The 57,671-nt window shown below is 41.0% G+C and carries 51 protein-coding genes and 1 tRNA gene (2 of these 52 cut by a window edge); 25 read left to right on the forward strand and 27 right to left on the reverse strand.

The genetic code is table 11. The annotated features are described in order from the left end of the window. From U5907_07080 to rnr, 6 genes are all read right to left on the reverse strand, one after another. Positions 1-422 carry the beginning of an ABC transporter permease gene (locus U5907_07080; GenBank protein WRQ32341.1) on the reverse strand. The gene continues 796 nt to the left of window position 1, outside the view, so 422 of the gene's 1,218 nt are visible here — the first part of the coding sequence; the start codon lies at positions 420-422; its stop codon lies off the left edge, out of view. Positions 423-424: 2 nt separating this feature from the next. Beyond that, a complete protein-coding gene (locus U5907_07085) occupies positions 425-1,594 on the reverse strand; it encodes an ABC transporter permease (protein WRQ32342.1) in 1,170 nt (389 codons plus the stop codon). A gap of 2 nt (positions 1,595-1,596) precedes the next feature. After that, positions 1,597-2,595: an efflux RND transporter periplasmic adaptor subunit gene (locus U5907_07090; GenBank protein ID WRQ32343.1), complete on the reverse strand. Its 999-nt coding sequence runs from the start codon at positions 2,593-2,595 to the stop codon at positions 1,597-1,599. Between the two features lie 3 nt (positions 2,596-2,598). Beyond that, entirely contained in the window at positions 2,599-4,086 is a 1,488-nt protein-coding gene (locus U5907_07095) for a TolC family protein (protein ID WRQ32344.1), read from the reverse strand. A 94-nt stretch (positions 4,087-4,180) separates the two neighbouring features. Beyond that, positions 4,181-4,624, reverse strand: a complete 444-nt coding sequence (locus U5907_07100) for a MarR family transcriptional regulator (GenBank protein ID WRQ32345.1) — start codon at positions 4,622-4,624, stop codon at positions 4,181-4,183. Positions 4,625-4,683: 59 nt separating this feature from the next. Next, positions 4,684-6,747 carry a ribonuclease R gene (rnr, locus tag U5907_07105; protein ID WRQ32346.1) on the reverse strand — a complete coding sequence of 688 codons (2,064 nt, stop codon included), beginning with the start codon at positions 6,745-6,747 and terminating at the stop codon, positions 4,684-4,686. A 72-nt stretch (positions 6,748-6,819) separates the two neighbouring features. On the opposite strand from rnr, the gene gpmI reads away from it, so the two are divergent. Beyond that, a complete protein-coding gene (gene gpmI, locus U5907_07110) occupies positions 6,820-8,337 on the forward strand; it encodes a 2,3-bisphosphoglycerate-independent phosphoglycerate mutase (GenBank protein ID WRQ32347.1) in 1,518 nt (505 codons plus the stop codon). A 107-nt stretch (positions 8,338-8,444) separates the two neighbouring features. Next, a complete protein-coding gene (dnaE, locus tag U5907_07115; protein ID WRQ32348.1) occupies positions 8,445-12,029 on the forward strand; it encodes a DNA polymerase III subunit alpha in 3,585 nt (1,194 codons plus the stop codon). Here dnaE and U5907_07120 read toward each other — a convergent pair. Further along, positions 12,003-13,028: a thiamine-phosphate kinase gene (locus tag U5907_07120; protein ID WRQ32349.1), complete on the reverse strand. Its 1,026-nt coding sequence runs from the start codon at positions 13,026-13,028 to the stop codon at positions 12,003-12,005. The genes dnaE and U5907_07120 overlap by 27 nt on opposite strands. Before the next feature lie 52 nt (positions 13,029-13,080). Here U5907_07120 and sufB point away from each other — a divergent pair, with 52 nt between their 5' ends. The 7 genes from sufB (at position 13,081) to ispE (ending at position 20,916) form a co-directional block, all read left to right on the forward strand. Next, positions 13,081-14,514, forward strand: coding sequence for a Fe-S cluster assembly protein SufB (gene sufB / locus U5907_07125; protein WRQ32350.1), 1,434 nt, complete (start codon positions 13,081-13,083; stop codon positions 14,512-14,514). Between the two features lie 12 nt (positions 14,515-14,526). Continuing rightward, positions 14,527-15,180, forward strand: a complete 654-nt coding sequence (pnuC, locus tag U5907_07130) for a nicotinamide riboside transporter PnuC (protein ID WRQ32351.1) — start codon at positions 14,527-14,529, stop codon at positions 15,178-15,180. A 19-nt stretch (positions 15,181-15,199) separates the two neighbouring features. After that, positions 15,200-15,946, forward strand: a complete 747-nt coding sequence (gene sufC, locus U5907_07135; protein WRQ32352.1) for a Fe-S cluster assembly ATPase SufC — start codon at positions 15,200-15,202, stop codon at positions 15,944-15,946. Position 15,947: 1 nt separating this feature from the next. Further along, on the forward strand, positions 15,948-16,988 hold the full coding sequence (gene sufD, locus U5907_07140) for a Fe-S cluster assembly protein SufD (GenBank protein ID WRQ32353.1): 1,041 nt from the start codon (positions 15,948-15,950) through the stop codon (positions 16,986-16,988). 28 nt (positions 16,989-17,016) lie between these two features. Continuing rightward, positions 17,017-17,460 (forward strand): DUF2147 domain-containing protein, encoded by a 444-nt coding sequence (locus tag U5907_07145; GenBank protein ID WRQ32354.1) that lies wholly within the window; start codon positions 17,017-17,019, stop codon positions 17,458-17,460. 153 nt (positions 17,461-17,613) lie between these two features. Further along, positions 17,614-20,136 carry an adenosylcobalamin-dependent ribonucleoside-diphosphate reductase gene (locus U5907_07150; GenBank protein ID WRQ32355.1) on the forward strand — a complete coding sequence of 841 codons (2,523 nt, stop codon included), beginning with the start codon at positions 17,614-17,616 and terminating at the stop codon, positions 20,134-20,136. Beyond that, positions 20,137-20,916, forward strand: a complete 780-nt coding sequence (gene ispE, locus U5907_07155; protein ID WRQ32356.1) for a 4-(cytidine 5'-diphospho)-2-C-methyl-D-erythritol kinase — start codon at positions 20,137-20,139, stop codon at positions 20,914-20,916. On the opposite strand, the gene U5907_07160 is transcribed toward ispE, so the two are convergent. The 4 genes from U5907_07160 to tyrS form a co-directional block, all read right to left on the reverse strand. Beyond that, positions 20,913-21,965 carry an asparaginase gene (locus tag U5907_07160; GenBank protein ID WRQ32357.1) on the reverse strand — a complete coding sequence of 351 codons (1,053 nt, stop codon included), beginning with the start codon at positions 21,963-21,965 and terminating at the stop codon, positions 20,913-20,915. The genes ispE and U5907_07160 overlap by 4 nt on opposite strands. Before the next feature lie 135 nt (positions 21,966-22,100). After that, positions 22,101-23,306, reverse strand: a complete 1,206-nt coding sequence (locus tag U5907_07165) for an FtsX-like permease family protein (protein WRQ32358.1) — start codon at positions 23,304-23,306, stop codon at positions 22,101-22,103. 5 nt (positions 23,307-23,311) lie between these two features. Next, positions 23,312-23,662, reverse strand: coding sequence for a 30S ribosome-binding factor RbfA (gene rbfA / locus U5907_07170; protein WRQ32359.1), 351 nt, complete (start codon positions 23,660-23,662; stop codon positions 23,312-23,314). After that, a complete protein-coding gene (tyrS, locus tag U5907_07175; GenBank protein WRQ32360.1) occupies positions 23,659-24,948 on the reverse strand; it encodes a tyrosine--tRNA ligase in 1,290 nt (429 codons plus the stop codon). Before tyrS ends, rbfA begins: the two co-directional genes overlap by 4 nt. A 65-nt stretch (positions 24,949-25,013) precedes the next feature. Between tyrS and U5907_07180 the strand changes: the two genes are divergently transcribed. The 4 genes from U5907_07180 to U5907_07195 are packed head-to-tail and all read left to right on the forward strand — an operon-like array spanning position 25,014 to position 28,852. Next, the gene (locus U5907_07180; GenBank protein ID WRQ32361.1) at positions 25,014-26,351 is read left to right on the forward strand and encodes a S28 family serine protease; all 1,338 of its coding nucleotides are present in this window, start codon (positions 25,014-25,016) and stop codon (positions 26,349-26,351) included. Positions 26,352-26,357: 6 nt separating this feature from the next. After that, on the forward strand, positions 26,358-27,245 hold the full coding sequence (locus U5907_07185) for a phosphatidylglycerol lysyltransferase domain-containing protein (protein WRQ32362.1): 888 nt from the start codon (positions 26,358-26,360) through the stop codon (positions 27,243-27,245). Positions 27,246-27,280: 35 nt separating this feature from the next. Beyond that, the gene (locus U5907_07190; GenBank protein WRQ32363.1) at positions 27,281-28,210 is read left to right on the forward strand and encodes a CBS domain-containing protein; all 930 of its coding nucleotides are present in this window, start codon (positions 27,281-27,283) and stop codon (positions 28,208-28,210) included. Positions 28,211-28,216: 6 nt separating this feature from the next. Continuing rightward, positions 28,217-28,852, forward strand: a complete 636-nt coding sequence (locus U5907_07195) for a 4'-phosphopantetheinyl transferase superfamily protein (protein WRQ32364.1) — start codon at positions 28,217-28,219, stop codon at positions 28,850-28,852. A 3-nt stretch (positions 28,853-28,855) separates the two neighbouring features. Here the strand turns inward: U5907_07195 and bcp are convergent, their stop codons facing one another. From bcp to U5907_07210, 3 genes are all read right to left on the reverse strand, one after another. Beyond that, complete coding sequence (bcp, locus tag U5907_07200; GenBank protein ID WRQ32365.1) at positions 28,856-29,302, reverse strand: thioredoxin-dependent thiol peroxidase; 447 nt, start codon at positions 29,300-29,302, stop codon at positions 28,856-28,858. A gap of 162 nt (positions 29,303-29,464) precedes the next feature. Further along, positions 29,465-31,105, reverse strand: coding sequence for a chaperonin GroEL (groL, locus tag U5907_07205; GenBank protein ID WRQ32366.1), 1,641 nt, complete (start codon positions 31,103-31,105; stop codon positions 29,465-29,467). A gap of 28 nt (positions 31,106-31,133) precedes the next feature. Beyond that, positions 31,134-31,406: a co-chaperone GroES gene (locus tag U5907_07210; GenBank protein ID WRQ32367.1), complete on the reverse strand. Its 273-nt coding sequence runs from the start codon at positions 31,404-31,406 to the stop codon at positions 31,134-31,136. A 145-nt stretch (positions 31,407-31,551) separates the two neighbouring features. Between U5907_07210 and U5907_07215 the strand changes: the two genes are divergently transcribed. The 4 genes from U5907_07215 to U5907_07230 all read left to right on the forward strand — a co-directional run bounded on the left by U5907_07215 (position 31,552) and on the right by U5907_07230 (position 33,656). Then, on the forward strand, positions 31,552-32,007 hold the full coding sequence (locus U5907_07215; GenBank protein WRQ32368.1) for a nucleoside deaminase: 456 nt from the start codon (positions 31,552-31,554) through the stop codon (positions 32,005-32,007). Continuing rightward, positions 32,004-32,474: a YqaA family protein gene (locus tag U5907_07220; protein ID WRQ32369.1), complete on the forward strand. Its 471-nt coding sequence runs from the start codon at positions 32,004-32,006 to the stop codon at positions 32,472-32,474. The genes U5907_07215 and U5907_07220 overlap by 4 nt, the downstream gene beginning before the upstream one ends. Before the next feature lie 57 nt (positions 32,475-32,531). Next, a tRNA-Gln gene (locus U5907_07225) sits at positions 32,532-32,602 on the forward strand. Between the two features lie 52 nt (positions 32,603-32,654). Then, complete coding sequence (locus U5907_07230; GenBank protein ID WRQ32370.1) at positions 32,655-33,656, forward strand: glycosyltransferase family 2 protein; 1,002 nt, start codon at positions 32,655-32,657, stop codon at positions 33,654-33,656. Here the strand turns inward: U5907_07230 and U5907_07235 are convergent. From U5907_07235 to U5907_07245, 3 genes are read right to left on the reverse strand one after another with little or no spacing between them, the layout of a single operon-like run. Next, positions 33,645-34,703 (reverse strand): glycosyltransferase family 4 protein, encoded by a 1,059-nt coding sequence (locus U5907_07235; protein WRQ32371.1) that lies wholly within the window; start codon positions 34,701-34,703, stop codon positions 33,645-33,647. The genes U5907_07230 and U5907_07235 overlap by 12 nt on opposite strands. Then, positions 34,704-35,591 carry a phosphodiester glycosidase family protein gene (locus tag U5907_07240; GenBank protein WRQ32372.1) on the reverse strand — a complete coding sequence of 296 codons (888 nt, stop codon included), beginning with the start codon at positions 35,589-35,591 and terminating at the stop codon, positions 34,704-34,706. Between the two features lie 2 nt (positions 35,592-35,593). Then, complete coding sequence (locus U5907_07245) at positions 35,594-37,279, reverse strand: Na/Pi cotransporter family protein (GenBank protein ID WRQ32373.1); 1,686 nt, start codon at positions 37,277-37,279, stop codon at positions 35,594-35,596. A gap of 148 nt (positions 37,280-37,427) precedes the next feature. Here U5907_07245 and U5907_07250 point away from each other — a divergent pair, with 148 nt between their 5' ends. Both U5907_07250 and pnuC (U5907_07255) read left to right on the forward strand, forming a co-directional pair. Continuing rightward, positions 37,428-40,265, forward strand: a complete 2,838-nt coding sequence (locus tag U5907_07250; protein ID WRQ32374.1) for a hypothetical protein — start codon at positions 37,428-37,430, stop codon at positions 40,263-40,265. Next, positions 40,262-40,978, forward strand: a complete 717-nt coding sequence (pnuC, locus tag U5907_07255; GenBank protein ID WRQ32375.1) for a nicotinamide riboside transporter PnuC — start codon at positions 40,262-40,264, stop codon at positions 40,976-40,978. The genes U5907_07250 and pnuC (U5907_07255) overlap by 4 nt, the downstream gene beginning before the upstream one ends. Here the strand turns inward: pnuC (U5907_07255) and uvrC are convergent. After that, the gene (gene uvrC / locus U5907_07260; GenBank protein ID WRQ32376.1) at positions 40,935-42,755 is read right to left on the reverse strand and encodes an excinuclease ABC subunit UvrC; all 1,821 of its coding nucleotides are present in this window, start codon (positions 42,753-42,755) and stop codon (positions 40,935-40,937) included. The genes pnuC (U5907_07255) and uvrC overlap by 44 nt on opposite strands. 39 nt (positions 42,756-42,794) lie before the next feature. On the opposite strand from uvrC, the gene U5907_07265 reads away from it, so the two are divergent. Next, entirely contained in the window at positions 42,795-44,600 is a 1,806-nt protein-coding gene (locus tag U5907_07265) for a GNAT family N-acyltransferase (GenBank protein ID WRQ32377.1), read from the forward strand. Here the strand turns inward: U5907_07265 and yidD are convergent. Genes yidD through U5907_07290 form a run of 5 tightly spaced genes read right to left on the reverse strand, consistent with a single transcriptional unit; the run spans position 44,582 to position 46,995 of the window. Further along, entirely contained in the window at positions 44,582-44,830 is a 249-nt protein-coding gene (gene yidD, locus U5907_07270; protein ID WRQ32378.1) for a membrane protein insertion efficiency factor YidD, read from the reverse strand. The two genes, U5907_07265 and yidD, sit on opposite strands and share 19 nt — an antisense overlap. After that, on the reverse strand, positions 44,763-45,155 hold the full coding sequence (gene rnpA / locus U5907_07275; protein ID WRQ32379.1) for a ribonuclease P protein component: 393 nt from the start codon (positions 45,153-45,155) through the stop codon (positions 44,763-44,765). The genes yidD and rnpA overlap by 68 nt, the downstream gene beginning before the upstream one ends. A gap of 16 nt (positions 45,156-45,171) precedes the next feature. Continuing rightward, entirely contained in the window at positions 45,172-45,909 is a 738-nt protein-coding gene (locus tag U5907_07280) for a uroporphyrinogen-III synthase (protein WRQ32380.1), read from the reverse strand. Positions 45,910-45,913: 4 nt separating this feature from the next. Then, a complete protein-coding gene (locus U5907_07285; protein WRQ32381.1) occupies positions 45,914-46,642 on the reverse strand; it encodes a DUF4271 domain-containing protein in 729 nt (242 codons plus the stop codon). 2 nt (positions 46,643-46,644) lie between these two features. Next, positions 46,645-46,995 (reverse strand): translation initiation factor, encoded by a 351-nt coding sequence (locus tag U5907_07290; protein WRQ32382.1) that lies wholly within the window; start codon positions 46,993-46,995, stop codon positions 46,645-46,647. Between the two features lie 88 nt (positions 46,996-47,083). Here U5907_07290 and U5907_07295 point away from each other — a divergent pair, with 88 nt between their 5' ends. After that, a complete protein-coding gene (locus tag U5907_07295) occupies positions 47,084-50,140 on the forward strand; it encodes a DUF2723 domain-containing protein (GenBank protein WRQ32383.1) in 3,057 nt (1,018 codons plus the stop codon). Between the two features lie 2 nt (positions 50,141-50,142). On the opposite strand, the gene U5907_07300 is transcribed toward U5907_07295, so the two are convergent. From U5907_07300 to rdgB, 4 genes are all read right to left on the reverse strand, one after another. Continuing rightward, a complete protein-coding gene (locus U5907_07300; GenBank protein WRQ32384.1) occupies positions 50,143-51,063 on the reverse strand; it encodes an acyltransferase in 921 nt (306 codons plus the stop codon). Between the two features lie 94 nt (positions 51,064-51,157). After that, positions 51,158-52,687 (reverse strand): GH3 auxin-responsive promoter family protein, encoded by a 1,530-nt coding sequence (locus U5907_07305; protein ID WRQ32385.1) that lies wholly within the window; start codon positions 52,685-52,687, stop codon positions 51,158-51,160. 32 nt (positions 52,688-52,719) lie between these two features. Continuing rightward, positions 52,720-53,433: a DNA repair protein RecO gene (gene recO, locus U5907_07310; protein ID WRQ32386.1), complete on the reverse strand. Its 714-nt coding sequence runs from the start codon at positions 53,431-53,433 to the stop codon at positions 52,720-52,722. Continuing rightward, complete coding sequence (gene rdgB, locus U5907_07315) at positions 53,430-54,017, reverse strand: RdgB/HAM1 family non-canonical purine NTP pyrophosphatase (protein ID WRQ32387.1); 588 nt, start codon at positions 54,015-54,017, stop codon at positions 53,430-53,432. Before rdgB ends, recO begins: the two co-directional genes overlap by 4 nt. A gap of 69 nt (positions 54,018-54,086) precedes the next feature. Here rdgB and U5907_07320 point away from each other — a divergent pair, with 69 nt between their 5' ends. The 4 genes in view from U5907_07320 to U5907_07335 are tightly spaced (at most 24 nt apart) and all read left to right on the forward strand, a layout consistent with a single transcriptional unit that may run on beyond the window. After that, positions 54,087-55,709 (forward strand): S41 family peptidase, encoded by a 1,623-nt coding sequence (locus U5907_07320; GenBank protein WRQ32388.1) that lies wholly within the window; start codon positions 54,087-54,089, stop codon positions 55,707-55,709. Next, positions 55,706-56,383, forward strand: a complete 678-nt coding sequence (locus U5907_07325; GenBank protein ID WRQ32389.1) for a phosphoribosyltransferase family protein — start codon at positions 55,706-55,708, stop codon at positions 56,381-56,383. Before U5907_07320 ends, U5907_07325 begins: the two co-directional genes overlap by 4 nt. A 24-nt stretch (positions 56,384-56,407) precedes the next feature. Then, entirely contained in the window at positions 56,408-57,190 is a 783-nt protein-coding gene (cdaA, locus tag U5907_07330) for a diadenylate cyclase CdaA (GenBank protein ID WRQ32390.1), read from the forward strand. A gap of 4 nt (positions 57,191-57,194) precedes the next feature. Beyond that, positions 57,195-57,671 carry the 5' portion of a Smr/MutS family protein gene (locus U5907_07335; GenBank protein ID WRQ32391.1) on the forward strand. Its footprint extends 2,028 nt past the window's final position, so 477 of the gene's 2,505 nt are visible here — the first part of the coding sequence; it begins with the start codon at positions 57,195-57,197; its stop codon lies beyond the right edge, outside the window.

The raw sequence follows: 57,671 nt of genomic DNA on the forward strand, positions 1-57,671 counted from the left end.
AGGAAACTGCTCATATCATTGTAGATTGAGATGGTCGCCTGCTCCATACGGGCCAGCTTCAGGTGGTAATCTGATGGTATGTAAACAATGCCGTGCACCTCTCCATCTGTAAAGAGTGCCTTTGCCTCCTCAAGGCTGAGACATCTGTTGCTGATTTTCACCTCCTGAGCTGCATTGAATTTCCTGAGAAACTCCCTGCTCTCCGGTGAATGTGAATGGTCAACCACAGCAACTGGGATTTCATAAAGTGCTTCGTTTTTGTAAATCCCGTTGTATAGAATTGGATAGGCAATCCCTGCCACAAAAAAGATGAGCATTACCCCGCGGTCCCTGAAAATGTGCCTGAGCTCATTTGTGGCAACCCACCAGAGGTCCCTGAGTCCAACACTCAAATATGTTAAAAATCCGGTTACTTTTTTCATCTCTATTTAATGGGATAATTCTGGTTTATGAGTGCATTCTTAAGTCGTTTTGAAATGATGAGGGGCAGTGCAAGGAATATAAACATGGCCGCAACGCTCAGCGCCGAGTTTACAAATGGTGCACCAAGAAGTGCCTCGTTTACATAGATGTGGAAGTAGTGCCTTATTGGAAAGAGCACGCTTGCACCCTGCGTCAGCGGTGGCATTGCCTCTATCGGGAAGGTAAAGCCTGCGTAGGTAAATGAAAGAATTCCGTAAAGAGCTGCAAAGCTGATTGCATCCCGCAGAACGGGGAAGAGCCCAATCATGAGGATTCCGATTGCCTGATGCGCAAGAACAAAGAGAACCGTTGAGGCAGAGAACCTAAGTAGTGACCCTTGCATTGGGAATCCTGCAAATTTGTAGAGTAGCACATTTCCCGCAATACCAAGGATTATGAACATCACTGAATAGGGGAGAAGTTTGCCTGTAAGAGCTACAGCCAGCGAACCCCCGGATTCGCTCATCCACTCACGGGAGCTTTTTGTCTTGAGTTCAACACCAATGCAATATACAGTCATTAGCAGAATAACAAGCTGCAGCACTCCCGGCATAAGGACGGTTATAAGATAAACTCCGTAGTTTGCCCATGGGTTTCCTATCTGATGGGTGTCAATTAATATGGGCTGAATCTTTCCCATAATTGCCTCATCGTTCATCCCCTTTGCCCTCAGTACCTCCCGCTGATATGCAGATGAGGCAAGTGTGCTCATTGTGAGCATATCCTTGTAGCTGAGAGTACCTGCAATGAGGTATGCGTTGTTTACATAGAAGGAGATCTCCGGCCGCTTTCCGGAGAGCAGATTACCGTAAAACCCGGCAGGGATATCTATGAATCCGTAAATCTCTCCCCTCTGCATAAGATCCCTTGCCTCTGCAAAGTTTGCACAGCCGGTAACTACCTCGGTCATGGGTGTTGAGTTAAGCTCTCTTGCAAGCCTTCTGGATATTGCAGAGTTGTCTCTGTCTACCACAGCCACGGGGAGCCGTTCCGGAAGACCCTCGTTAATGAGAGTCAGAAAGAAGAGATAGCCAAAGGCAACAACAAATACCGTCGAGAAGAGGTAGATGGGTCTGCCAAACATCATCCTCAACTCTCTTTTAAGAACATTTCCGATTTTAGTCAGAATCATCTTCAGTTAGCTTCAGTTTTAATTATCACGCTCATTCCGGGGCGCATTCCCTTAATTGCATTGAGAGGTACAGCCTTAACCTCAAAGCTCTTTGCATCAAACCCGCCGCTCACCTTGGTAGACCTCCATGTTGCATAGGATGCCATTGCCTTCATGTAGGTAACCTTTGCCTCAAACTCCTCTTCGCCCAGAGCCGGAATCCTCACCTTTACAACAGTGCCGGTGGTCATGCCTCTGAGCAGATCTTCACGAACACTGAATGTGAACCACATATTGGAAAGGTCTGTAATACTCATAACAGGTGCGCCTGTACCCACAAGGTCACCCTCCTCCGGAAAGATCTCGCTAACCTCGCCCGAAGCCGGAGCAATTAAGCAAGTTTCGTCAAGGTAGGATTCGACCTCCCTCACAGCTCCGTTTGCCCTGCTGACAAGAGCCAGTGCAGCTTCGCGGTCCTCCTTCTCGGCTCCGTTCATTGCCATCTCGTACTGAGATTTTGCCGCCTTTGCAGTTGCCACAGCCGCTCTGTGCTGAGCCTCGGCCTCGTCACGCTTCTGAGCAGGGATCACTCCTTTGTCAAAGAGTCTCTGCACCCTTTCGTAGGATTTGGAGGCGATATCGGCCCCAACCTCTGCCTTTTGCCATAGCTCAAATGCTCCCATTATCTGCTCCGGCCTGGCACCCTTGATTGCCTTGCGGTTCTGTGCCTGTGCCGCATCTCTTGCAGCTTTGGCCTGGTCCAGCTTTGCATTGAGTTCAGGGCTAAAGATGAGTGCCAGGGTGTCGCCCTTCTCTACAGAAGAGCCCTCTTCTGCAAGAATCTCACTGATTCTTCCGGGGATCTTTCCCGAAACTCGGTACTCTTTTGCCTCAACCTCTCCCTGAATAATAAGGGGTTCGGGCTTTGCCGCGTAGAGGCCAATAAGTGATACAATTACAATTACGCCAAGCAATCCTGCAAGCCCGGCCAAAAGGTTGTTCCTGTTTTTTCTGGTTTCCATATATTAATTTTGATTTTTCTGTGATATACCAAGTGCCTCTTTCAGATATGACCTGCACATCATAATGTCAATCTGTGCATCAATCTCTTCTGATTTTGCCAGCAGCCAGCCGTTGTGTGCCTCCAGCAGATCTGTGCTTCCGGCAACACCTGCCTCAAATGCCTCCCTTGCAAAACGGAGGTTCTCCCCGGCCTTATCCACAGAGGATTCGGCAATAGCGAGCCTTTTAACAGATTCGGCCATCCTGAACTTTGCCTGATTAATCTGAAGGCCGATTTTCTCTTTCGCCTCCTCTCTCTGCAGCTGAATTATCTTATGCTGACTCTGTGCCGCCTTTAGCGTATGGATCTTCTCCCCAAAGTGAAAAAGCGGAATGTTTATCCCTACTCCGAATGAGTACATTCCCCCGAAGGTATAGCTTACACCGTTGTTGAAGTTGGGGTTTGAAATGATGTAGTTTCCGTTGAGAATCACATTGGGAAGGAACCTTGACTCCATAATCTTTATGTTTGATTTGGCTATCTTCTCTGCCTCGCCCAGAGCCTTTATCTCTGCACGGTTTTCGATAAACTGCTCCGTTGTGCCTTCTGCTGCCGGTGTTATGGCAGTGGCTACAGGCTTGTCAGGGAATATATATTCTGCGGCAGGGTCCAGACCGCAAATCTGAAGCAGGGCCATCTTTGAAAGAGCAAGCCCGTTCTCTGCTCTTGCCTGCATCATCTTTGCCTCATTAAGCTTCACATTCACCTTAAGGATATCCCCCTTTGTGGCTACCCCCTCGTCTGCCATAATTGAAACATTCTTTACGATTGACTCTATCAGCCTAAGGTATTCTGAGGCGAGTGAAGCCTTGGAGTATAGGGATACAACTCTCCAGTATGCCTCGTCTGTCTTCTGTAAAAGATCCTCTTCTGCCTTTTCTGACTGTATACCTGCAAGCCTTTCGCTGCTTTTTGCAATCTTGTAGAGCTCACGGATTTTCCCTCCCAGGTATACCGGCTGAACAAATCCGGCAATGCCCGCAAAGATGTTTCTGGACTCCATCTCCATTGCCTCTTTTGGAAGCAGAGCGTAGTCTTTCCACTGAATTTTCTCCGGATTTACCTTTGGATCAAATGGCTTCCCGTCTGAATCGAGCGGTGCGTAAACACCCGGAGCAACCTGTGCCCATTTGTTGTTAATCTGATCCTGACGGAAACCGAACGAGCCGTCAGCCATTTTGGTACCAACAGGGAGCAGTGCATCCTCTCCCAGGAGCGAGATGTTTTTCTGATTGTGCAGATAGGTTCCGTTAAAGGAGAACCTTGGGAGAAATTGTGTGAAGGCCGCCTTGCGCATCTCTGAGGCGATTATCTCCTTCTCTTTGCCACTCTGCAAAGATCTGTTGTTCTCCAGTGCAAGTCTCCTGCAGTCGTTAAGTGTGAGTGCACTTTGTCCCGCCAAAGGGAACAGGGTCAAAATGCATAACAGAGATAGAACTAATTGTTTCATTTATAAATCTTTGATATTTGTTGTATGTTTAATAGTTGAATATGCAACTAAAATGATAGAAGGAGAGTAACTTTTATTTATAAATTTCAGATAGCTAGATAATGTTGTTAAGAAGTTTGACAATAACTTCTTTGGCATCAATTAATTCTTTAGAGGATATTCCAGAAACTGCTTGATCAAATGACTCTTTTACAATTTTCATAGCATGGTTCTCCATCTCTCTTCCCTTATCAGTAAGGTGGATTTTGTTAATTCTTCTGTCTGCAGGGTCAGAGTGTCTTTCCACAAGACGATTTTTTGAGAGAGTATCCAGTAATCGGGTGATGCTGGTTTTGTCTTTAGAAGTTTGATCGCTTAGTGATTGCTGAGTTTGACCGTCTTTGTTCCAGAGACACATAAGAACCAGCCACTGCTCTGTTGTGATTGCAAGGCCTGCAGTACGAAACTTCCTGTTAAGATGTCGGTTCAGAGAAGCAGAAAGCTGTCCGCTTAACACAGACAGTAGTTCATTAGTCTTAACAAAATCTATTAGTTGCATATACAATGGTTGTTTGTTCAACGGCCCAAAAGTATACACTTTTTTCTAAACAGATATAATTATTTCTGTTTTTTTTGTCTTGGGGATTTTGTCAATTTTGAAGGCTTTGACTGACTGCTTTTTCCTTTTATAACAATTTTTGAATCTGCGTTACTAGCATCAGATTCCCAAACAAGAGAAAAATCAAGTTGTTTCTGCTCAAGGTTTGCCTTTTCTACTTTAATTTTGACTGCATCTCCCAAAATAAAGCGCTTTCCGCTTCTTTTTGCGTAAAGAGACATTGACTCTTCCATAAATTGAAGGTAGTCCTCTTTTATATCTCTCAGAGCAACAAGCCCCTCTACTTTTGTCTCGTCAATTTCAACAAACATCCCCCATTCAGTAATTCCGGATATGCTTCCTCCAAATGTCATCCCAACCTTGTCCTGCATAAACTCAACCATCTTATATTTTATGCTGGCTCTCTCTGCGTCTGTTGCAAGTTGTTCTCTTTCGCTTGAGTATTTGCAGCGCTCTTCAAAATATTGTTTATCCTGAGATTTTCCTTTATCAAGGTATAGTGCAAGGAGTCTGTGAACCATCATATCAGGATATCTTCTGATAGGAGATGTGAAGTGTGTATAATAGTCAAAAGCAAGACCGTAATGACCCATATTATCCGTTGAATATCTTGCCCTGGCCATGGATCGTAATGCCATAATCTCAATAGCTCCTGCTTCAGGTTTTTCCTTAACAGATGTAAGCAATTTATTAAGTTCTGACGATAATTCGCGGGCATTTTTGGTTGGGCTCATCTCGTAACCAAAATGTTTCACGAATGTACGAAAAAGCGTTATCTTCTCCATGTTAGGCTCTTCGTGGATTCTGTATACAAAAGTCTTTGCCTGTTTCCCTTTTGCCCCAATGAAGTATGCAACCTCTCTGTTTGCAAGAAGCATAAACTCTTCAATAAGCCAGTTAGAGTCCATTGATATCTTCTGGTACACTCTTACGGGCTTTCCATTGCTGTCAACTTCAACTTTCATTTCCGGTCTTTCAAAGCTTATTGCACCGGAGCGGAACCTCTCCTCTCTCAGGAGATATGCAAGAGAGTGAAGTTTAAGCATCTCATCTTTCAAAGGTCCTGTCTTTGTCTCAATAATTTGTTGAGCCTCTTCGTAGCTGAATCTGTAATCGGATTCAATAATGGTTCTACCAAACCACCTGTTGGCAACTTTCCCTTTTTCTGTTATTTCAAAAACTGCAGAGAAGCATAGTTTCTCTTCATTTGGTCTTAATGAGCAAAGTTTGTTAGAAAGCTTTTCTGGTAACATTGGAACTGTTCTGTCCACAAGGTAAACAGATGTTGCCCTCTCGAGAGCCTCTTTGTCAACAAGAGATCCGGGTCTTACATAATGTGTGACATCTGCAATGTGTACTCCTACTTCCCAGTTTCCCTCCGGAAGCTTTCTGATTGAGAGTGCGTCATCAAAATCTTTGGCATCAGCCGGGTCAATAGTAAAGGTAGTTACTCCTCTGAAATCTTTTCTGGCTTTAATCTCTTTCTGGTCAATCCTGTCATCAATTTTATCGGCCTCTTTTTCTACAGAGGGGTCAAATTTAAAAGGCAGACCATATTCTGTGAGAATTGCGTGCATCTCAGTGTTGTTCTCTCCGGGAACACCCAGTACATCAATAATATGCCCAATTGGTTCATCTGAGCTTCTTGGCCACTCATCAACCATTACTGCGACTTTTTTACCGTGCTGGTCTGAACTGTATCCCCCTTTAAGGATTCTGATATCGTGAGGCATAAATTTGTTTTCGCAAATTACCCAGGCCTCTTCTCCAACTATCTGTAATATTCCAATAAACGGCCTTTTTGTTCTTTCAATTATCTCAGTAATCTCTCCCTCTTTCCTTCTGGTGCCGCTTTTCTTTGTTACAATTGATACTCTGACGATATCTCCATGCAAAGCTCCTCGCATTCTTGAAGCCGGAATAAATACATCATCTTCAATACCATCACGGATGATAAATGCATACCCCTCCCGGGTCATGCTTACTTTGCCAGTGGTCTCTTCCCTTCTGCCACGACTTTTATCTCCGCGAGGCTGGCGAGATGAATTTTTCTTTTTATGCATAATTTGTAATTTTGCCCGATTTTTGCAGTATGATACTGCTTCAGTGATTTGACAACAAAATTAATCAATAAAATGAATAAGAAGGTACTTTTGATGATTCTTGACGGTTGGGGAGAGGGGAAGCGAGACAATACGAATGTAATTTACACCCAGGGTGAACCAAATATTGATAAACTCAGAGCCAAATATCCAACCTCATTTTTATCAGCCAGCGGAGAGGATGTCGGTCTTCCTGAAGGTCAAATGGGTAACTCTGAAGTAGGTCACCTGAATATTGGTGCCGGCAGAGTTGTTTACCAGGATCTGGTAAAGATAAATAAAGCTTGCAGAGAGGGTAAGCTACTTGATAACTCGCAGATCAAAGCTGCTTATGATTATGTAAAGAGCTCCGGAAAATCTCTTCACTTTATGGGGCTAATGAGTGATGGCGGGGTACACAGCTCAATGGAGCATCTTTTTGCATTTCTTACTTTAGCTAAAGAGCAAGGTATAGAGAGTATTTTTGTTCACGCATTTATGGATGGAAGAGATACTGATCCTAAGAGCGGTAAGGGATACATTGAACAACTTCAGAACCACCTTGTAAAAACCGGAGGTAAGATAGCCTCAATAGTTGGAAGGTACTACGCAATGGACAGAGACAAAAGGTGGGAGAGGGTAAAACTTGCCTACGACTTGCTGGTTAGAGGAGAGGGGGAGCCATTCACGGATGGGGTAGCAGCAATGCAGATGAGATATGACAGTGATATTACAGATGAGTTTATAACTCCGCTGGTTGCTGTTGATGTAAATGGAAATCCCGTAGGAACAATCAAAGAGGGTGATGCTGTAATTTTCTTTAATTTCAGAAATGACAGGGCAAGAGAGATTACTCAAGTCCTCACGCAGTCAGATATGCCTGAGCTTGATATGAAGGTTTTACCTCTTTACTATTGTACTCTTACTCCTTATGATGATAAATTTAAGGGTCTTCACATACTTTATGATAAGGAGAATGTTCAGAGAACACTGGGCGAGGTTGTCTCAAGGGCAGGTAAGAGCCAGCTCAGGATTGCCGAGACAGAAAAGTATGCACATGTTACATTTTTCTTCTCCGGAGGCAGGGAGGCAACTTTTGAGAATGAGAACAGGATACTGATAAGCTCTCCAAAAGTTCCCACATATGACCTAAAACCAGAGATGAGTGCTTTTGAAATAAAAGATGCACTTGTAAAGGAGCTGGAAAAGGGGACAAATGACCTGATAATACTAAACTTTGCCAATGGGGATATGGTAGGTCATACAGGAGTTTATGATGCTATAAGAAAAGCAGTGGAGACAGTAGATAAGTGTGCCGGCGAGGTTGTTGAGGTTGCAAAGGCAAATGGATACTCAGTCTTGGTAACTGCAGATCACGGAAACGCAGATAATGCGGTTAATCCGGATGGCTCTCCAAATACAGCCCACTCGCTTAATCCTGTACCATTTATAGTTGTTGATGATGATATTAAGCAAGTTGAAAATGGTATTCTTGCAGATATTGCTCCAACAATTCTAAAAATGATGGGAGTGGAGACACCTCCTGAAATGACCGGCAGGTCTTTGGTATAGAAAAAATCGATAATCCATAGGCTATAATTTACGGGGCCGGCGAAAAATCGTCGGCCCTAATTTTCTATCTTTATGGCTCAAAAAAATAACTCTGAAAAATTCTGGAAATGCCCTTTGTTCATCTTCACGTTCATACTCAGTATTCTATTCTGGATGGTGCTGCATCTATAAAAAACCTCTTTAAAAAAGCAGCTCAGGACAACCAGATTGCACTAGCTATTACAGATCACGGAAATATGTTTGGGGTAAAGGAGTTTCTGGATACTGCAGATAAAACCTCATCTGTAAAACCCATTGTTGGAAGTGAGTTTTATGTCTCTAAAGGGAGCCGGTTTGACAAAAGGGGCAGAGAGGATCAAAGCAGCTATCATCTTGTACTCCTTGCAAAGAACCTGCAGGGCTACAAAAACCTGATTAAACTCTCTTCATACGCATTTATTGAGGGCACTTATTATAAACCAAGAATTGACAGAGAGCTTATTGAGAAGTATCATGAGAACCTCATCTGTACCTCAGCTTGTCTTGCCGGAGAGGTCTCAAGGGCTATAATGGCAGGAAATATTGAAGAAGCAGAGAACACTGTCAAGTGGTATAAAAATCTGTTTGGAGAAGATTATTATCTGGAGCTTCAGAGGCATCAGACAGATGTTGAGGGTGCTGATAAATCCACTTTTGAACTTCAGGAGCGTGTAAACAAAGTTATCCTTCAGCTTGCTGAAAAGCTTAAGGTTAAAGTTGTTGCAACTAATGATGTCCATTTTGTTGCTCAGGAGGACAGAGAGGCCCATGACAGGCTTATTTGTCTTACAACAAATTCAGATTACTCAAGTCCGGACCGTCTCAGGTATACTAAACAGGAGTATCTTAAATCACAGGAGGAGATGGAGGCAATTTTTGCCGATGTCCCTCAAGCTCTGGAGAGTACAGTAGAGATAGCAAATAAAGTAGAGAGGTTTAAAATAGATTCAGACCCTATTATGCCTCACTTTCCAATACCGGATACTTTTTCAGATTCTGACGAATATCTCAGGCATTTAACCTATGAAGGTGCAAAAATAAGATATGGAGAGCTTGGACCTGAGCATACAGAGAGGATAGATTTTGAACTTGGGACCATAAAAAAAATGGGATATCCAGACTATTTTCTTATAGTTCAGGATTTTATTGCAGCAGCAAGAGATATGAGTGTTTGGGTGGGGCCCGGTAGGGGTTCTGCGGCAGGTTCGGTTGTGGCTTACTGCTTGAAAATTACAGATATAGACCCTCTGAAGTATGATCTCCTCTTTGAGCGTTTCCTCAATCCGGACAGGATATCAATGCCGGATATTGATATCGATTTTGATGATGACGGACGCTCAAAGGTTCTTAAATATGTTGAGGATAAATACGGGAAGGATCATGTCTCACATGTTATAACTTTTGGTACAATGGCAGCCAAAAGTGCTATTAGGGATATTGCCAGAATTCAGAATCTGCCTCTCTCTGAGTCAGACAGGCTTGCTAAACTTGTTCCCAATAAGTTCCCCGCAGACAGTTCGGGAAAGGCTCCTGAAGTTAATCTGGAAAATTGCAGAAGGCTTGTTCCTGAAATTAAGGAGGCATTTGAATCTGCGGATCCTCTGGTAAGGGATACTATGGAATTTGCAGGTAAGCTGGAGGGTAATGTAAGGAATACGGGAGTACACGCCTGCGCAATTATAATAGGGAGAGATGATTTAAGAGAATTTATTCCGATTGGTATTGCAAAAGATAAAGATACCGGAGAGGATATCTGGGTTTCGCAATATGATGGTTCTCAGATTGAGAAGGTTGGAATGCTCAAGATGGACTTTCTAGGTTTAAAAACCCTCTCTATCCTGAAGGAGGCTGTAGAAAACATAAGAAAATCCAGAGGGGTTGTGGTTGACATCAACTCAATCCCTATTGATGACAAGGAGACATTTGAGCTGTTCAGCAGGGGAGATAGTATTGCAACTTTTCAGTTTGAGAGTGACGGAATGAGGAAATGGCTGAGAGAGCTAAAGCCTACAAGATTTGAGGATCTTATAGCAATGAATGCTTTATACAGACCAGGTCCTATGGACTACATCCCGGATTTTGTTGACAGAAAGAGGGGGCTGAAGCAGATTGAGTATGACCTGCCGGAGATGAAGGAGATACTTGAGGATACATACGGAATTACCGTATATCAGGAGCAGGTGATGCTTCTCTCCCAAAAAGTGGCCGGATTTTCAAAAGGGGAGGCCGATGGACTCAGAAAGGCTATGGGTAAGAAGATTAAGTCTATGATGGATAGCCTTAAGGAGCAATTCATTAAAGGAGGAACCGGTAATGGCCATACCATAGAGATTCTGGAAAAAATTTGGAAAGACTGGGAGGCCTTTGCTCAATATGCATTTAACAAATCTCACTCAACCTGTTATGCCTGGATTGGATATCAGACTGCATATCTCAAGGCTCATTACCCTGCCGAATTTATGGCAGCTACCCTGAGCAGGAACCTGGACAATATGGATGAGATAACAAAGTATATGGATGAGTGCAAAAGAATGGGAATCTCTGTCCTTGGCCCGGATGTAAACGAGAGTGATTACAAGTTTACTGTAAACAGAAAGGGAAATATAAGGTTTGGTATGGCCGGTATTAAGGGAGTAGGACTTGGAGCTGTAGAAAATATTGTTTCAACAAGAGATACAGGCGGCCCTTTTGAATCAATTTTTGATTTTGTAGAGAGGGTAAACCCATCCGTGGTAGGAAAAAAGACAATAGAGTCTTTGATTTATGCAGGTGCATTCGACTATTTTGAGCCCGTTAAAAGAGAGCAGTATCTTGCACCCGGTACAAGGGATGAGCCTTTTGTCGAGATACTATACAAATATGGTCAGCGATTCCATAATGACACCATTGCTTTGGGGAATTCCCTGTTTGGAACTCACGAAAGCATTAAGCCGGTAAGACCGGAGATTCCTGTTGCAATGGAGGTGGACAAAATGGAGCTGCTAAAAAGGGAGAGGGAACTTGTAGGGATGTTTCTTTCAGCTCACCCTTTAGATCAATACAGGTTTGAGATAAAAACATTCACTTCAAATACAATAGGAGAGGCAGCTGAACTGGCATCGCAGGCTCTTCAGGATTCAAGCCTCAGAGGGAAGGAGATGATAATTGCCGGAATGGTTACCAATTCAAAGAGCTCTGTTACTAAGACAGGGAGACCTTTTGTCTCATTTTCCGTAGAGGATTTTAATGGGACTATTCAATTTTCGCTTTTTGGAAAAGATTACGAAAATTTTATGAAGTACACCCATCCCGGAACCCCTTTGCTGATTAAGGTTGCAATTCTTCAGAAATATGGTTTCCAGAATAATGGGGATGATTCTGCTAAACAGGTTGACTGCGAATTAAAGGTGAGGAGTATGAGACTTCTCTCAAATACACGAGAGGATTTTATTAAAAGCATAACTCTTTCATTGCCAGTCTCTATGATTACAAAAAATCTCAGAAGAGATTTGACAAATATTTTCAAGGAGAATAAGGGTTCAACAAGAGTCGTCGTTAAAATTCTGGATTACGAAACCCAGATCTCTGTTGAATTTGTCTCGATAAAATACTCGGTAGCATTAACAGATGTTTTGTTAAACTATCTGGAAGCAAACGGAATTGAATGGTCAATCACCCCAACCCTGAGCTTTTAGTGGAATTGGACTACCATCCGGAGTAATAAGCATTGCTCCGCTGCCTGAATTTGTTAAATGACCTATAATATCCAGGGCAGGAATCTCCTTGCTCAAGGTTTCGTATAGCTTCAATGGTATAACATAAAGTAGAAGCATATCGTCACCGCCATTAAGTGCGGCTGTGGTTGCATCCATCCCTATTTCATCGGCCATACTGAATGTTTGTGTAGCAATAGGAATTTTATCAAGATAAATATGGGCCCCAAGATTGTTCCGGTGGCAAATCCTTTTAACTGCATCTGAGAGACCTTTAGTTAAAAACTCTCCGTCCGATGCAATTAATCCATTGTTTTTAAGTGTTTCAGATAAGGTTGTATCGAGATCCGGTGAGAGGTATCTTTTAAGGATGAATTTATAGTCTCCCAGTTTTGGCTGAACATCCGGATTCCCTTCGTAGACTCTCTTCTCCCTCTCCAGAACCTGAAGCCCCATAAATGCAGCTCCGGGAGATCCTGATATACAGATAAGATCACCGGAAGCAGGAGTGTTGCGTTGAACAAAGATCTCCTTATGTTGTTTTCCAATGGATGAAAGCGAAATTGTGAGACCTGTGAGAGATGGCAAAAGATCGAGAGCTGTTGATTCAATGTTATGCTCTTTCATAGCAGCCCTCATACCATCCCAGAGCTCCTCAACATCCTCGGCGAAAAAACGGGCGGATAGGCCGATTCTTACTGATATGGAGAGGGGAGAATGAAGCTGAGCATATATGGGGCCGAGGGCTGAGATTACAGATTTGTAGCCCAGATGTCTGAGAGGATGATAGACAAGATCAAAATCAGTCCCCTCAAGCAGTAATGAGTGAGAGGTCATAAAGTTGCCACCTGAGCTTTCGTAGCTGAAGAGGTTTTCATTCAGAGTATTGCCCTCACCTGAAAGGAGTCTCTCTAAAAGTTTGATTTTGCCGATACTCTCTATTGGAGTCCTTTGGGGTTGATTATTTTCTTTAGAGGTCATAAGGAGATATTTGTATGCAAAAATAGTTTAAATGATATAACTTTGCGCCACGATGAGTGAAAATGATATAATTCAGAAGGTAACAGAGGCCGAATATGAGCACGGCTTTGAAACCGATATTGAGCAGGAGTATTTTCCAAAAGGGCTCAATGAAGATATTATAGGGATGATCTCCCGTAAGAAGGAGGAGCCTGAATGGATGCTTGAGTTTAGACTTAAAGCCTACAGAAAGTGGCTTACAATGAAGATGCCCTCTTGGGCGCATCTTAATATCCCTCCAATAGATTTCCAGGAGGTTATATATTTTGCCGTTCCAAAAAAGATGAATCCCGGAGGGGAAATAGATCCCGAGTTACAGGCAACCTTTGAAAAACTTGGTATTCCCCTTGACGAAAGAAATGTTCTTGCCGGAGTAGCTGTGGATGCTGTTTTTGACTCGGTTTCTGTTAAAACAACCTTTAGGGAGTCTCTTGCCGAGAAGGGGATAATATTCTGCTCCTTTTCCGAGGCTGTCAGAGACTATCCGGATCTTGTCCAGAAGTATCTGGCTTCTGTAGTTCCATACGGGGATAATTTTTATGCAGCTTTAAATTCTGCAGTATTTTCCGACGGCTCATTCTGCTATATTCCCAAAGGAGTGAGGTGCCCGATGGAGCTCTCAAGTTATTTCAGAATAAACGCAAAGGGTACAGGACAATTTGAACGGACTCTTATTATAGCTGAGGAGGGCTCTTATGTGAGTTATCTTGAAGGGTGTACAGCACCTCAGAGAGACGAGAATCAGCTTCACGCAGCTGTTGTGGAGATAGTTGTGATGAAGGATGCAGAGGTTAAGTACTCTACAGTACAGAATTGGTATCCCGGAGATAAGAACGGGCGGGGAGGCATATATAATTTTGTAACAAAAAGAGGAATTTGCAAGGGTGAAAACAGCAAGTTATTCTGGGCTCAGGTAGAGACCGGCTCTGCTGTAACCTGGAAATATCCAAGCACAATTCTAAGGGGAGATAATTCTATTTCAGAGTTTTACTCGGTAGCTGTGACAAATCATCATCAGCAGGCGGATACCGGAACAAAAATGATTCATATTGGTAAAAATACCAGAAGCAGGATTGTTAGTAAGGGTATATCTGCCGGGGTAAGTCAGAATAGTTACAGAGGTCTTGTGAAAATTTTACCAAATGCAGAATTCGCAAGAAACTACACTCAGTGTGATTCTCTGTTATTAGGAGATAAATGCGGAGCACACACTTTTCCCTACATAGAGAATGAAAATGAGACAGCAATACTGGAGCATGAGGCTACTACTTCAAAGATTTCTGAAGATCAGCTTTTTTATTGTCAGCAAAGAGGTATTGGAACAGAGGATGCGGTTGGGCTGATAGTAAACGGTTATGCAAAAGAGGTACTAAACCAGCTTCCGATGGAGTTTGCAGTTGAAGCACAGAAGCTTCTGCAGGTAACACTTGAGGGAAGTGTTGGTTAAAAAAAGCATAAAATGGAGAGTCTTTTTAGTATAGATAATATTCTTTTCTCAATAGGAGGCCAGGGCGTTAGTCTGGTTGAGACTCTGTCGGTGGCAACAGGATTAACATGTGTTTATCTGGCTACCAGGGCAAAAGTTGCCAATTTTTGGGTTGGTTATGCTTACAACATCCTGCTTTTTATCCTTTTTTATCAGAAAGGACTCTACTCAAGCATGTTGGTGCAGCCAATATCATTTGCGATAAATTTCTATGGCCACTGGAGATGGACCCACCCGGCAAAAGAGGAGGCTAACAGTAAAAAACAATTAAGAATTACTTTGTTAACAGTAAAAGAGCGCGCCCTTTACATTGGTGCGATGGTGCTATTTATGGTTGTCTGGGGAGTAGTGCTTACCTTTCTCGATGACCTCTTCCCATCTGTTTTCAACGAGGCAAGGAGGCCATATCTGGATGCCTTTGTTACGGGCGCTATTCTAATAGCTCAGTATCTCTCCGCTCAGAAGAAACTTGATTGCTGGGGAGTCTGGTTCATTGTCAACACAACGAATATTACACTTTATCTGCTTGCAGGGCTTGCTTTTCTGCCAATGGTAAGTGCTGGATACCTTATACTTGCATTTATGGGATTTGCAATGTGGAGAAAAATGTGGAAAGAGAACAAATAGTAAATAATATAATTTATATATGCTTACAATTAAAGGCTTAAGAGCCTCAATAGATGGAAAGGAGATTTTAAAAGGGATAGATTTAAAGGTAAATCCCGGTGAGATACACGCAATAATGGGCCCTAACGGTTCCGGAAAGAGCACTCTCTCTTCTGTGCTCGCAGGTAGAGATACATTTGAAGTTACGGGCGGAGAGGTGATTTACGAAGGGGTGAATTTGCTTGAACTTGATCCTGAGGAGAGGGCAAGGATGGGCATATTTCTTGGCTTTCAGTATCCTGTGGAGATCCCCGGAGTTAGCAATGTTAACTTTATGAAGACTGCTATTAATGAGAAGAGGAAGTTTCAAAATCTGCCACCTATGACAGCTGCTGAATTTCTTAAATTAATGAGAGAGAAGATGGCAGTTGTTGAAATGGATAATTCCTTCTCCAGCAGAGGTGTTAATGTTGGTTTTTCAGGAGGGGAGAAGAAGAGGAATGAAATTTTCCAAATGGCTATGCTTGAGCCAAAGCTTGCTATACTTGACGAAACAGATAGTGGTCTTGACATTGATGCATTAAGAATTGTGGCAGCAGGAGTAAATAAGCTTAAAACCAAGGATAATTCATTTATAATAATTACTCACTACCAAAGGCTTCTTGATTATATTATTCCGGATGTTGTACATGTTTTGTATGATGGAAAAATAATTAAAACAGCAGGCAAGGAGCTGGCTTTAGAGGTTGAGGAGAGAGGGTACGACTGGCTGATAAAAGGAGAGTAATATGGGACTAAAGGTAAAATATGCACCGGAGATTCCTGAGGTTTTCAGGTGCCGTGTACCTCTTGAGGATACAGGGCAGGTTTATCTTATGAATGGGATCCTTAGGGAGTCCTATAGTGATGAATCTGGAATTACAATTGTATCTGGAGATGAAGATGGTTTTGTAATTGATGTCCCTGAGGGAACCTCACAAGAGGGCTCTATACAGCTAATAAGTATAAGAGATAGCAATAATACTTCACCAGTCTCAATGACTAACAAAATAAAGCTGGGAGCGGGTTCTTCTTCTAGTTTCCTTATATGTACCCACACCCTTACGCTTGATGAGTTCATTACGGAATCTGCAATCAACATTGAAGCTGCAGAGAACTCAACCTCTCATATAGTTGTAATGCAAAATGAGCACAATCTCTCTACTCATAAGATTAATTTTTCAATTAACCTGAACAAGGGTTCATTTGTAAGAGTCAATATTGTTACGCTTCACGGGGCTCTCCTTGAGAACAGCATTGAGGCAAATCTTAACGGAGAGGGTGCCCTGTGTGAACTTAACGGGATATATTTAGCAGACGGAAAACAGCAAATTAATACAAAGGTCATGATGAATCATATGGTTCCCCACTGTGTTTCCAAACAGCTGTTTAAGGGTATTCTTGACAACGAGGCTAAAGCCTCTTTTTCAGGAAGAATTGTTGTTGCAAAGGATGCCCAGAAGACGGAGGCTTATCAGAGCAACCATAATCTGCTTCTCTCCCGTAAAGCGAAAGTTTACGCACAACCTCAGCTCGAGATATACGCAGATGATGTCAAATGTTCTCACGGCGCTACCAGTGGCCGATTAGATGAAAATGCACTCTTTTATATGCGTTCAAGGGGAATTGGTGCAGCAGAGGCAAAACTTCTCCAGCAGATTGCATTTGTGTACGATGTTCTGGAAGAGATAGATAACCACGAGCTTAGAGACAGGCTTCAAAATATGGTGGAGAGCAGACTCAGAGGTGAATTTAGCCATTGTACAAATTGCAGTATGAACTGCTGCTGAAAATGATAACCCTAACACATTAATATTTATGAAGAGAACAATTAAATTACTGGCTGCAATAATGTTATTTGCAACGCCATTGTTTGCACAACCCTCAAATATTGTTGGCAAGTGGTATACTATAGATGAAGATGGAAACAGAAAGAGTATCGTTGAAATATATAAAGCTCCATCAGGTATATATGAAGGGAAAATAGTTAACCTCCTTACAGGAGACCCTGAAAGAAGGTGTGTAAATTGCACCGGAAGCAAACATAATGTAAAGATAAAAGGGATGGTAAATGTGACAGGTATGAGAGCGGACGGAGAGAAACTTTCCGGGGGCAAAATACTTGATCCTGCCAATGGTAAGGAGTACAACTGCTCTATGACTTACGACAAAAAAACCGGCAATCTGAAAGTTAGAGGATCTCTGGATAAGTCTGGTATTATTGGTAGAAATCAGACTTGGATAAGAGCTGCCAATCAGTAATTAAGATACATTTTAACCATTTGGGGTGTTGATAATTCGGTTAATAAATAACTTGTAAACAGACCCCCTTATTAACCCATTTACTATATTTTTGTGAAAGTCGGCGGAATAACCCCGTCGGCTTTTTCTGTCGAAAACAAATACAACAGACTTATGAAAACTTATACCTACGAAGAGGCAATGGCTGCAAGCCTGGATTATTTCAGAGGGGATGACTTAGCCGCATCTGTATGGATCAACAAATACGCTATGAAGGACTCCTTCGGCAATTTGTATGAGAAGTCCCCTGAGGAGATGCATCAGAGACTTGCAGCTGAATTTGCCCGCATTGAGGAGAGGTATCCTAATCCTATGTCTGCTGATGAGATATTAGAGCTTTTGAGGGACTTTAAATATGTTGTTCCTCAGGGTGGTCCTATGACAGGTATTGGTAATACCCACCAGATTGCCTCCTTGTCAAACTGTTTTGTGATTGGTCATAAAAAACCTGCTGATTCCTATGGTGGAATAATGAGGATTGATGAGGAGCAGGTTCAGCTTATGAAGAGAAGAGGGGGAGTTGGTCACGACCTCTCTCATATCAGACCTGCCGGCAGTCCGGTACTCAACAGTGCTCTTACATCCACAGGAGTTGTACCTTTTATGGAGAGGTATTCAAACTCAACAAGGGAGGTTGCCCAGGATGGAAGAAGAGGCGCTCTTATGCTCTCAATATCTATAAAGCACCCGGATTCAGAAAGCTTTATCGATGCAAAACTTGAACAGGGAAAAGTAACCGGAGCAAATGTTTCGGTTAAAATTGATGATGAATTTATGAGATCTGCTCTTCATGGTAAATTATACCGTCAGCAGTATCCTATTGATTCAGATTCTCCAAAGTATGAAAAGGATATTGATGCATCCCAGTTATGGAAAAAAATAGTCCACAATGCATGGAGATCTGCAGAGCCGGGGATTCTTTTCTGGGATACAATTATAAGAGAGTCTATACCTGATTGTTATGCAGACCTTGGCTATAAAACAGTCAGTACAAATCCTTGCGGGGAGATCCCTCTCTGTCCTTACGACTCTTGCAGACTGATGGCGATTAATCTATATTCATATGTTGATAATCCCTTCACAGTAAATGCAGCTTTTAACATGGATCTGTTCAAAACCCATGTTCGTAAAGCGATGCGTTTAATGGATGATCTTATTGATTTGGAAATGGAGAAAATAGAGCAGATCATTCATAAGATTAGTGCAGATCCGGAGGATGAAGAGGTTAAACATGCAGAACTGCTTCTCTGGAATAAAATTCGCGAGAAGACACTAGGAGGCCGCAGAACAGGTCTTGGGATTACTGCTGAGGGAGATATGCTTGCTGCTCTCGGACTTATTTATGGTACAGATAAGGCTATTGACTTCTCTGTTGAAGTACAGAAGACCCTTGCTGTTGAGGCATATCGCTCATCAACATTTATGGCCCAGGAGAGAGGTGCGTTCCCTATTTTTGAAGCATCAAGGGAGGTTAATAATCCTATGATTGGCAGAATAAAGAAGGAGGATGAGGAGCTGTTTGAGACTATGCAGCGTCATGGGAGAAGAAATATATCTCTCTTAACAATTGCTCCTACCGGTACAACAAGTCTGATGACTCAGACAACATCGGGAATTGAGCCGGTTTTTCTTCCATTCTACAAGAGGCGTAGAAAGGTTAATCCAAATGATAAAAATGTGTCGCTTGACTATCAGGATGAGGTAGGGGATTTTTGGGAGGAGTACTATGTATTTCACCATAAGTTTCTGCACTGGTGTGAGGTTAACGGCCACGACAAAGATGTGGTGCTTTCTATGAAGGCGGAGGAGCTGAACGATCTGGTAAAAACCTCTCCTTATTACAAAGCTACTTCAAACGATATAGACTGGGTTGCCAAGGTTAAGATGCAGGGAAGAATGCAGAAATGGGTTGATCACTCAATAAGTGTAACGGTAAACCTACCAAAAGATGTTACTGAAGAGCTCGTTTCAGAGGTATATAAAACAGCCTGGGAGTCCGGATGTAAAGGTGTAACCGTTTACAGGGATGGATCCAGATCTGGTGTCTTGGTTTCTGCCGGGGATAAAGAGCCTAAGGAGCAAGTTCTTAAAAGAAAAGAGAGACCTAAATCTCTGGAGGCGGAGGTTATCCGTTTTAAGAATGGTGCTGAACAGTGGATTGCCCTTGTTGGTCTTATGAATGGACAGCCATACGAAATTTTTACCGGTCTAATTGATGATGATACTCGCAGTATTCCTAAATCTGTTACTTTGGGACATATTGTTAAGGAAAAGGATGAGGCAGGAAGAACGCGCTACGACTTCCAGTTTTATGACAGATATGGTTATCAAAACACAATAGGGGGTATTTCTCATATGTTCAATAAAGAGTTCTGGAATTATGCCAAGCTAATTTCGGGTGTGTTGAGAAATGGTATGCCTATTACTGATGTTGTTAATCTTGTATCAGGATTGCAATTGGATAATGAGGCAATTAACAACTGGAAGAATGGCGTGGAGAGGGCTCTTAAAAGATATATTCCTGATGGTACAAAAGAGGATACCGGGAAAAAATGCGAAAAGTGCGGTTCTCACGAACTTGTTTATCAGGAGGGATGTTTGACTTGTAAATCCTGTGGATATTCAAAATGCGGATAGATGATTGTATATCCTAGAGCAAAGGTGAATATTGGTCTCAGAATCATTGGAAAACGAATTGACGGATTCCATGATTTGGAGACCTTTTTCATTTCTGCCGGAAAAAGTGATGTGCTCGAGGTTACGGAGAGCAATGAGCTAAAAATAAATTTGTTTGGACTTACTCTTGATTCTGATCCAATGCAGAATCTTTGTGTCAAAGCATATAATGCAATGAAAGAAGAGTTTGATATTCCTCCGGTAGAGATAAATCTGTTTAAGAGAATTCCTTTTGGTGCAGGGCTTGGGGGAGGCTCTTCAGACGCATCGGGAACAATAATAGCTATTAATAAACTTTACGGACTTAATCTCTCTTCTGAAAAACTGGCAGAGATTGCATCGAAAGTGGGATCTGATTGCCCATTTTTTATTTATGCGGATGAATTGAATCCTCTTCTTGGAGAGGGTATGATAGGGAGAGGAAGGGGAAATATTCTCACATCGTATAGAATCCCTTCTTTAGAATCATACGAAATTGAGGTAGAGGTTCCAAATGTTCAGGTTCCAACACCTGAAGCTTACAGAGGTATTACTCCATCAGGAGCAGGCGAACCTCTGGAAAAGCTGCTTGAACAACCGGTTGAAATGTGGAAAGACTCTGTAATAAATGATTTTGAAAAGAGCATTTTTGCTAAATACCCGGAAATTGAGCAATTAAAGCATAATATGTATGCAAGGGGAGCAATATATGCCTCAATGAGCGGCAGTGGATCTGCAGTATATGGGCTATTCAGCCGTTAGTATTCATCAAATATTCTCTGAATTTCTGAACTCGTACTCCCTTTTGTAAGGGCTAAAATTAATAATATCCTTGCTTTTTGCGGGGATTTGAGTCTTGCGACAGGGTGTTTGAGGTCAAACTCCTCTGCAGCTTTGTCAACACCACCTCTAATTATTCGTGATGTTCTGACAAACCTTACTCCTGCCCTGTATCCTCTCTCCATCTCTTTGGCATACTCCCTGTTGTAGTTTCCGTGACCAACACCCGCTATAATAATACCCTTTACTCCTGAATCAATAAAGGCTCTTAAGCCAATGGCTGATGAGAAGGCATAGCTATACAAGATTTCCACTTGAGGCAACTCTTTAATATTTGTAATGTCAAACTCGCTGTTTGTTGTATGTCTTAGTATTGACTCCCTGAAAAAAACAGGTTTTCCATCTCTCATATATCCCATTGGTCCAAGATTAAGACAACTAAATGCGTCTGTATTAAGTGTGTGAGTTTTTGTAACATCATCTGCAGATAGTATGAAGTCATTCATAACTACCATCACCCCCTTGCCGGCTGAGGCTGGCGAAGATGCAAGAGCAACGGCATTATATAAATTGAAAGGACCATCAGCACTAAGGGATGTGGAAGGTCTCATTGAGCCTGTAAGGACTATTGGTCGTTTGTGTCTGACGGTAAGATTCAGAAAATAGGCTGTCTCTTCCATTGTGTCGGTTCCGTGAGTAATCACAATCCCATCTGCTATATTATTGCTGAACAGACTATCTGATATCCTGTAGAGTTTAAGCCAAATCTCAGGGGTAATATTCTGGCTGGAAATGTTGCAGACTTGAATTCCGTTAAGGTGAGCTAATTTAGTGAGGTCAGGAACTGAGGAGATTATCTGTTCCAGACTTACAACCCCAGGTATGTATGATGCCTGAGTGGCTGCACTTGCAGCTCCTGCAATAGTACCGCCTGTTGCAAGTATTGCTATTCTTGGTTTTGACTCAGCAAAAAGGGTTGCCCGGGATATAATCATCAGGGCTGTTAATAGTATAAGGCAGGTTCGTTTCATAATGCTAAGTTAAAATAAAATCAAAAAGGCCCGTCACCCTGCTACAAGTGACCGGCCTTTTTTTTGTACTAAAACCTAAACCTACATCTTTAAGATGCAGCCAATATATGTTTCGTTGCATTAAATGAAAAAAAATTATTTTTTTTTGAAATTTATTACCGGTAACAGAGCAGATAAGTATCCAACAAGAGAGACTCCTCCAATAACCATTAATACATCCCACCCCTCTAAAACGACTGGATATGCTTCAACTATGAAATTGCCGGGCATATTGACAATTCCTGCTTTTTGCTGTATTATGCATATTATTATACCCAATATAACACCTGTTGCCATCCCAAGCAGTGAAATCATCCAGCCCTCAAAAATAAATATCCTGTTGATTAGTTTTTCATTAGCGCCCATACTTCTTAAAGTCCGGGCATCGCTCTCCTTTTCAATTATAAGCATAGAGAGGCTTCCGTATAGATTGAAAGAGATTATTATTACAACAAACAACAATATAATGTAAATAGAGAACTTCTCTGCTCTCATCATTTTATACAGAGTTTCATTCTGACTGAACCTGTCCTTAATGATAAATTTCTCCCCTAACAACTCATTTAACTTAGGTATAAGTTTCGATGCATCTTTTGCCCCCTTGGTGTATATCTCAACTGATGTTACTTCGTTCTCTTCCATCTCAACAATCTCTCTTGCAACTGAAATTGGTACAAATAGAAGATTTTTATCCAAACTCCTTTCGGCTGCAAAAGTGCCGGAGTGAGAGAGGTTTCTTTGATTGACTGATGAGAGAGGGTTAACTGCTGAAAAGGGCGTATATCTGGATGGAAAATAAACTGTTACAGGGTCAATAAAATGAGGCCTCATTCCGAGTTCATATGCAAGAGTCCTTCCTGCTACGGCTTGAGGAATCTCTCCGTGCCATATAGAAAACTCGCCATCAATTATATAATCTTTTAATAAAGTTTGTTTTACAAAAGCTGTATCAACTCCCTTCATCTCTGCGACAGCCTCCTTGTTTGAGTATTTTACAAAAACATTCTCTGAGACTACTTCACAGTATATGCTTTGACTTAATAGAGCCCTGGCGTTCTCAAAGGTAATTGTATCTGTTCTGAAACTCTTTCCGTAGGCCGGCAGAATTAGAATATCGGCCTCCCCTGCGCTGTAAAGAGACTTAATCAGGTCTCCGAAGCCATTATAAACACTTAAAATGACAATAAGTACAGCCGTTCCAAGAGCTATCCCGGAAGCGCTTATTAATGAGATGATATTAATGACATTGTGCGACTTCTTTGCGAAGAGGTATCGTCTTGCTATGAAGAAGGGTAGCCTCACGGCTGCTATTTCTTAAGAAGTTCGTCTATGCGTTCAACATAGTCGAGTGAGTCGTCTATAAAAAATGCCAGCTCGGGAACAATTCTTAGCTGTTTTGCCACCCTATGGCCAAGTTCGTATCTTAACTCTCTAGATGTTGAGTTTATTATGTCCAGAACATCTTTTGCCTTGGATGAGGGAAATATGCTTAAGTGAACTCTGGCAAGAGAGAGGTCAGGCGAAACTTTTACCGCCGTAACACTTACCATAGCGCCGTTGTATACAGTCATACCCTTCTCCCTTATAATCTCGGCAAGATCCCTCTGCAGCTGCTTGCCAACTTTTTGCTGTCTTGTGCTTTCTCCCTCCATAATCATTCAACTTTAAGTATATAGTAGTTCTTTTTGCCTCTTTGTATGAGGATATATTTATCGTTTAACAAATCCTGAGCAGTAATGCTGATATCAGGACTATCTGCCTTCTCTTTGTTTATTGCAACTCCTCCTCCCTGAATCATCTTCCTGCACTCTCCTTTTGATGGGAAAACCGCACTCCGTGATGCCAGAATCTCAACAATATTCTCTCCCAGGTTCTCTTTCCTTATTGTAAACTGGGGAACTCCTTCAAAAATAGTGAGAAAAGTATCTTCATCTAAAGATTTAAGAGCATCTGATGTTGAATTTCCAAAAAGGATGCCTGAGGCCTCCAGTGCTTTGTTGTACTCTGTTTCACCATGTACCATCGTTGTCACCTCCTTGGCAAGGAGTTTCTGTAACTCTCTTCTGTGTGGCTCCTGAAGATGTGATTCAATTGCGGAGTCAATAGACTCTTTATTAAGCATTGTGAAGATTTTAATATATCTCTGTGCATCATCATCGCTTACATTAAGCCAGAACTGGTAAAATTTATAAGGAGAAGTATATTTTGCATCCAGCCATACATTGCCCTGTTCTGTTTTTCCAAACTTTCCCCCGTCAGCTTTGGTAATAAGCGGACATGTAAGCGCAAATGCCTCTCCACTCTCTTTTCTGCGGATTAGCTCTGTACCAGTTGTTATATTGCCCCACTGGTCACTTCCACCCATCTGAAGCTTGCAGCCAAGGTGCTGAAAAAGATAGAGGTAGTCATAACCCTGAACAAGCTGATATGTAAACTCGGTGAAGGACATTCCCTCTTTTTCATCTCCGGTAATACGCTTTTTGACAGAATCTTTGCTCATCATATAGTTCACAGTAATGTGCTTTCCGATATCTCTGATAAAATGGAGGAATGTGTACTCCTTCATCCAGTCGTAGTTATTAACCAGGATAGCAGCATTGGGCGAGTCCGAATCAAAGTCCAGGAATTTGCCAAGTTGAGCTCTGATGGCGTTTTGATTGTGTCTGAGAGTCTCTTCGTCCAGCAGGTTCCTCTCTGCCGATTTCATAGAGGGATCACCTATCATGCCGGTTGCTCCGCCTACCAGTGCAATTGGTTTATGGCCGCAGGCCTGAAAATGTTTAAGCATCATAATGCTAACCAGGTGACCTATATGTAATGAGTCAGCAGTTGGGTCAATACCCACATAGGCAGCTGTCTGCTCCTTTAATAAATGCTCTTCTGTCCCGGGCATGATGTTATGAACCATACCCCTCCACCTCAATTCTTGTACAAAGTTGTTCATTATGGATCTGTTTGCCGCAAAAATACGGTTTTTTCTTCTAATTTTGCAGAGATATAACCATTACTATGAAAAGATCGACACTCTCTTTAAAACTGCTTATTCTGGCAGCTATTCTATTTATTGCTGTACCTGATGCCGTTGCACAATTTCAAACACAGCCATCAATTTTCAAAGATATTGAGCCAGACTCTCTAATGGCAAGAATTGAAAAACTGCCATCTGTTAAGGATGTGAAAAGACTTGCCAGTAAAGATTTTAAAGACAAATATGTACTCTATATAGAGCAACCTGTAAGCCATAAGGACCCTTCACTAGGTAAGTTCAGGCAAAGAGTATTTGTAATGCACGCAGGCCTTGACAGACCTACAGTACTGGTTACTGAGGGTTATGGTGCCTCGTATGCAGGTAATCCAAATTACAGAGAGGAGATATCAAGGCTGTTTAATACAAATATAATTTTTGTTGAACACAGATATTTTCTGGAATCTACTCCTGAAAACAAGGATTGGAAATATCTTACAGCAGAGAACTCAGCTTTTGATCTTCACAATGTTACAATGATTTTCAGAGAGGTATACAAAAAGAAGTGGATTGCAACAGGCATTAGCAAGGGGGGGCAAACAGCGCTTCTTTACAGAGCCTTTTTCCCTGATGATGTTCATATAACCGTTCCATATGTAGCTCCACTATGTAAGGGGGTTGAAGATGGAAGACACGAGCCATTTATTGCAAACTTTGCTGGTACGCCTGATCAGAGGGCAAAAATTCTTGCATTTCAGCGAGAGGTGTTAAAGAGAAGAGCTACACTACAACCAATGTTTGACTCTTTCTGCAATGAGAAGAGGTATGAATTCAATTTGCCGCTGGAAGAGATTTACGACTACTCAGTCCTTGAATTCTCTTTTGCTCTCTGGCAATGGGGCAGTAACACAGATGAGATTCCGGCACTTGATGCAGACGATAAAATGATATTTGCCTATTGGATGAAAATCAGCTCTCCTGACTATTTTGTAAAAGAGAGCCCTACAACATCTTTCTTTATTCAGGCAGCCAAAGAGTTGGGCTATTATGGTTATGACACCAAACCATTTGAGGGTCTTTTAAAAATCAAGAGCTCAAAGGGTTACCTTGCTAAACTCTTCCTTCCGCAGGATCAGAAATTTAAATTCAGCAAAAAACTTTCAAAAAAACTTGAGAAATTTGTCGCTACAACAACTTCAAAAATGATTTTTATTTACGGGGAGTATGATCCGTGGAGTGCTGTTATGGTAAATGAACCAAAATCTTCCAACATTGTTGTTGTGACTGATCCTGCAGGAAGTCACAGAGCCAGGATATCAACGCTGCCAGAGGAGAGCCGTCAGAGAGTTGTTTCTCTGCTGGAGAGATGGCTGTTAGAATAGAAATTTATGATAGAATTCAGACAGATTTTATTAGAAGATAAGGAGTGGATTGATAAGATACTTGCCTCCTCTGATTTCAGAGGGGCTGAGTATTGCTTTACAAACCTTTTCATATGGGAGGAGGTATTTAAATCAAAGATTGGCAGACATAAGGATTTTCTTCTCTTTAACTCAGGAGTGGGTGAGGAGACTAGGTATCTTTTCCCTGCCGGCGAAGGAGATCTAAAAGAGGTTATATCTCTGCTTGAGGCCGATGCAAATGAGAGGGGTGTTCCTTTTAAAATGATAGGACTTCCTCCGGAAGCAAAAGAGAGAGTGGAAGAGCTATTTCCCGGTAAGTATAGTTTTGTCCCAACAAGGAACAGCTTTGATTATATTTATGAGAGCGAGAAAATGATATCACTTTCAGGAAAGAAACTCCAGTCCAAAAGGAACCATTTAAACAGATTCCTTGAGTTGCCCGGCTGGAGCTATGAAGAAATTACTTCTGAAAATCTTACAGAGGTTAGAGAGTTTACAATTAAGTGGTGTATTGAGAATGGCTGTAAAGATAATCAGTCAAAAATGTGGGAGATTTGTGCTGTAAATAAAGCACTTTCAAACTTCCCGGAGCTAAAATTAAAAGGTGGGCTTATAAGGCTGAACGGAGAGGTCATTGCTTATTCGGCTGGGGAACAGATTAATTCAGATACATTAATTGTCCATATTGAGAAGGCAGATGCAAATATAAGAGGGGCCTACCAGGCAATAAACCGTGAATTTGCAATGAGACACGCCTCTTCTCTTAAGTTTATAAACAGAGAAGACGATGCCGGAGAGGAGGGTCTTCGCAAGGCAAAAGAGTCATATTACCCAGCCTTTATGCAGGAAAAGTATGCTGCAATTAAAAATTAACTATATTTGCACTCATAACCATAGTTTATAAGAAGTTGGAACCTCCCAGTAGCTTAACTGATGATTATTACCCCGTGGGGATGGCGCTCGGCCTCATCCTTATCTTGTATGTGATTCTTAAGGCGGGCGAAATTTATCTCCTCACTATCTCAAAAACTGAGTCGGATCAAATCTCAAAGAGAAAAGTATCCGCTGCGGATTCTCTTTTTAATTCAATTTATCAGATCTCGGCATTTTTTGTAACAGCTATATCCGTATTAATATATATCATATTTGGCAATGAGATATTGCTATTGCCTCTTATAGTGCTAGTTATAACAATATTGCTCTTTGGACACATACTCCCCAATATGCTGGCTGCTAATTACGGTCAATCACTTGCTGTTGCAACAGGAAGGATGGTTCAGGCCACTGCTTGGGTAACTGCTCCTGTCAATAAAATATTATCGTCATTTGCAAAAAGTGTGTTTGAGAGTAAAGAGGAGCGGGATGTTAAATCTGTTGAGGAGTTTGGAGAGGAGAAAGGGATGTTGCTAAATATTGTAAAACTCTCCGAGACAGCTGTAAGGGAGATTATGACACCAAGAGTCTCTGTGGAGGGTATTGAAAGCAGCCTGAACTGGAATGAGGTAAAGACTAAAGCGGCACAAAACGGATTTTCCAGACTTCCCGTTTACCAAGACTCTATAGATAATGTTGTAGGATTTCTATATATAAAGGATTTAGTTGGATATATAGACCGGAATGAACATTTTGACTGGAGAGGCCATATAAGGAAGGCATATTTTGTTCCGGGGGTAAAGAAGATTAATGATTTGCTTGAGGAGTTCAGGCAAAAGAAGATGCATCTTGCAGTTGTTGTTGACGAGTATGGGGGAATGGAGGGAATTGTCACACTGGAGGACATTTTGGAGGAGATTGTGGGGGAGATTTCTGATGAAACTGATATTAAAGATAATATATAACTGGAGATGGGACTATTTTTCAGCAAAGAGGTAGAGAGGGGGGCTACAATTTCCGTTTGGGAGATTACTGAAACTGAGGAGGAGTTAATGAACCTCAGCTCTATCCCTCATGACGAGCTTGAAGATTTGCAGCTTACCAAGAGCATTGCCAGAAGGAAGGAGAGACTGGCAGTAAGGGCGCTTCTTAACGAATTGTTTGATGGGAAGGTCTATTTGGGTCATCACGACAATGGCCGCCCATTCCTGCAAAACAGCTTAATAGAGATAAGTATATCTCATACCAGCCGTTTTGTGTGTGTGCTTACACATCCGGAAGAGAGTGTAGGCGTTGATGTGGAATCTCTTGGGAGGGACTTCTCCGCAGTAGAGAAAAAGGCTCTCTCAGAGGAGGAGGTAGAAAACCTTAGCGAAAGGCATAAAAATCTGCACCTGGCTATTCACTGGAGCGTTAAAGAGGCTTTATATAAAAGAATGTCTCTGACAGATGTAGACTTTGCAAAACAGATAAATATCAAGAGGTTCTCCCCAAGAGAGGAGGGAAGTGTTGATGTGGAGTTTCTTCATAAAGATGGGCACCAGGAGGAATTCGAGGTAAATTATGAGGTTTTTGAAAATCACATCCTAGCTTGGATTGTTGGCTAAGTTTTAGCCAATAATTTGTTTAGAGTGGGCCTTTGTGTCCACTTTTTCTATTATATCAAGAATAACCCCATTCTCATCAATTACAAAGGTCTTTCTAATTATTCCGTCATACTCTTTCCCCATAAACTTCTTTCTTCCCCAGGCTTCGTAAGCTTTTAGGATCTCAGCCTCTTTATCAGAAATAAGAGGGAAGGGAAGGTTGAACTTCTCTATAAAGCTCTTATGAGACTTCTCGTTATCCTTGCTTACGCCAACGATTTTATACCCCATTGCCTCAAAGCGTTGATAGTTGTCGCGCAGGTCGCAAGCCTCTGCAGTACAGCCGGGGGTATTATCCTTTGGGTAAAAATAGAGTACCAGCTTCTTGCCTTTAAAATCACTCAGTTTAATCTCCTTTCCTTCCTGGTCCGTACCTTTGAAATCAGGAGCTTTGTCACCAATTTTAATCATAGTTTTTATTTTGCTAAACACTTGATTCATGGCTTTGGTTCACCAAAAACCAAATATCTTACACCTCCGGTTGTAATTATAAAGGGATTGTAAGATTTATATAAAACAAAAGACCAGCCTGTTAAAAGACTGGTCTCTTTATTAATAACCGGTGGTGGAAGATTACATCATTCCGCCCATTCCGCCCATTCCGGGAGCTCCTCCACCCATAGGCATAGGACTCTCTTCTTTCTTCTCTGCTAAAACGCACTCGGTTGTCAGGAACATACCTGCAACGGAGGCTGCGTTCTCAAGAGCGATACGAGTCACTTTGGTAGGGTCAATCACCCCTGCTGCAAGAAGGTTTTCGTATTTATCTGTCCTTGCATTATAGCCATAGTCTCCCTTGCCCTCTTTAACTTTCTGAATAACAATGCTGCCTTCAATGCCTGCATTTTCAACAATCATTCTCAACGGCTCCTCAATAGCACGAGAGATGATTGCAATACCGGTGTTCTCATCTTCATTTTCACCTTTGAGATTCTTGATTGCATCAATGGCACGGATGTAAGCAACACCACCACCAGGTACTATACCCTCTTCAACAGCTGCACGGGTTGCGCTTAGTGCATCGTCAACTCTGTCTTTTTTCTCTTTCATCTCCATCTCTGAAGCGGCTCCAACATAAAGGACTGCAACACCACCTGCTAGTTTAGCAAGGCGCTCCTGAAGTTTTTCTCTGTCGTAGTCACTTGTAGTAGTCTCCATCTGTTTGCGAATCTGGGCGACTCTCTTCTCAATTGCACTCTTCTCTCCGGAACCATTAACGATAGTTGTATTCTCCTTGTCAATTGAAATTTTCTCAGCAACACCAAGCATTTCAAGTGAGGCAGCATCCAGTCTTATACCCTTCTCCTCAGAAACTACTGTTCCTCCTGTCAGGATAGCGATATCCTCAAGCATCTCTTTTCTTCTGTCACCAAATCCGGGAGCCTTAACAGCTGCAATTTTCAAAGTTCCGCGAAGACGGTTTACAACCAAGGTTGCCAATGCCTCCCCGTCAACATCTTCTGCAATAATTACAAGTGCTCTTCCGCTTTGAGCAACAGGCTCAAGTACAGGAAGCAGATCTTTCATTGTTGAGATCTTCTTGTCTGTGATTAGGATGTACGGATTGTCAAGAACAGCCTCCATCTTTTCTGGGTTGGTCATAAAATATGGAGATATATAACCGCGGTCAAACTGCATTCCTTCTACAACCTTAACCTCTGTATCTGTTCCTTTTGCCTCTTCAACGGTAATTACACCCTCTTTTTTAACTTTACTCATTGCATCAGCAATTAGCTTACCAATGGTAATATCATTGTTTGCAGATATGGTTGCTACCTGCTCAATTTTTGTTATATCGTCACCAACTGACTGACTCTGGCTTTTTAGGGATGCAACAACAGCCTCAACAGCCTTGTCAATTCCTCTCTTAAGGTCCATTGGATTTGCTCCGGCAGTCACATTTTTCAATCCAACATTAATAATGGATTGTGCAAGAACAGTAGCAGTTGTTGTGCCATCACCTGCCTGATCAGCTGTCTTTGAAGCAACTTCCTTAACCATTTGAGCACCCATATTTGCAAAACGGTCTTCAAGCTCCACCTCTTTTGCAACTGTTACTCCATCCTTGGTTATCTGAGGAGAACCATACTTTTTGTCTATAACTACATTTCTCCCTTTTGGGCCAAGTGTTACCTTAACTGCATTTGCCAAGGCATCTACACCCTCTTTCATCAGGTTGCGTGCCTCTATATTGAATTTTATCTCTTTTGCCATAATATTGGTTGTTTTATTTATTAGTTAATTAGTTAAGGACAGCCAGTATGTCTGACTGACGCATCATCAGATAATCTTTTCCATCTACATTGATCTCTGTGCCTGCATATTTTCCGTAAAGCACATTGTCACCTACCTTCAGCTCCATTGGCTCATCTTTTTTTCCGCTTCCAACTGCAACTACTTTTCCTGCCTGTGGTTTCTCTTTGGCTGTATCAGGAATGTAAATGCCGCTTGCTGTTTTTGTTTCGGCCTCTTTAGGCTCAATCAAAACTCTGTCTGCTAGTGGTTTAATGTTCATAATTTTAAACTTTTAATTTATTATATGTTTATATGATTATTTAATTTTGCACAAAGATAAGACGCAAAAGGAGTGCCAATCAGCAATACTGACAATTTGTCTGTATATTTGCAGGGGTTAAAAGTCTTACTGAAGAAAAATAGTCATGAAAAGAGAGAGTGAACTTCCGGATGATGATTCAAGATTCATGGAGATAGCATTGAAGGAGGCAAAGAAGGCTCTGGAACTGGATGAAGTTCCTGTTGGAGCAATAATTGTCTCTGGCGGATCAGTTATAGCAAGAGCACACAACCTTACCCAAAGATTGAATGACGCAACTGCTCACGCAGAGATGCAGGCTATTACAATGGCTACTGCCAGATTTGGGGGGAAATATCTTGAAAATTGCACTCTCTATGTAACTTTGGAGCCTTGCGCAATGTGTGCTGCAGCGCTATCATGGTCACAGATAGGAAGGATTGTGTATGGTGCCTCAGACTCCAAAAGGGGTTATACACTATACTCTCCTTCGCTTCTTCATCCAAAAACAGAAGTTTCACAAGGAGTTCTTGAAGATACATGTTCTTCAATGGTTAAAGATTTTTTTAAGTCAAAAAGATGATAGAATTTCTTGAAAGTTATGGATTCCTTGGCCTTTTTACCGGATCCTTTCTGGCTGCGACTATAGTGCCATTTAGTTCCGATGTGCTTATTATTGGTGTTCTAGTGGCCGGAATGAATCCTCTCTATGCATTTCTTTGGGCAACAGCAGGGAATTGGCTTGGAGGGCTTACATCATACTGGATTGGCCATTTTGGTAAATGGCAGTGGATAGAGAAGTGGATGGGTGTCTCGGAGGAGAAACTACTGAGGCAGAAACACTGGATTGACAAACACGGATCTCTCATCGCTTTTTTCAGTTGGGTGCCATTCTTTGGTGATGTCTTATCTCTTGGTCTGGGCTTTTATAAGGTGAATTTTACTAAATCTGCAATCTTTATGTTGATAGGTAAGGCTGTCAGATATGCTTTCTGGATTTTACTCTATTTTATGCTTGGAGATACCCTTGCTGATTTCAAGATTCTTTGAAAATTTTTGTTTTTTATGAAAAAGCTATATATTTGCACCCTCAATTGAGAACCACATTGACCCATGGTGTAATGGTAGCACTACTGATTTTGGTTCAGTCAGTCTAGGTTCGAATCCTGGTGGGTCAACTTGAGGTAGGGGATGTCTGAAAGGTCATCCCCTTTTTTTTATCTTTGTTAAATGTCACAGAAAACTCCAAAAGTTTCAGTAATAATTCCTGTATACAGGGTCTCTTCACTTATTGAGAGATCCCTTAATTCAATAATTAATCAGACTTTCAGAGATTTTGAACTGATTCTGATTGATGATTGCGGGAAAGATAACAGTATTGAAATTGCAGAGAGTTTGCTCTCCCTCTCTTGGTTAAAGGGTTTATACAGGATTGAATATAATTGTAGAAATCTTGGAGTCTCTGCATCCAGGAGAAGAGGTATGGAGGTTGCGTCAGGAGATTATATTATTCACCTGGATTCTGACGACTATTTTGAACCAGATTTACTTGCTCTGCTTTACCGCGCTATTAATGAGAGTGACTCTGAAATATCAGTTTGCGGTTATTGGAAAGAGAAGAGAGGATTTTCAGAAAAACATTCACCTTCAGTGAAGTCCCCCTTGGTAATTGAAAGTATCGAAGAGAGAGGCAGGTATATTGGGGAGATTCTGGCCAATAAGGCACCGTCTGCACTTTGGAATAAACTAGTTAAAAGGGAGGTTTATGAGAGAGGAGAGATATCATTTTTACCGGATTTAAGAGATGATCTCTCTGTTACTCCTCTTCTTGTGATGAGTGCAAAAAGGGTTGTAATAATACCTGATGCATTAGTTCACTATGTAATGTTTAATACCTCTTCTGTATCCTATACCCTGGGACATCTTAAACTGGTTGCTGCAGCCCTTAATTACCTTGATAACAGACTCTCCGGTGAGGTTAAAGATATGTGCAGCAGAGAGATCCTTTCATATAAGGTCAGGATACGAAGGAGAATAATGCTTCACCGGGATTTGTCTGTCAGCTCACTAAATAGTGTTTTACATCTTTTTCCAGAGGTAAATGCTGAGTTAAAAGGGGGTAATAACCCTGAGACAAAAAAACACTTTAGAGTACTGGCCCAGTTGAGCGCTGATGGTAATTCTCTTTTGTTAAGGGGATTGGTTTGGGTATTAAGAATGTTACCCTCTTGAAATAATTGAGATTAGCTCTCTCTCCCTTTTTTCTATGGTAAATAGTGCCATTACCCTCTCTCTCATAGCCGGTGCGTAATCTTCACTTTCAGCGGCAAGTCTTGCTATTGCATTGATTGCTTCATGAACAGAACTCTCTTTCTCCTCTCTTCTGAATATATCACTGTCTGATGCATAAATTATCTCTCCAAGTCCTCCCGACACCTCAGGCATTCCTCCGGCTTTTGTTGTCAGAGGCATACAACCATGAAACATAGCTTCCGCAAGCGAAAGTGAGAAACTCTCTCTTCTTGAGAGCTGACAATATACTTTTGATTTGTGATAGTATTCTGTAAGGCGTGAGTGTTCTATTACAGGGATGATAGTCAGGTTTTTTGGTATATCTGCAGGCTTAATACCTGCTCTCTCCGGATCTGTTCCTATCAGGGTAAATTTCTGAGCAGGCATTGCTCGTGCCAGCTCAAGGAATCTGTCTATTCCTTTAATAAAGAAGCTTTGCCTTGTTTGTGAAATGGCTACGCATAATACTCCTCCTCTGCTACCCTCCGGAGGTAGTTTTGTTTTTGAGGTATCAGGAAAACTCATCCCATTGTAAACCAGCAGTGCCGGAGTGTCAGGTGCCAGACTTCTTACAACTCTTCTGATATGGTTAGAAACGCAAAGATTTGCCGTAGATGATCTCATAGAATTTCTGGCCATCCATCCCCTTATTGGGTTTACAAAACTCCCGTATTTGTATTTTTTTACTCTGCAGATGTCATAACCACCAATAACCAGGTAACACCTCTTCCCGGTAATTTTTGCAAACAGAGATGGAAGCCAGGAGTGATAGTCTGCAAACCAGATGTAAACAATATCAAAATTGCGAATATTGAAGATCAGATAGAAGAGTTGTCTGAAAAGGGCAAAAAGCTGAATCGCCTGATTTCTGTTGTCTGTTACAAGCCTTTTGACTTCGTAATGTCTGGACAAAATATCTATATCTCCACGAATGAATGTGGAGTCTCTGGTATAAACAAAGAGGACTCTCTTTATCTCTTTTTCCATCTATTTTGTGTGAACCAGTATGGCATTCGCCACTTTTCGCTCACCTTTGTTGTCAAATTTCCTGTTGTCTGTAGGGTGGTTAACCACACCATTATCAGAGGCACCTTCTACATAGAGGGTTGTAGAACCCCCACCGTCAAGGTTGATTGCATAATCTGCACCAAGCCATCTCATTATATCCTGGAGCTCTTTAAGAGAGACTCCTGCCGCCTCTGTTGATCTTCCATCGGCCGTTAACAGTAATATAGTGCCATCAGCCCTTTTCCCCACTGCTGTTCTCGGATGTCTTGTTGTGTAGAATGAATCCTTAGATAACGCTAAGTCTTCTCCGGATACCCTTAAAATAGGGCCTGTTGTAAGCACCTCGTCTGCTTTGATATATCTCTCCCACTCCCGAAGCATATCTGCTTTCAGGATGAATAACTCTCCCCTGAAGATTGCGATGGCTCCAAGCTGATGCATTGCCCTTCCCTTTGAGGGCCATGTGTTGGGTGCAAGTTGCTTGTTCTCCTTTCTTATGTAATCAACAGAATTGTAATCTTCTGTGTTAATACCACTTTTGAACTTGAAGAAAGAGCCGTTAAGCGCAATTTTTGCACCGGCATCTTTAGCCATTTCGCTAGTCTGCTTTAAAACGGGACTTGCAAAAATCTCAACTCTTGCATTTGATTCAGGGGCTATTTCAACAACTGAGATAAACTGTCTGGATGAGAATAATTGTTGATCATTGAAATGGGCCCGCTTTAAAACAATACCCTCTGAAATTACAGATAAATCCCATTTGGCACCAGCCATTGCAATTGAGTCAACTGTCAGGAGAGAGTTTTGTCCAAAGCAGACAATTGAGATAAAAGTTAGTGCCAGCAGTGCAAGTTTTCTTCTGATCATTTTTACTGAATTTCAATTATTGCTTCTGAAACATTAATCATATAGTCACCTGCCTTTTCGCACTCAGCGACTATATCCATATAGTATACACCTGTCTGGTAGCCGTATTTGTTGTTCTCAAGATTAAAGAGGTGCTCCTCTTTGAGAAGATTTCTGTACTCGTTAATCTGCTCCTCTGAATCAACGGCATTGGATATTCCGTCCAGCTTAGTATAACCCTTGTCAAGATTATTAATCATATGGTCAAAAGCTCTGTCAAGAAGGTCAAACATATGGTCAAGCTTATCGCAGACATCGTCTGAGAAGTTTTTCTTATGTACTCTAAGTCTGTTTAGAATCCTTGCAATGTTGTATCCTGAATCACCAAGGCTCTCAATTTCGCTTATAATTTTGTACATTGCCTGCAATCTTCTTCCACTCTCTTCACTAAGCTCTCCCTCTGAAACATTGTTAAGGTAATTTGCAATTTCAAGCTCTACTTTGTCGGTAATTTGTTCATAGTGCTCAATCTTAGCGTATAACTCATCAAATTTATCCGAGTTGCATAATCTCATAGCCTCCCTGGCGTAGGAAAACTCCTGCTTTGCGAGTTTGGCAAAATCAGTTATCTCTGACTTGGCCTGCGAGAGAGAGAGCTCGGCAGTGCTAAGAACACCCCCCTGTATATATTTTAATCGGAAAACCTCCTCTGTGTCTTTAGTCTTAATAACATAGCTTACAAGTTTAACTATTTGATTTGTAAAGCCTACAAGAAGCAAGGTATTGGTTATGTTGAAAAGTGTATGCAGGAACGATACGCCATAAAGAGTTGCCTCTGATGACACAAAAGGATCTAATCCAAATACGGATATTGTTATTTTTGCTACTATGCTTAGTACCGGCCTGAAAAATGCTAATACCCAAATTACTCCAAATATGTTGAATACTAAGTGGGCAAGTGCTGCTCTTCTGGCTGAGACATTTGCCACGGCTGCTGCTATATTTGCTGTTATAGTAGTTCCAATGTTCTCGCCCAGTACCATTGCTGCTGCCATTTCAAATGGAATCCATCCGTAGCTGCTCATAACTAATGTTAAAGCCATAGTTGCGCTTGAAGACTGCATTATTATGGTAAGTAATGTTCCAATAAGAACAAAAATCAAAACAGAACCATAGCCATATTTTGTCCAGCCTTGCAGGAACTCAAAAACCTCTGGGTTTGCCCTCAGGTCAGGTACAGAGTCTTTTAGGAATGTTAACCCCAAAAATAGCAGGGAAAAACCAATGATTAACTCACCAACAGATTTCTTTTTCTTTGATTTGAACATCATTAGCGTAAATCCTACGCCTATTAATGGTATAGATAGTACAGAGATGTCAAATTTAAAGCCAAGCATGGAGATAATCCAGGCAGTTACGGTGGTTCCGATATTTGCACCCATTATCACTCCAACAGATTGAACCAAAGAGAGCAAGCCGGCATTTACAAAACTCACGACCATTACAGTTGTAGCACTGGATGACTGAATAATTGCTGTGATAAACAGACCTGTCAGAACTCTTTTTAGAGAATTTGATGTCATTGCAGCAAGTATGCTCCTCATCTTCTCTCCGGCAACCTTTTGAAGGGCTCCGCTCATAAGTGTCATACCATACAAGAAGAGTCCCAGGGAACCTAAAAGTTTTAGTATTTGATATACTATTTCCATTGATTTGGGGTGTTAGTTTTCAGTCACAAATATAGTTTATAAAAATTTGTGATTCATAAATCTGTCGCAATTTTCATAACTTTACGGCACAAAAAAATATCAGATGAACCGCTCTCTCAGGTATCTAATAGCTGCGATTTTTTCTTTAGTGTTTTATTGGCAATCTTTTGCTCAGTTCTACTCAACCGGAAGTGATCCTTCTCATTTAAAATGGAGAGAGATAAAGACGGAGAGATACTACATCATATATCCATCAGAGATAGATTCTCTTGCCAGACGATATTCATTATTACTTGAGAGAAGCGCAGATGCAATAAACCAGCCTTTAAGGTCAAAACCCAGAAAACTCCCTGTAGTCCTTCATCCACATAATGTTTACAGTAACGGAATGGTTACCTGGGCGCCAAGGAGAATGGAGTTGTATACAACGCCTCCATCGTTCGGGGGATATTCAATGAACTGGGAGAAACAACTTGTACTTCACGAGGGGAGGCATGTAGCTCAAATGACAATGTTTGAAAGGGGTATTTTCAAGCCTCTCTCCTGGCTTATCGGTGAGCAGGCCGTAGGCATAGGTGCCGGACTCTACATAAATAAATGGGCGCTGGAAGGGGATGCTGTCATAGCCGAAACCGCTAATTCCAGTGCAGGTAGAGGGAGAAATCCGTCACATCTTCTATATTTTAAAGCTGCTTTTCTTGATGGAGATTTCCGAAACATTCAGCAGTGGGCCTTTGGCTCTTTTAAAAAATTCACACCGGATGAATATAGTCTTGGCTATCTTTTACTATCCGGAATGAGATTCAGATCAGGGAACAGTTATCTGATGGGGGATGTTATGACTACCCTGGTTGATCAGTTTTATAATCCCTCCGGGACCTCTATGGCTTATAAAAGGGCATCGGGATATACTGTTGAGGAGAACCTAAGAATCACGGCTCAGTCAATGACAAAACTATGGAGAGAAGAAGATTCTTTAAGGGCTCCATTTACAAGTTTTAAATATTTAACTCCGGAAACAGAAGACTATGTTTCGTATACATCTTCAATGATTACTCCTGATGGTATCTCATATGCTGTTAAAACCGATCTTGATGAAGCTCCCCGGTTGGTCAAAGTTTTTCAGGATGGGAGGGAGGAGACTCTGCTCTTCCTTGGAAGAGTAAATGGAGAGCCGGTACTGAAGAACAATAGATTATACTGGAGTGAGAGTATTCCTTCGTTAAGGTGGGAGCATGAGAGTTATGCAGAGATAGTAGAGTGGGATTTAAAAACGAACAATAGAACAAGGCTGACAAAAAATGCAGTCTATATGAATCCATCTCTCTCTGAAGATGGGAAGTTAATGGCTGTGGCAGAATACCACAGAACAGGTGGAAGCTCCCTTGTCCTTCTGAATATGGATGGATTTTTAATCAACTCTGTCCGCAGAGCACCTTTAAACGGACAGATAAAGGAATCGCTCATAATCGGAGATAGAGTCTTTTGCTCAATTATCACGGAAAACGGACTCGGTCTGTTTTCAATTGGCATTAGTGGTGGTGAGTGGATTCGTGAGATTGCAGAACAGAGACAAACTATTGAGAGCCTCTCTGAGATGGAGGGCTCAGTTCTTTTTACCAGTGATATGGATGGGACTGATAATATTTACCACTATGACCCATCTGCCAGATTTACAAGAAGGCTGACATCTGCTCCTCTGGCAGCTAAATCACCCCAATTTTGCAAAATCAGGGGCTCAGTTATTTATTCGAATTACACAAAAAATGGATACAAAATAGTTGAATCTCCTGTGGATTCTCTCAAATGGGAGCCAGCTAATCTATCCAACCCTTTCAAATTTGTTATGGCTGAGGAGCTTTCATTACAGGCTAAATTTAATATTGATACAGTTGATCTTGATGGGACTGAGAGGCTTGTTTCAAAACCATACAGAAAAGGGCAGCACCTTTTCAGACTGCACTCCTGGACGCCACTGTTTGTAAATACTGATATTCTTAATAATATATCTTATGAGAATTTGTATAATATCGTCTCACCTGGAGCATCTGTTTATACCCAAAACTCTTTGGGAACAGCTGAGGGTATGCTTGGGTATTCATATCATGGAGGATTCCATTCGGGGCATTTGAGGTTTACATACAGAGCTCTTTATCCTGTTTTTGAATTTAGGGCAGATCTCAATGACAGGGATAAACAAAGAATCACTCTTGTTTCAGGGGACCTTTTTAACCCGGAAATGGTGGCTGACACAATTATCGGGTCTCCATACCTTAATGCATCAATGCTGGCTTATGTGCCGCTTAATCTCTCTTCAGGAGGATGGTCCAGAGGGCTAATCCCAAAACTTAACTGGAGATACACTAATGACTCCTATTATTCGTTCAGAGAGGCTAAATACCAGGATTATCAGCATATAACTTTGGGTATTCAATACTATCAGATCCAGAGAATGGCGCTTAGAAACCTTTTTCCCAAATGGGGATTTGGAGTAAATTTTCAGTATAATATGATGCCTTTTGCCGGAGAGAACTTTGGATCAACGTTCTATTTTAACTCTTATGGTTACCTGCCGGGAGTTATGAAGAATCACGGCATTAAGCTCTCATTTGCCTACCAAAGACAGTTTTACGGAGGTAAGCGTTATCTTATGAGAAACCTGGCTGCTTCTCCCAGAGGATACAACTCGCATTATAGTATTAATTATGCATCATTATTCGCAGACTATGCAATTCCTGTAAATCTTGGTGACATTACAATCTCTTGGTTATTATATTTAAAGAGAGCAAGGATAATTCCATTTTTTGACTGGGCCTACAGCAGAGGAATGAATGACTCCAGACATCTCTACTCTGCCGGCACTGATGTTCTTATTGATTTTAACATATTCAATATCCCTTTACCACTGACTGCAGGGGTCAGGTTTATAAGGACAGGAGAGTCCAGAAACATATTCCAGTTTTTATTCACAACACCTCTATTATGATAAAATTTAGCAGAATCAACACTCTTAGTCCATTCGACTGGTTTCTTATTTCAGGTGTTATTGTTTCCAACATCCTTCATATGCTGTTAACTGACAGTTTTGACCTTATGGGTTCTGCTGCTGCCATTACAGGAGTTGTTTGTGTTGTTCTTGTTGCCAGAGGCAATATCATCAATTATTTTTTTGGACTTGTAAATGTATCACTGTATGCGATTATTGCATTTAAGGCAGAGCTTTACGGAGATGCAGTGTTGAACGCATTCTACTATCTTCCGATGCAATTTGTCGGATGGTTTATGTGGATGAAGAAGAGAGAAAATAAAGAGTCTGTAACTATTGTGGGAAAGAGGTTTAAAGCTAAAGAGAGGATTATTCTCTTTCTTGTTTCTGCTACTCTGGTTTTAATTGTGGCTTTTATTCTTGATAATTTTGGAGACCCCCAGCCGCTAAAGGATTCTGCTACAACGGTTTTATCAGTAATTGCAATGTATTTAATGGTTAAAACCTATATGGAGCAGTGGGTTTTGTGGGTAACTGTAAATGTAATAAGTATTGTAATGTGGTCCTTTGCATTTGCAAACGGAGAAGATCACTCTGTTTTAATGGTTATTATGTGGCTTTTCTACCTTGCAAACTCTGTTAACGGATGGAGAAACTGGGTAAGGCTTACTAAAGGTACTCCCCGGACTCAAAATAGTGATGTAGAATATTAGCTACACGAGCACCTGCAACTCTCTGAATCTCCTCTAAAGAGGAGGATCTTATTGCCTGAATACTTTTAAAATGGGCAAGAAGTTTTTGGATGCTTTTCTCTCCAATTCCTTTAATTTCTGCGAGTTCAGATTCTATTTGACCCTTACTTCTCTTTTTTCGGTGGTGTGTTATTCCAAATCTGTGAGCTTCGTCTCTTAACTGCATTAAAACCCTAAGAGTAGAGCTGTTTTTATCCAGAAAAAGAGGATGAGGGTCTCCCGGTACAATAAGCTCTTCAAGCCTTTTTGCGATTCCTACCAATTTTATTCTTTTCTCTAGACCCAGCTCTTCCATTGCTTCATATGCAGCATTAACCTGCCCTCTGCCACCGTCAATTACCACCAGTTGAGGGAGGCTACTCTCCTCCTCAACCATTCTTGAATATCTTCTGTTGACTACCTCTTTCATTGTTGCAAAATCATTTGCTCCAACTACTCTTTTGACATTGAAGTGTCTGTAATCTTTTTTGCTTGGCACACCATCTTTGAATACAACACAAGCAGATACCGCATACTTGCCCTGAATGTTTGAATTATCAAAACACTCAATATGAATCGGAGTGTCTGTCAGGTTCAGATCTGTTTTGATAGATTCAAGAACTCTCTCTCTCTGTTCATCAGGTCTTAGAATTTGCTCTTGTTTAATCTTCTCCAGTTTGAAAATCCTTGCATTTTTGAGACTTAGCTCCAGTAAACTAAGTTTTTCACCCCTTTTAGGTATATGAATCCGGGAAGGTGTAAAGTCTCCCTCAGGAGGGTACTCTGTTATGATTTCTTCTGACAGGGGAGAGAATCTTTCTCCGATTGATATTATAAATCGGCTTAATACATTCTCCCTCACTTCGTCAATGGGAATCTTCATCTCAACATTCATTGACTGGATAACAGATCCGTTAACTACCCTCATCCAGTTACCAAATGCAGCGCTATTTTCAAAGACCAGGGAAAAAATATCAATATTGGTGAGGCTCTGACTTACCACCAGAGATTTACTGTAATGTCTGTTAAGCGTCTCCAGCCTAATCTTAGCCTCTTGTGCCTCTTCAAATCTGAGTTCTGATGAGGCAAGATGCATCTCCTCTCTAATTTCACCGGCGAGAGCTGCTGTCTCTCCTTTCAATATTAGCTTTATCCTCTCTATCTGGGAGTTGTATTCCTCTTCGCTTTGCTGAGAGACACAGGGAGCCTTGCATTTTCCAATATGAAACCTTAAACAGGGTCTGAAATTTTTTGATTTAATATTCTCTGGTGTAAGAGAGAGTTTGCAATTCCTTATTTTAAAGAGAGCGTCTATTATATCTAAAAGATTATATGCGTGTGAAACATTACTGTATGGTCCATAATATAGAGAGCCATCTTTGAGTAACTTTCTTGTTAAAAACACTCTTGGAAAGGGCTCTTTTTTTATGCATATCCAAGGATAGGTTTTACCATCCTTAAGCATTACATTATATCTGGGCTGATATTTCTTTATTAGAGTATTCTCAAGAAGGAGCGCTTCGGACTCACTCCCTACTATGGTGTGCTCAAAGCTTGCAATCCTTGAGACCATTACTCTTGTTTTGGGAGTCAGCCCCTCAGGGGCCTGAAAATATTGGGATACCCTGCTTCTGAGATTCTTTGCTTTTCCTACATAAATAATGGTTCCATCCTTGTTCAGAAAGCGATAAACTCCCGGAAGCTGAGGCAGGATTTTAACACTATCCTTGAGATCTTCTCGATTATCTATTGATTTCATATTTGTAAAAGTAACAAATAAACTATATTTGCAAGGGATATGGATGCAAAACTAATAACGAAGAGTCACATTAAGAAGGCTGTAAATGTCCATGGTTTGCCTGGCAATATTATTGCCGGTATTGCGATGCACTTGCTGGGAATATGCAGAATTAACAAGTTACACGCAAAAGTTGCTAATTACAATGGCAGGGATTTTTCTACAGCACTTCTGAAAGAGATGAATGTTGGGTACGAAATTCCACCTAAGGAGTTGGAGTACATACCTCAGGAGGGCCCTTTCATTGTAGTCTCAAATCATCCGTTTGGAGCAATTGACGGTATTGTGTTGATAGATATATTCAGTGCAGCTCGCCCAGACACAAAATTTCTCACAAATTTTATCCTGTCTCACATTGATAATCTTAAAGAGTTCTTCTTTCCTGTAAATCCATTTACGGAGAAACCGGATATAGCTCAAAGTTTTTCCGGGCTCAGGATGGCTTCAGAAAGTATTAAAAATGGTTCTCCTTTGTGTCTCTTTCCTGCAGGAGAGGTTGCCACAACTTATGGTTCATCAATTATTCAGGACAAAGAGTGGCAATCTACAATTATTAAATTAATCAGAAACTCCGGTGTTCAGGTATTACCTGTCTATGTTCACGGAACAAATTCTCATTTTTTCCACTGGCTGGGGAAGGTTCATCCTTTGCTTAGAACTATGAGACTTCCCGGAGAGCTTTTAAATAAGAGGAACAGGACGATTCAGGTTAGGATAGGAAAACCTGTAACAACGAATGAACTTGCTGAATACAAAGATCTAAAAGAGCTGGGAGGATATCTCAGAAGCAGAACATATGCCCTGGAGGGTAATGTTCAATTAAAAGTTATTCATCCTGAGGAGGTTTACTCAACACCTATTGCTCTACCCAAAAACAGAAGAGCACTAATAAAAGAGATAAATTCATTACCAAAGGAGAAACACCTCTTTACAACAGGGAATTACAGCTGCTATCTGACGGATTCAAAGTCTATCCCTCTAACAATGCACGAGCTGGGAAGAAAAAGAGAGGAGGCCTTCAGGGCGGTTGGTGAGGGAACAAAATCGGCACTGGATATCGATGTTTATGATGAGTACTACAGGCATCTCTTTCTTTGGGATAAGCAGAAGGGGAAAATAGTTGGGGCATACAGACTGGGTTATGGTGATGAAATACTTAAATCTAAGGGTGTAAAAGGGTTTTATACAAAAACGCTTTTTGACTACGATCCTGAGTTTTCAAAGTACTTAAGTAAATCAATAGAACTGGGACGCTCTTTTGTAACACTGGAATATCAGAAAGAGGCTCTACCTCTTATGCTCCTGATAAAGGGTTTGTTATACTCTGTGCTAAACAATCCAAATGTACAGTATCTTATTGGCCCTGTTAGCATAAGTTCGTGGTATCCAAAATTCTATCGCAGTCTGATGATAGAATATCTTAAAAAATATCACTCTGTTGAGAAGTTAGACAAACTGATGAGACCAAAAAACCCGTTTTTTCCTAACTTTCACAGATGCAATCCTGATATGCTTTTAAGTGGGAGCAAGGCAGATTCAATTGAGAAGTTTGACAGGTATATTTTGAAGCTGAGTGATGGAGAGTACCGGTTACCAACTCTGGTAAAGAAATATTTGAAAATTAACGCCAGAATTCTCAATTTTAATGTAGATCCGGATTTCAACTACTGTGTTGACGGACTTGTTTTTATGGATCTTTCAAAAGTTCCAGAGCAAGAGATAAGGATGCTTGCCAGAGACGAAAAGAATATTGACAGTGTTCTTAGTAGATTTGGTATAGAGAATTCTCAGGGCACTGGATCATAACCACTTCCTCCCCAAGGGTGGCATCTGGAGATTCGCTTTATTGCAAGCCACAAACCTTTTACAGGGCCGTGCTTCTTTACAGCTTCAAGAGAATAGGCCGAACAAGTAGGTGAATATCTGCATGATTGAGGTTTAAGAGGAGAAATGCAGTACTGGTAGCACTTAATTACTAATATTAGAGGTAGAGTTGCTGCTTTTATCAAGAGCCGCTTTAATTTTTGCCAGTCCATCTGATAGAGATTTGTCAATTTTATGAAATTCTGTTAAAGAGGAGCTTATGTAAATTACAGCAATATCCATACCTGTAAATAACCCTCTCTCTCCACATCTCCAGCTCTCTTTAATCCGCCTTTTAAGCAGATTTCTGTCAACAGCATTTTTATGAGCCCTTTTTGGAATTGAGATAAGTATCCTGTTATTTATTAGATTGTTGGGCTTGTAATATAATTTGAGGGGGAACACAAAACAAGATTCTCCGCTTTCAAAAAGCGAAGTGATAGCCTTTTTATTGCACAATCTCTCCCCTTTTGGGAATTCGTTAGTGTTCTCCGGCATATCTTGCTTATTAAAATTATTTAATCTCCAGGTAGTTTTGAAGAGCTTTTGCTATTGAGGGGGCCTCCGGTGTTGGAGCAACCACCTCTGCAGTGAATTTTGCAGCTTTTAGAGCTTTAAGTGTTCCGGCACCAAATGTTGCGAACTTTGTACCATTTTGAACAAAATCAGGAAAGTTCTCCTGGAGTGATTTAATATCGCTGGGACTGTAAAATACAAGAAAATCGTACTTCTGCAGATCAATAGCAGAGAGGTCACTGTTAACTGTTTTAACAAAAACAGCTGTAGTGTGCTTTATTTTAGCCTTTACAAACAACTTGTGCAGATCTGTTTTGCAGTTATCTGCCGCAGTAATCATAAAGTTCTCGTTTTTGTGTTTTGAATTGATAAGATCAATTATTGATGAATTGGTTCCGTTGCCAAAGAATATCTTTCTTTTGCGGTATACGATATACTTTTGCAGATAGAGGGCAACTGCCTCTGAAATGCAAAAATATTTCATAGTTTCAGGAACTGTAATCCTTAATTCTTCACAAATCTTAAAGAATGCATCAATAGCAGATCTTGCAGAGAAAACTATTGCGGTTGAATCAGGTATGGAGACCTTCTGTAAACGGAATTCCTTAGCAGACAATGGTTCAACTTTAAAAAAGGGTATAAAGTCAATAGTTATCTTGTGCTTTGTAACCAATTCAGAATAAGGAGATCCGTTGGCAGGTTCTGGTTGAGCAATTAAAATATTCTTTATCTTCATTTTATCAGAGCGAGAGTATAAAGTGTACTAAAAGTACTATGGGTAAAAATTCAGCGCCGCAAAGATACAAAATATAAAAAAAATGTGAGTATCGTTGGCCAATTATTATTTGACTACTTCGAATCAAATACAATATATAAACGGGTAAAATGCAGATAATCATAGCGTAAATCTGAATCTCTCCGGAATAGTCATTTGTTACTACTTGAGCAAGAAGAGAGGGAAAAGTAACGATTGTTGCCAATATTATATGATTGTAACCCACTTTTTCAAGTAATGTAAATGTGTTTTTATCCCTGTTCAGCCAGGAGAGAAGCTTAAAAATCAACTTCTTTACAATTCCAAGCAATATAAGAATGCTAAAGAATAAAATCAGAAACAGCGGCGGATAAATTCCAAATCTTAACTGGATGTAACTACCCGCCATTATGGTGACAATCACGGGAAAATAGATAAGAGAAACAAGAAAAACAACATTCCTCATATTGGATAATGATAGCTTCTCTTCTATTTTGTAATGATTTTTTAAATTAAAGGTGCTTCTAAATACAGATGGTATTACGGTAAGAATTTCCCTGGAAAAAAATATAAGGATTACAAAAAAGGCAAGAATGATAAATGAGAGAAGCACATCTGTAATAGCAGCATTGCCAAATTCCTCTGCAGGAGGTATTGAAGATACAATTTTGGATCCGGCCTCCCACAGGGAGTCTGCAGGAAAAACCTTTTCCATAATCAATTACCTCTTTTTGCATTGTAACCTGAAGATTGAAGCAGAGATACCACCCTGTCACGAAAATCTCCCTGAAGAATAATTTCTCCATCTTTTACTGATCCTCCGGTCCCGCACTTGTTTTTAAGTAGTTTTCCCAAGGATTCGAGATCCTCTTCCTTTCCTGAGAAGCCTTTTACCAGTGTTACCTGTTTCCCTGCGCGATGTCTTTTGTCAATAGAGACTATTAATCTCTGCTTTCCCGGGGCCAGAGTCTCAGAATGTACACTCTCTTCATCTGAATTTTGGTAGCTAAAATCCGGATTAGTAGAGAATACAACTCCCAGTCTGCTTTTCCAGTCAGTTTGACTCATTAAACATTAATTTTGTGCAAATTTAGGCAGAATATTTCAAAATAGTATCTTTGCAAGATAAAGTGAATGTAAACACAAAAACACCCTTATGGAGCTGAAAAAATTCAAACTTATTAATAATCTTCTGGGAGTATTTGTACTCCTGGTAGCATCTGTAACTTATCTCTCTACAATAGAGCCCACCACAAGTTTCTGGGATTGCGGTGAATTTATAGCATCTTCATATAAACTAGAGGTTGGACACCCTCCCGGAAATCCGGTTTTTCAGCTTATTGCAAGATTCTTTACCTTGCCTGCAGGACCAGAGAAGGCTGCCATGATGGTTAATGCAATGAGTGCAATGTGCTCTGCATTTACAATTATGTTCTTGTTCTGGACCATTACTCATTTAGGAAGAAGAGTAACAGAGAAGAGTAGAAAGGAGGTTTCCGGCAGTGGATCATTAGCAATTTTTGGTGCCGGACTGGTGGGTGCCTTGGCTTATACATTTTCAGATACTTTTTGGTTTTCAGCCGTTGAGGGGGAGGTTTATGCAATGTCCTCACTATTTACTGCAGTAGTTTTCTGGGCAATGCTTAAATGGGAAGAGGAGGCCGGTTCACCACACGCAAACAGATGGATTGTGCTGATTGCATTATTAATGGGTTTATCGATTGGGGTTCACCTGCTTAATCTTTTGGCAATTCCGGCAATTGTGTTTATTTACTATTATAAAAATTACGAGGTTTCAACAAAAAGAAGTTTCTATGTTTTACTGGTATCTGCTGTTTTACTTGCAGTAATACTGTATGGGATAATTCCACTGCTTCCAAAGATTGCATCGTGGGTGGATCTCCTATTTGTAAACGGAATGGGATTTCCATTCAATTCAGGAGCAGCATTTTTCTTAATTTCCATACTTGCGGCATCATTGTGGGGGATTTTCTACACTTTCAAAAAGAAGAGTGTTTTATGGAATACAATCCTGCTCAGCTTTACAATGATTGTTATTGGTTACTCTGCATTTGCTGTTGTAATTATCAGATCTTCTGCAAATACGCCTACAAACGAAAATCAACCTGATAATCCTTTCTCACTTGTTCGATATCTTGCAAGGGAGCAGTACGGGAAAAATCCGCTGGTTTACGGAGAGAGTTTCAGCTCTCCTTATGATATTAAGAGTTCCAAGTATTATGCAAAAGTGGGAGACAGATACAAGAAGGTGGATGGGCCTGTTGAACCAATCTTCAAACCTGGCAGTAAGATGCTATTTCCCAGAATGTGGAGCTCAACACCTGATCACATAAGATTCTATGAGAGCTATACAGAGGGTAGAGGAAAGAGCATTCAGGGAAGCGATAAAAAGCTACCTCTTTTTAAAGATAACCTTGCCTATTTCTTTGATTATCAGATAAATTACATGTATATCAGGTACTTTATGTGGAATTTTGTTGGCAGACAGAATGATCTTCATGGAACTGTACCGGGTGACCCTGTCAGAGGAAACTGGGCATCAGGGATTGGTTTTATTGACAATCCAAGATTTGGAGATCAAAGTAGCGGACCTGCTTATATAGTAGACAGTAAGGCAAAGAATCACTACTATTTCCTCCCTTTGCTGCTGGGGCTTATTGGTCTGTTCTATCATCTTAAAAAAGATAAACAGAACTGGTGGGTAACAATGCTACTCTTCTTGCTGACAGGGATAGCAATAGTTGTCTATCTTAATCAGCCACCTTATCAGGCAAGAGAGAGAGATTATGCTTATGCCGGCTCATTCTACGCATTTTCAATTTGGATTGGGCTTGCTGTTATGGCAATAAACGATTTTATTAAAAGATGGGTGCCTGAGAAGTATTCGGCATTAGTTGTAACAGCCGCATCACTTTTAGTACCTGTTCAAATGGCATCAGAAAACTGGGATGATCACGACAGAAGCAACAGATATACGGCAAGAGATATTGCATACAACTATCTCAACAGTACTGAAAATAACGCAATACTGGTTACTCACGGAGATAACGATACATTCCCTCTATGGTATATACAGGAGGTTGAAGGGGTAAGAACAGATGTCAGGATTGTTAATACCTCTCTGCTTGGAACAGACTGGTATATAGATCAGATGAAGTACAGGACGTATGAATCTGATCCTCTCCCAATCTCTATCCCAAGAAGTGAGTATCTCTATGGTACAAATGATGTTGTGCATATTGTTGACAGACGCAATTCCAGAGTTCCGCTTAAACTTGTAATAGACCTGATTTCAAAGAGAGAAGCAGTTATTGCTGCTGAAAATGGTAAAAGATATAGTATTTTTACCTCAAGGAAACTTACGATCCCTGTTAATAAAAGAGCTGCTATTGAGAACGGAATCGTCAGCGAGGCAGACTCCTCAGTGATTCTTGATTCGATAGAACTAAATATTTCAGAGAATAAAGATCTTCTTACAAAAACAGAGCTCATCATCCTTGACATCCTTGCAAATTACCAGTGGGACAGGCCTATTTACTTTGTTGCCATGGGAGGTGATCTGGAAATTGGAATAAGAGATTATCTGGAGTGGACAGGATTTGCATACAAATTTGTACCGATAAAGAGCCAGACAACAATGGTTGTTCCGGGGAGGGTTCCTGCAGATAAAATGTATGATAAAGTAATGAATGTATACAGGTGGGGCAATATGAATGACCCTTCAGTAAATATTGACTATCAGAATTTGCTTACTTTCAATGCAGTTATGTCAGTCAGGAATATTCACGCTCAAACGGCCAGAGCTCTCTTTAACGAAGGGAAGAGAGATAGAGCTGTTGAGGTTCTGGACCGGATGCAGGAGGTATTTATTCATGATCAATTCCCTGTTACCTGCTCAATTTTTTCATCCCTTAATGAGCAGGCTGTGATAGATGCAATTGATATTTATCTCCTTTCAAAGGAGCGTGAAAAAGCACTGAAACTTGCCTCCCTTTTTGAAGAGGAGAGCTTTAAGGCAATAGGCTTCTTTGGTCAGAAACTTGGAGGATACTATCTTTCAAAGACTGATATAGAGAGAAATCTCTCATACCTAATGTACCTTTCAGAGGTACTCAGAAGCAGAGGAGAGGGAGAACTTGCAGATTCAATAGAGAAGAGAGTGCAGGACTCAATATCAAAGATTCAGATTTAGTATCAGCCTAACAAAAGGTTACATCCCCTGAGTTCTGAATTGGTAATTCGGCCGGGAATCTTCCAAAGATTGCCGGCTTTTTTAACTCCAATATCCTCGGTTTCAATGAAAGAGCAGGAGTTAATATTTGAGAGATCAATTATATTAAGCCCGCCTATCTCAGAGTCATTTAGTATCTTAAGTGGATTCGTAAAGTCTCTTAGAAGAAATTTCATCCAGTGTGGAGTGGAAAATACTCCATCTCCATATGAGTATGCTTGTGAAAGAAGTTCAGCCATGCCATATTCCGAGTGGACTTTTTCAACCCCAAATGCCCCTTTTATTATATTATGAATCTCCTCTCTGGACATCTCTTTTCCTCTTCCCTTCATCCCTCCTGTCTCCATGATAATCAGCTCAGGAAAATTTATATTAAATGACGATGCAAAATCAACAAGAGCAAAACTTACTCCCAGAAGAATTGTTTTTTTGGAAGATTCTCTGAGTTTGATGAGATTATCGGCTAGGTTGTCAAAGTTGTATAAGTAAAAGCCGCTGTATTCGCTTTTACTCTCTTTGATTAGCCGTTCTGCCATGTAGACTAGTGATGACCCCTCTCTCTCCAGATATGATGGCAGCAATGCAAGTATGTTGAAATCCTCCGGATTCCCGTAAAAATTGCGGAATGCCTCCAGGAAACTTAGTTCGTATAATGAGAGATCTGAAACAGGATGTCTGGATGGGATCATACCTGTTGTCGCACTGCTTGTAAAAACAATTTCCGGAGGAGTTTTAACGGAATATACATCTTTGCTTTTAAAAAACTTTACCGGCAGGAAGGGAATTCCATCAATGTCAGACACATCATCAGGGCCAATGCCTAATAATGTACAAAATTCTGCATAGGGGGCGCAATTAACAACCTGATATCTGAAGAGATCCATCGCAAGTTTGCGAAAAACCGTGTCTTTGTTGCTATTGCTGCTATTTTGGATGAATAGCTCTATTTCCTTTTGAAGTCCTCTTATCACGGCTAAATCAAATATTTCTGTATTCAAGCAGTTCGTCTGCAATCGTTCTGGAGTTACTCAATCGGGGTACTTTGTTTTGTCCTCCCAGCTTCCCTTTTGATTTTTGCCATTTATAGAAGGACCCTTCAGGCAGAGAAACAAGAGAAAGTCTGGTCATAGTTACGCTGTTTGCCCTTTTAGCTTCATAGTCCGAATTTGCTTTGCATACCTCATTGTCAAGTATCTCCGCAAAGATGATTTCGTCATCAGGGGGTGTTTTAAATTCAATAATCCACTGGTGAGATCCTTTTTTTCCTCCCTCCATAAAAAGAGGGGCTACAGTATAATTTTCAACTGTGCACCCAATTTGTTCACAAGCATTACTTAGAGCCTTCTCGGCATTGCTGATCATCAACTCCTCTCCAAATGCGTTTATGAAAAGTTGTGTGCGTCCTGTTATAACTATCTTATGGGGATAAAGAGAGGTAAACTTAACAGAGTCACCAATTAAATACCTCCATAATCCTCCGTTTGTAGTGATAACCATTGCGTAATTTGTATCAGTTTTGACGCTCTCAACGGTATCCAGAGTGTTATAATTACCGGCGAGAGTCTCTTCAAACCTGTCCATTGGGATAAATTCGAAGAAAATACCTCCGTTTGTCATAAGGAGCATTGAACTATCTTTTGGGCTATCCTGAAAAGCAAAATAGCCCTCTGAAGCGTTGTAATTCTCCATGTAGTTCATATCTGTGTGAGGAATAATCCTGGAGTACTCTTTCCTGTATGGATCAAAACTTATACCACCGTGCATAAAGAGTTCAAGATTTGGCCATACATCTCTCAGGTCTCTTTTTCCTGAGAAATCTAAAATAGCATTTAATAATATCAGATTCCAGGAAGGTACGCCAGAAAAACTCGTAACATTTTGTTTTGATGAGACTTTGCAAATTTCATTTACCTTTTTTTCAAAATCGCTTATCAAAGCAATCTCAGCTGGTGGAGTTCTCCTGAACTCAGCCAATACAGGCGAGTTTTTCAGAAGAATTGCGGAGAGGTCTCCGTATTGAGTTTTCCCATTTCCCTCTTCATCTATCCGTGCACTACCTCCCAGTGTAAGAGCCATCCCTTCAAGAAGCCGGGAGTCTGGATAGTTGTCAAGATAGGTTGATAACATATTTTGCATGCCATCGTAATGACAGAGATTCAGAGAGTCATCAGAAATTGGGATGAATTTACTTTTTGAGTTACTTGTCCCGCTTGACTTTGCAAACCATTTTATAGTTCCTGGCCAGAGCAGGTTCTCCTCTCCGTTTCTTGCCCTCATAATCCAGCTTTCTGTTTTGTCGTAATCTCTTACCGGGACTCTCTGTTGAAAATCAGAGAGCGAGATTCCTTCGTGTATGTTGTGCTCAATACCAAACTGAGTCTCTCCCCCTCGCTTTACGATGTGCTCAAACCATTTTTTCTGGAAACTTACAGGATCTCTTCTGTTTTGATCCAGTAATCTTAGTCTTTTTGCTGAGTATAAACGGTATATCTTTGATACTATGGGCATTGTCTATATGATGTATAAGGCAAAGTTAAATATTATTCGAAGACCTCATGCAGAATTTCAAGAGATTGAATGTTTAAATTGCAACCAAGGTGATAAGAGAGATATGTAGTCATCTCCCTGGCAAATGATCTCCGCTGTATTCCGTTAAGTTTTAGCATGTGAATGCTCTCCTCTCTATGTTTTAATATTGTATCAAGAAGTGCAGAGTCCTCCCTGTTAAGGCACTTTGTACCTTGAGCAGGATTATTTACAAATGAAGCGGATGAAATATCAAAAAGAGATCCTTCAGTATAGTTGTCAGCAGGAGAGTATCCAACCTCCTTTGAGAGCTCTACAAGAAACCAAAGGTGAAAATTTGCATAATCATCACCAATTGCGTCTAGCAGAAGTATTGACCTAACAAGAAAATTAAAGAATCCGGGACTGGGTCCATATTCGTGAATACCCCTGAAAATAAGCTCGCTTATATAGATTGCTATTGCATTTTTGATAACGCTCTCCCTAAGTTTTGTAAGAGTATGAAGAGATCTGAAGTTGTTAATAAACCTTAGCTCTCCTTTTGATTTTTCAGAAATTTCTGCCTCAATTATCCCTAGTGGATGGAGGAGAGAAAGAGAGCCTTTTTTTGAGTTGCTTTTAATAATAAATCCACATCTTCCGTTGTCTGAAGAGTAACCGTGAACTACAATTGAAGAGTCACCAAGTTTGGTTTTGTGCAGAACAACAACAGATGTTTTATGGCTCATTTATTCTTTTGTAAATTAAGGAAATGTGAGAGTTTTCTCATTGCAACTCCTCTGTGAGATATTAGATTTTTTTCATCCGGAGAGAGTTCGGCAAGAGTTTTGTCATATCCAACCGGAAGGAAAACCGGATCATACCCAAAACCTCCCCTCCCGGAAGGGTGGTATGTAATGGAACCCTCGAGCTTCCCTTCAAAAAGATACTGCTCTTCATCTGATAGAATCAGAGTTACAATGGTAACAAAACGGGCGACTCTTGCGTCAATACCGTTGAGTTCAGACAACAGAAGATTTGTGTTTTTTTGTGAATCAGCCTCAGGACCAGCATACCTGGCTGAGTAGACACCCGGACTGCCGTTAAGAGAGTCAACCATTAGTCCGGTATCATCTGCGAAGCAGGGTATGCCAAATTTTTCCCAGAGAAACCTGGCCTTCATAATTGAATTATCCTCAATAGTTGATGCGGTCTCAGGGATATCACCGGAAAAACCGAGAGATGAAGGAGTAATCAGCTGGAAATCTTTTCCCAGTATCTCTTCTGCCTCTTTGAGCTTATGATTGTTTGCTGTAGCAAAAAGTAATTTCATAATTGAAAATGAATGTTGCATCAAAGATACTAAAACTTTAAATTTGTGTTTAAGTAACCATTTAACCATATGAAGAGAACCATAAAGACGGCGTTACTCGCCGCAGCAGTACTTTTGACATTTGTCTCTTACGGCCAGTCAAAGGAGTTTAAAACAGGTAAAAGTCTGGATATACAGTTTTCCGTTTTGAGGGAACTATCTCTCTTCTATGTAGATAGTGTTGAGCTGGATAAGCTTGTATTTAAGGGTATTGAATCAATGCTGGAGTCTCTGGATCCCTATACAGTTTACATACCTGAAGAGAATGAAGATGACCTCGAGATGATGACTACCGGGTCGTACGGAGGAATTGGGGCTTTAATTCTTAAAAGAGATAACGGAATAGAGTTGTCAGAAATATATGAAGGGTCGCCTGCACAGAAAGCTGGACTTTTTGCAGGAGATTTGCTTTTAAAAGTAGACACCACCTCTACAATAAATCTTACTACAGAACAATGTTCGTCCAGAATGCGCGGAGTTCCCGGAACTCCTGTGAAGTTTATCGTTAAAAGATTGCGTGGAGGAGCAGAGGAGGAGATAACTGTGTTAAGGGAGCGTATTCACATGCCTGATGTGCCTTACTGGGGTATGATAGCCGATACGGTTGGTTATATACGAATAACAGGATTTACAGTTGATGGCTGGAAAGATGTAAAACGGGCCTTGACAGAGTTAAAAAAAGATCCAAAGCTAAAAAGGCTTGTTCTGGATCTCAGAGGCAATGGTGGTGGATTGCTTGATGAGGCTGTTAATATTGTTTCGCTGTTTGTCCCATCCGGGACCAAGGTGGTATCTGCGTTGGGAAGATTTCAGCAAACAGATGCGGTCTATTTTACCAAAGAGGAGCCGGTAGATCTCAAACTTCCTCTTGTTGTTCTCGTTAACTCAGGTTCGGCATCATCTTCAGAAATTGTAGCCGGTGCACTTCAAGATTTAGACAGAGCAACAATTGTTGGAACAAGAACATTTGGCAAAGGTCTGATTCAATCAATAAGAGATGTAGGGTACAATACCAAACTTAAGATAACAACAGCTAAGTATTACACCCCAAGCGGCAGGTGTGTTCAGGCAATAGACTACAGCAACAGAAATGAAGATGGAAGCGTGGGTTTTGTTCCGGATTCTCTGATAAAACCCTTTAAAACTCGCCTGGGAAGAACAGTTTACGATGGGGGAGGAATAGTCCCTGATGTAAAGATTGACCCAAAGATTTACAGCAGGATTGCCGTTTCTCTTATTTATGGAGATATACTGAGAGACTACTCTGTTGAATTTTTTAAAAAGAATATTTCAATTGCTAAACCTCGTGATTTTTCCCTCTCTGAAGAGGAGTTTGAGGAGTTTGTAAAATATGCAGAGAGCAGGGAGTTTGATCACAGGACAGCATCTGAGGTTGAATTTGATAAAATGATTCAGACAGCGAAGAGAGAGGGCCTGCTCACCAATTATGACGAGGCTCTTAAAGAGTTGGAATCCAGGGTTAAGCTTAACAAAAGGGGCGCTCTGCTTAAAAACAGAGATGAGATAAAGAGCCTGCTTGAAGAGGAGATTTGTACAAGATATTTCTACCAGTGGGGCAGGTTTGAGAAAATGACAATGAGTGATGAACAGTTAAAAAAGGCTGCTTCAGCAGAGTTAATAAAGACGGAGTGAGAGAGATTGCGGATTTGATATTGCCAAGAGTCTGTCCTGTGTGCAGAGAGGTGTTGAGTGGGGTTGAGAGGGAGATATGCATGGACTGTCTTTCGTCACTTCCGCTTACCTATTTTTGGAGTTACAGGAACAATCCGGCAGAGGAGCTTTTCTGGGGTAAAGTCTATTTTCAACGGGCCTGTTCTCTTTTTTTCTATGGGGATGACAGCCCTTACAGAAGGCTTATTCACGAACTCAAATACAACGGAAGATGTGAAATAGGCACACTTCTCGGCTCTATTCTTGGCCGGAGAATGAAGGAGAGTGGACTCTACAGTGATTTGGACCTGGTTACAGCCGTTCCTGTCAGCCCTTTTAAGCAATGGACAAGAGGTTACAATCAGGCCGAGGTAATTGCTAAGGCTATTTCCAAAGAGATGGGAATCAGTTTGATCAGCGGAGCTCTTAAGAAGAGGCTATTTGTCTCTTCTCAAACCACGAAGAACCCACAGGAGAGATGGCGAAATGCATCGGCCTCTTTCAGATTGGCAAGAGAAAAGGAGATCTGCGGACGACATATCCTTTTAGTAGATGATGTGTTAACAACAGGGGCAACACTTGAGGCGTGCGGCACCTCTCTTTTATCCGCTTCAGAATGCAGAGTGAGTGCTGCAACTCTCGCATTTGTTGAATAATATTTTTAAGTTTGTAAACTGGTTATGCTCGATTTTATAAAAATAGGATTTATAGATATTCTGGATATTTTTCTGGTAGGACTCCTTATTTATCAGGCTTATAAGCTGATTAAAGGGACTGCAGCGATGAATATTTTTACCGGGGTTCTGGTATTCTATTTCATATGGATTATTGTTAAAGCCCTTCATATGGATCTTCTGGGCGAGATAATGGGGCAGATTATTGGAGTAGGGGGTATAGCCCTTGTAATTTTATTTCAGCAGGAGATAAGAAGATTTTTGCTTAGAATTGGAACAAGGTATATTGATTCAAGAAAACAGATGCGCCTTGTAAGGGCATTTATGGGTAAACAAAAAAGAGCAATTTCTCTGGAAACGCTTGAAGAGATAACTCTTGCATGTAAACGGATGGCAGAGACCAAGACTGGTGCGCTTATAGTTTTAGCTCACAGCTCTGCACTTGAAGTTGTTGCTGAGACGGGGGACAGAATTGATTCCCTGGTTAACAGAAGGCTTATTGAAACAATCTTTTTTAAAAATACACCTTTGCACGATGGTGCAATGCTGATCTTTGGGGAGAAGATAATTGCAGCAAGATGTACTCTTCCCATTTCAGAGAGCCCTTCAATTCCTGCACATTATGGAATGAGGCACAGGGCTGCGATAGGCATAACAGAACAGAGCGATGCCAGTGTGATTGTTGTCTCCGAACAGAGAGGAGAGATATCCTTTGTAACAAACGGAGAGATTAAGAGTATGAACAGCATCAACGAACTGAGGCTGGCTATTGAAAATTCATATAAATAATTGGATGAACTACCTTTCCAGACTGGAAAATAAACTCGGCTTTGATAAGATCAGAGGGGCCGTGGAGGCAGGATGCTCCACAAATATTGCAAGGTCTATGGCCTCTGATTTTACATTTATGACTGATGAAGAGAGCATCAGAGTGGCAATTGAGGAGACAGATGAGATGAGGGTTATTCAGATGCTTGAGTCTGGATTTCCCAATGATGGCTATGTAGACACAATCGGCTTCCTGAAACAGCTGGAGGCAGAGCAATACTATCTTGATACTCAGTCTATGTTTAGGCTGAGGCAATCACTTGAGGCAACAGGCGCAATTATAAGGTTTTTTAAGGGGACAAAGGAGGCGAGCTATCCATATCTTAAAAAACTTGCTGCCCCTGTGGTGAATTTTCCTGAGGTATCAAGGCGCATAGATGTCATTGTTGATAAATACGGAGAGATTAGGGATGGGGCAAGTCCCGGTCTTATGGCTGTAAGG

Source organism: Bacteroidales bacterium MB20-C3-3 (genome assembly GCA_035609245.1).
Lineage (GTDB): Bacteria > Bacteroidota > Bacteroidia > Bacteroidales > UBA932 > Bact-08.

Coding starts and splice junctions, on each gene's coding strand:
- U5907_07280 (WRQ32380.1), bottom strand. CDS start 45,909: ATGAAGATAAAGAATATTTTAATTGCTCAACCAGAACCTGCCAACGGA.
- ispE (WRQ32356.1), top strand. CDS start 20,137: ATGATTGTATATCCTAGAGCAAAGGTGAATATTGGTCTCAGAATCATT.
- dnaE (WRQ32348.1), top strand. CDS start 8,445: ATGCCCTTTGTTCATCTTCACGTTCATACTCAGTATTCTATTCTGGAT.
- U5907_07085 (WRQ32342.1), bottom strand. CDS start 1,594: ATGATTCTGACTAAAATCGGAAATGTTCTTAAAAGAGAGTTGAGGATG.
- sufC (WRQ32352.1), top strand. CDS start 15,200: ATGCTTACAATTAAAGGCTTAAGAGCCTCAATAGATGGAAAGGAGATT.
- U5907_07295 (WRQ32383.1), top strand. CDS start 47,084: ATGGAGCTGAAAAAATTCAAACTTATTAATAATCTTCTGGGAGTATTT.
- uvrC (WRQ32376.1), bottom strand. CDS start 42,755: ATGAAATCAATAGATAATCGAGAAGATCTCAAGGATAGTGTTAAAATC.
- U5907_07235 (WRQ32371.1), bottom strand. CDS start 34,703: ATGGAAAAAGAGATAAAGAGAGTCCTCTTTGTTTATACCAGAGACTCC.
- U5907_07095 (WRQ32344.1), bottom strand. CDS start 4,086: ATGAAACAATTAGTTCTATCTCTGTTATGCATTTTGACCCTGTTCCCT.
- U5907_07195 (WRQ32364.1), top strand. CDS start 28,217: ATGGGACTATTTTTCAGCAAAGAGGTAGAGAGGGGGGCTACAATTTCC.
- pnuC (WRQ32351.1), top strand. CDS start 14,527: ATGGAGAGTCTTTTTAGTATAGATAATATTCTTTTCTCAATAGGAGGC.
- U5907_07290 (WRQ32382.1), bottom strand. CDS start 46,995: ATGAGTCAAACTGACTGGAAAAGCAGACTGGGAGTTGTATTCTCTACT.
- cdaA (WRQ32390.1), top strand. CDS start 56,408: ATGCTCGATTTTATAAAAATAGGATTTATAGATATTCTGGATATTTTT.
- U5907_07265 (WRQ32377.1), top strand. CDS start 42,795: ATGGATGCAAAACTAATAACGAAGAGTCACATTAAGAAGGCTGTAAAT.
- U5907_07230 (WRQ32370.1), top strand. CDS start 32,655: ATGTCACAGAAAACTCCAAAAGTTTCAGTAATAATTCCTGTATACAGG.
- U5907_07285 (WRQ32381.1), bottom strand. CDS start 46,642: ATGGAAAAGGTTTTTCCTGCAGACTCCCTGTGGGAGGCCGGATCCAAA.
- U5907_07305 (WRQ32385.1), bottom strand. CDS start 52,687: ATGCCCATAGTATCAAAGATATACCGTTTATACTCAGCAAAAAGACTA.
- pnuC (WRQ32375.1), top strand. CDS start 40,262: ATGATAAAATTTAGCAGAATCAACACTCTTAGTCCATTCGACTGGTTT.
- bcp (WRQ32365.1), bottom strand. CDS start 29,302: ATGATTAAAATTGGTGACAAAGCTCCTGATTTCAAAGGTACGGACCAG.
- U5907_07245 (WRQ32373.1), bottom strand. CDS start 37,279: ATGGAAATAGTATATCAAATACTAAAACTTTTAGGTTCCCTGGGACTC.
- rdgB (WRQ32387.1), bottom strand. CDS start 54,017: ATGAAATTACTTTTTGCTACAGCAAACAATCATAAGCTCAAAGAGGCA.
- rnr (WRQ32346.1), bottom strand. CDS start 6,747: ATGCATAAAAAGAAAAATTCATCTCGCCAGCCTCGCGGAGATAAAAGT.
- U5907_07120 (WRQ32349.1), bottom strand. CDS start 13,028: ATGACCTCTAAAGAAAATAATCAACCCCAAAGGACTCCAATAGAGAGT.
- U5907_07215 (WRQ32368.1), top strand. CDS start 31,552: ATGAAAAGAGAGAGTGAACTTCCGGATGATGATTCAAGATTCATGGAG.
- tyrS (WRQ32360.1), bottom strand. CDS start 24,948: ATGAACAACTTTGTACAAGAATTGAGGTGGAGGGGTATGGTTCATAAC.
- rnpA (WRQ32379.1), bottom strand. CDS start 45,155: ATGCCGGAGAACACTAACGAATTCCCAAAAGGGGAGAGATTGTGCAAT.
- U5907_07160 (WRQ32357.1), bottom strand. CDS start 21,965: ATGAAACGAACCTGCCTTATACTATTAACAGCCCTGATGATTATATCC.
- U5907_07240 (WRQ32372.1), bottom strand. CDS start 35,591: ATGATCAGAAGAAAACTTGCACTGCTGGCACTAACTTTTATCTCAATT.
- U5907_07185 (WRQ32362.1), top strand. CDS start 26,358: ATGATAGAATTCAGACAGATTTTATTAGAAGATAAGGAGTGGATTGAT.
- sufB (WRQ32350.1), top strand. CDS start 13,081: ATGAGTGAAAATGATATAATTCAGAAGGTAACAGAGGCCGAATATGAG.
- gpmI (WRQ32347.1), top strand. CDS start 6,820: ATGAATAAGAAGGTACTTTTGATGATTCTTGACGGTTGGGGAGAGGGG.
- U5907_07145 (WRQ32354.1), top strand. CDS start 17,017: ATGAAGAGAACAATTAAATTACTGGCTGCAATAATGTTATTTGCAACG.
- U5907_07180 (WRQ32361.1), top strand. CDS start 25,014: ATGAAAAGATCGACACTCTCTTTAAAACTGCTTATTCTGGCAGCTATT.
- U5907_07320 (WRQ32388.1), top strand. CDS start 54,087: ATGAAGAGAACCATAAAGACGGCGTTACTCGCCGCAGCAGTACTTTTG.
- groL (WRQ32366.1), bottom strand. CDS start 31,105: ATGGCAAAAGAGATAAAATTCAATATAGAGGCACGCAACCTGATGAAA.
- yidD (WRQ32378.1), bottom strand. CDS start 44,830: ATGGACTGGCAAAAATTAAAGCGGCTCTTGATAAAAGCAGCAACTCTA.
- recO (WRQ32386.1), bottom strand. CDS start 53,433: ATGAGCCATAAAACATCTGTTGTTGTTCTGCACAAAACCAAACTTGGT.
- U5907_07150 (WRQ32355.1), top strand. CDS start 17,614: ATGAAAACTTATACCTACGAAGAGGCAATGGCTGCAAGCCTGGATTAT.
- U5907_07210 (WRQ32367.1), bottom strand. CDS start 31,406: ATGAACATTAAACCACTAGCAGACAGAGTTTTGATTGAGCCTAAAGAG.
- rbfA (WRQ32359.1), bottom strand. CDS start 23,662: ATGATTATGGAGGGAGAAAGCACAAGACAGCAAAAAGTTGGCAAGCAG.
- U5907_07090 (WRQ32343.1), bottom strand. CDS start 2,595: ATGGAAACCAGAAAAAACAGGAACAACCTTTTGGCCGGGCTTGCAGGA.
- U5907_07100 (WRQ32345.1), bottom strand. CDS start 4,624: ATGCAACTAATAGATTTTGTTAAGACTAATGAACTACTGTCTGTGTTA.
- U5907_07220 (WRQ32369.1), top strand. CDS start 32,004: ATGATAGAATTTCTTGAAAGTTATGGATTCCTTGGCCTTTTTACCGGA.
- U5907_07300 (WRQ32384.1), bottom strand. CDS start 51,063: ATGGATCTCTTCAGATATCAGGTTGTTAATTGCGCCCCCTATGCAGAA.
- sufD (WRQ32353.1), top strand. CDS start 15,948: ATGGGACTAAAGGTAAAATATGCACCGGAGATTCCTGAGGTTTTCAGG.